Here is a 57179-nt window from a genome sequence, read left to right on the forward strand (position 1 = left end):
CCCCCCACACCCCCAAACCCAAAATCCCCGGGGGGGGGGGGGCCTCTTTTTTTAAAAAACCCCCCCCCCCGGGGGGGGGGGGCGGGGGGGGGGGCCCCCCGGCCCCCCCCCCCACGACCGGAGGGCTGCGACGACGGCGTCGGTGTCGGCGAGGTCCGGTAGGACGAAGTGCGCGCCCGCGCCGCGGAGGTCGTCTTCGCTGCTGCGACCGGTGGCGACACCGACCGCGACGGCGCCGAAGTGCAGCGCGCCCGCGACGTCGTGCGGCGTGTCGCCGACGACCACGACGGAGTCCGGGGAGATCGGCCTGCCGTGCCGGTTGGCGGTCTTGGTCACCGAATCGGCGATCAGGTCGTGGCGGTGCATCGAGCCAGCACCGAAGCCGCCGATCTCGAAGTCGACGTGGTGGTGCAGGTCGAAGGATTCGAGCTTGTGGAACGCGACCTCGGCGAGGTTGCCGGTCACCAGCGTCTGGGTGAATCCCGGCTCCACGGCCAGCGTCTGCAGCGCCCGCGCCGCTCCGGGCAGTGCGCTGCCGCGCTGCGCGAGTTCATCGCGCGTCGCGGCGACTGCGCTGGTCAGCGCGGCGAACATGGCCGACACGGTGGCTGCGTCGGTCGGGCTGTCGTGGATCTTGAGCACATCGGTGGTGATGGCCAGTTCGGTGCGACCGGCGGTGTCCGGCATGCGTAGCAACGGCTTTCCGGTGACGTCCACGAGCGCCTGGTGGTACCAGCGGGGGCCGAAGCCCCTGGCGTCGACGAGGGTCAGATCGATGTCCCACAGCACGAGTCGCGTCACCGCATCATCCTGCCAGCCGAACGCGCCCGAGGGGGAGCCCAGCGCTATCCGAGGAGGCCGGGAGGTCCTGTTGGCTGTCCTCGAACTTCGAGCGGTCGATCAGCCGCGCTGGGCGCGGAAATCAGCCCGGTAGGAAGCTCAGCCGGACCCGGCGGACCGGATTGTCCACATTGGTGTCCACCAGGCACACCGACTGCCAGGTGCCCAGCGCGAGTTGGCCGCCCAGCACCGGGATCGACGCGTACGGCGGGAGGAACGCGGGCAGCACGTGGTCCCGACCGTGGCCCGGTGAACCGTGCCGGTGCCGCCAGCGGTCGTCCGCGGGCAGCAGTTCGCGCAGCGCGGCGAGCAGGTCGTCGTCGCTGCCCGCGCCGGTCTCGATGATCGCCAGCCCGGCGGTCGCGTGCGGCACCCAAACGTTGAGCAGGCCGTCACGGGCTCCGGCCGAGCGCAGGAAGCGCGCGCACTCGGCGCCCAGGTCGTGGACGACCTCCGCGGCGCCGGTCCGGACCTCGATTTCCTCGGTGTGCATGTGGCAACCGTAGGCAGTCGTTCCGGAATCGGCTTGCGCGGTGCGAGGATGCGGGCATGCGAGAGGCATTCGGTGCGAAGTTCGACGTTCCGGACGGCTATCTGAACACCGCGAGCATCGGTATCCCGCCCACCGACGCGGTCCGCGCGCTCACCGAATCGGTGGCGCGTTGGGGAAGCGGCCTGGACCGGCCGGAGGACTTCGACCCAGCCGTGGCCAGCGCGCGGGCGGCATTCGCCCGGCTGATCGGCACCGCTGCCGATCGAGTGGCGATCGGGTCGACCGCCTCCCAGCTCATCGGCCTGGTCGCGGCGAGCCTGCCGGACGGCGCCCGAGTGCTGGTCGCGAACCAGGACTTCACCAGCGTGCTCTTCCCGTTCGCCGCGCAGCAGGACCGGGACGTGCGGGTGACCGAGGTGGAGCTGTCCGAGATCGCCGACCACGCCGCTGACTACGACGTGGTCGCGGTGAGCGCGGTGCAGTCCAGTGACGGCCGGATCGCCGACCTCGACGCGCTGCGGCAGATCGCCACTTCGACCTCGACGCGGGTGTTGCTCGACGTGACGCAGGCGGTCGGCTGGCTGCCGCTGCGGCTCGACTGGGCCGACTGGGTCGTCGGTGCCGCTTACAAATGGCTGCTGTCGCCGCGCGGCGCCGCCTGGCTCGCCGTGCACCCGGATGCGCCCGATATCCGGCCGAGCAGTGCGAACTGGTACGCGAGCGACGACCCGTGGAACACCACGTACGGCTTGCCGCTGCGGCTGGCCGACGACGCACGTGCGCTCGACCTCTCGCCGACCTGGTTCGCGCAGGTCGGAGCGGCTGCGGCGATGGACTGGCTGGCCGGGCTGGACATGACTGCGGTGGCCGAGCACTGCGTCGGGCTGGCCGACGAGTTCCGGACTGCGCTGGACCTGCCACCTGCGGGTTCGGCGATCGTCTCGGTGCAGGTGCCCGACGCGGTGGCGAAACTGACCGCGGCGGGAATTTCCTGCGCGATGCGGGCGGGCCGGGCCCGGTTGTCGTTCCACCTGTACAACACCGCGGCGGACGTCGAACGAGCGGTCAACGCCCTGCGGTCGGCATGACCATCACGTCAGGGGTGTCCCCCTCGTGATCCGCAACCGCTAACGTTGGTGCCCGTGCCGGACCGACAAGGCAGGCCCGAAGAGATGACGGGTGCACAAGCCAACACGCAGCGCGAAACCACCCCGCTGCGGCGCGACAACACGCGCATCAGGCCGGATCGCGCGGCAGTGCCCCCCGAACCGGAGCAGGCCACCCGGCCCGCGTTCGCCCCGCCACCCCGGCGCGACCCGCCGCCACCGGTTCGCCAGCCGACGAGCCGACAGGCCCCGGTTCCGGAAGCACGGCGGATCACGCCGATCGGCTGGGTGCTGCGCGGGCTCGTGCTGTTCGCGATCTCGGTGTTGTCCGGGCTGATCTGGCTGCTGCTCAAACCGGGCGGGGACGACGAGGCGGCCCCGCCGCCGGATCCGCCCCGGTACGAATTCACGCTGATCCGCCGGGAAGAAGCGTTCCAGGGCTGTCAGAACGTCTCGACGGACAAGATCAGGAACTTCTTCCAGCAGCACGAGTGCGCGCACCTCACCCGCGCGCTCTACAACACCAAGCTGCCCAACGGCACCCGAGTGCTGACCTCGGTCATCACCGTGCTGATGCCGGATGCGGCCGGTGCGCAGCAGCTCAACGACCTGACCACGCGGGACGGCACCGGCAACATCCGGGACCTGGTCGACGACGAGCGCGACGGCACCAAGGACATGCCCGACCTGGATGATGACGCCTACGCCTCCGGACGCCAGGACCGGCTGGTGGTGATCGGCGACTCGGCCTACTTCGACAAGTCCACCCCGAAGAAGGACCCGGCGCTGCTGGACGTCACCAACGAAGCCCTGAAGCTCGGCTGGCCCCAGGATCAATCACCGCGCTGACCAAGCCCGTTGGCGCCGATTTCGCGCGAAATCGCTCAGGGCTGGCCGGGGAAGGGGTTGGTGGCTGGCTGCTGGCCGATGGTGAGCCGCCACCTGGTGGCCCGAGTGGCCGACGTGGTGAGCCCATCCAGCGCGGTGCCTCGCAACGCGGCGTCCTCGGTGTTCTCCAACACCGACCGCCAGCCGATCTCGCAGTCGTTCTCCGCCTTGACCAGCAGCCCGATGGCCGACTTCTGGTCGCCTACCGGCTCCCCGACGTCGTAGGCGGGCTGCGCCACCGCCGACGGTTGCGCCGCGTCGCGCAGCGCGCGCTCCGCGGTGTCGCGCAGCCGCTGGTGCTGCGCCACCGCGTCGTCGATCGCATCGCGCACGCGAGCTTCGCCCGCGAACGCGCTCGCCAGCCCGTACACCCACAGCGCCGCGTGCTCCGCGCTCAACGCGCTGCGCAACGCGTTGCCCGCGTCCGCCGAAAGCTCCGTCACCCCAGCACCTCCCGCAGGCTCGCGCAGCTCGCCGAGATCGATCCCACCAGTCCGGCTCGATAGGTCGGCAGGCCGGGCACCAGTCGTGCGGCCTTCTGCTGCGCCAAGGACAGCGCGTCTCGCAGCACCTTCGCCGCCGCGTCCGAGGCACCCGGGGAAGGTGGCGGCGCCACGTCGGGCACCGACGGCGGGTCCTCCGGGTCAGGCGGGTTGACCCGGTCGATTTCCCGCTGCATCGCCTCGGCGTGCGCGGAGCGCGCGGCGGCCACCTCGTTGGCAGCATCGGCCAGCCCCGAATGGGCCTGCGCGATCGCCCTCGCCAGCTGCGCGTCGGACTTCGCCGCGGTCGCCAGCGCCACCAGCGGATCGGGTTCGTCGGACGCGGAGCTGCACGCAGTGGTCAACGCGGCGGCCACCGGAACGGCCGCGAACAACCGCAGCACGCTCCGCCGCCGCAGCACCGGCCAGGCTCGCGAGGGGGATTCCACGCCGCCTTATCCTGCCAGGCGATCAACCCGGCGAATGCCCCGGCACCGCACGCGGCGAGCCACCGGTTCGCGCACCCCGCGGGCGCCGCGGTTCACCTCGGACGGCCAGCGGTGCGAACCGGTCCTTGCACCCGCTTGGAGTTCGCGCGGATAAGGCCTTGGGCGGGTTCGAACTGCACGTTTCGTCAGGCAAGCGGCGCCAGCCGCTTTCGGCCACCTACGCGACTTGTTGCACCGCCGCTGGTTCTCAGGCGTCGCCTGGCGAGAACAGCCCCAGCGCCGTGTATTGGTCATACATAGGTCGGGGATCCCGGAGCCCAGGCGGCGTCTGAGGTTCCGCTGCCCGCACCGCTGCGCAAGCCGGTTCGTGCACCCTCTCAGTCCCGGGCGCAATCCGCCGATCGTTGGGGTCCCACACCGCGCTTGGGTGCGGGTGGACGCGATACTCTGGGCGACCGCGGCTTGCACGGGCAGCACTGGCTCGTGCAAGTCCCGCGAGATGTCCAGCGTCGCGAAATTGCCGGTCTGAACCAGACCCCGATCGAAACCTAGGGAGTGCCAACGTGTCCAGCCCGCCGCGCGGTGCGATCACCGCGCAGCTGGAGCCCGTCGTAGCCGAGGCCGTGTCTCGAACGGGCTTCGACCTGGAGGAGTTCGACGTGCAGCAGGCAGGCCGCCGTCGACTGATCAAGGTCGTCATCGACTCCGACGACGGGGTCGGGCTCGACGAGATCTCCGACGTCAGTCGCGCGGTGTCGGAGGTGTTGGACGCGCACGAGCACGTCCTGGCCGGTTCCTACACGCTGGAGGTCACCTCACCCGGCGTGGACCGGCCGCTGACCCGCGTTCGGCACTGGCGACGCGCCCGCTACCGGCTGGTCAAGATCAGGTTCCGCGACGGCGAGCAGTTGGTGGCACGCGCCGGAGAAGCCGATGATGGAGGTGTCACGGTGCTGGTCGGCGGCGAACTGCGCCGAGTGGCCTACCGTGATGTCGAGCGCGCGGTGGTCGAGGTGGAGTTCCAGCAGCCACCGGCGGAGGATTTGGTCAGGCTGGAGCGGGCTGCGGGCGGCGTTTCCCAGCAGGGGGACGACCGGGAAGACACGGAGGAGTCGAGGTGAACGTCGACATCGCGGCGCTGCGGGCGATCGAACGCGACAAGGACATCCCGTTCGAGACGGTTCTGGAAGCGATCGAATCGGCCCTGCTCACCGCATACCGCCACACCGAGGGACACCAGCCGCACGCACGGGTGGAGGTGGACCGCAAGACCGGCGTCGTGCGGGTGATCGCCCACACCTTGGCCGCCGACGGCACCGTGCAGGAGGAGTGGGACGACACCCCGGAGGGCTTCGGGCGGATCGCGGCGACCACGGCGCGGCAGGTCATCCTGCAGCGGCTGCGCGACGCCGAGCACGAGCGGACCTTCGGCGAGTTCTCCGCGAAGGAAGGCGAGATCCTCGGCGGGGTCATCCAGCGCGATGCGCGCGCCAATTCGCGCGGCATGGTCGTCGTGCAGTTCGGGGACAGCGAAGGTGTGATCCCGGCCGCCGAGCAGGTGCCGGGGGAGAACTACGAGCACGGCACCCGGATCAAGTGCTACGTCTACGGCGTTTCGCGGAGTGCGCGCGGTCCGCAGATCACCCTGTCGCGCACCCACCCGAACCTGGTCCGGCGGCTGTTCGCGCTGGAGGTTCCGGAGATCGCCGACGGCACCGTGGAGATTCCTGCGGTGGCGCGGGAGGCCGGGCACCGCTCCAAGATCGCGGTGCGCTCGACGGTCTCCGGGGTCAACGCCAAGGGCGCCTGCATCGGGCCGATGGGCTCGCGGGTGCGCAACGTGATGAGCGAGCTCGGCGGCGAGAAGATCGACATCATCGACTACTCGGACGACCCGGCGACCTTCGTCGGCAACGCGCTGTCACCGGCGAAGGTAGTGTCGGTGGAGGTCGTCGACGAGCGCACCAAGACCGCTCGGGTGGTCGTGCCGGACTTCCAGCTCTCGCTGGCGATCGGCAAGGAAGGCCAGAACGCCCGGCTGGCGGCGCGGCTGACCGGCTGGCGGATCGACATCCGCAGCGATGCCGACCCCGGTGCGCCCGCCACCTCGGCGGGCCAGCCCCCGGCGCAAGCGTCCGGTCTCGACCCCGCGGTGGACGGTCTGCCGACCGTGGGTTCGGCCGAGTGACGTCGTCGGGTTAGAATCGCAGGAGGTTCGACGCGAGGGGAGCGACAATCGGCACACGGGAAACCGGTGAGCACGGCGCGAGCTGTGGACCGGTGCGTACGTGTGTGGGATGTCGAATCCGGACGTCATCCTCCGAGCTACTGCGTGTGGTGGCTGAGGTCGGTCGGGTGGGTCCCGTCGCTGTTCCCGATCCACGACGTCGGCAACCGGGCCGGGGAGCATGGTTGCATCCCGCTCCGGCATGCCTTCGTCTGGCCGAGCGGCGTCGGGCGTTTCCGCGTGCACTGCGTGTGCCGGGACCGGTCGACACCTCAGCCGTGTGGGACCACTTGAGTGCCAGCCGACCGCAGCCGGTGGCTCACGACATGACCGACGTGGGATCCGTCCCGCGCCAGGCAACTGAAGGAAAGCAGGTCGACCCGTCATGAATCAGCCGTGAAGCTGAAGCCATGAACGCGCATCGGCGATAGGACGAGGTCGAGCGGGACTGCCGCCCGGCCTCACCCAGATGAGGAGAGCAGTGGCAGGCAAGGCCCGCGTACATGAGCTCGCCAAAGAGCTCGGTGTTACCAGCAAGGAAGTACTGAACAAGCTCGCCGAGCAGGGCGAGTACGTGAAGTCTGCGTCCTCCACCGTGGAAGCCCCGGTGGCCCGCAGGCTGCGCGATGCGCTCGCCAAGCCCTCGGCGTCGAAGAAGAGCGACGCCAACGGCGGCGGGAAGCCCGCTCCGGTCGATTCCAGGCCCTCGCGCGCCGAAGCGGCGGCGCCGAAGCCTGGTCCCAAGCCCGGTCCGCGCCCCGAGGGGCCGGCCGGTGAGCGTCCCAAGCCCGGCCCCAAGCCGGGTCCGAAACCGACTCCCAAGCCGGAGCCGGAGGTCAAGCCCGTCGAGCAGGCACCGGCCGCGAAGGCCGAGCCCCGGCAGGGCCCTGGCCCGAAGCCCGGTCCGAAGCAGCAGGCCCCGAAGCAGTCGGGGCCGAAGCAGGGCGGCGACGGCGATGCCGGTGTCGTCCCGCCGCGTCCGAAGGCGCCCAAGCCGGGACCGCGGCCGCCGCGCGTCGGCAACAACCCGTTCGGCGTCGGTAGCGGAGCGCCGCAGCAGCGGCCGCCGCGACCCGGCCCCGGTGGTCGCCAGGGCGGTCAGGGTCCCGGTCGCCAGCACGGCGGCCAGCGGCAGGGCGGCGGTCAGGGTGCTGGCACCGCACCGGCCGCGGGCAACGCACCGCGCGGTGACGGTGGCTCGCGGCCGAATCCGGGCATGATGCCCCCGCGCCCGAACCCCGGCATGATGCCGCCCCGTCCACCGCGCGGCGGTGGCGGACCCGGCGGTGGCCGCGGCGGCGGTGGTGGTGGCCGTGGCGGCGGACCCGGCGGTGGCGGCGGCGGTCGTCCCGGCGGTGGCGGCGGCGGTGGTGGTCGTCCCGGTGGGGGTGGCGGTGGCTTCCGCGGTGGCGGTGGCGGCGGCGCGCCCAGCGGCGCTCCGGCCGGTGGTGGCGGCGGTGGCGGTGGCTTCCGCGGTCGTCCCGGTGGCGGCGGCGGCCGTCCGGGTGGGCCCGGTGGTCGTGGCGGTGCGGCCGGTGCGTTCGGCCGTCCCGGCGGTCCGGCCAAGCGCGGTCGCAAGTCGAAGCGCCAGAAGCGCCAGGAGTACATGGAGAACATGCAGGCGCCGTCGGTCGGCGGCGTCCGCCTCCCGCGCGGCAGCGGCGAGGTCGTGCGCCTGCGCCGCGGTGCTTCGCTGACCGACTTCGCCGAGAAGATCAACGCCAACCCGGCCTCGCTGGTGCAGGCGATGTTCCACCTCGGTGAGATGGTCACCGCGACCCAGTCCGTCTCCGACGAGGTGCTGGAGCTCCTCGGCCAGGAGATGAACTACCAGATCGAGATGGTCAGTCCGGAGGACGAGGACCGGGAGCTGCTGGAGTCGTTCGACATCAGCTACGGCGACCCGGGCAGCTCCGAGGACGAGCTGGCGGCGCGTCCGCCGGTGGTGACCGTGATGGGTCACGTCGACCACGGCAAGACCCGGCTGCTGGACACCATCCGCAAGACGAACGTGCAGGCTGGCGAGGCCGGTGGCATCACCCAGCACATCGGCGCCTACCAGGTCGTCACCAGCCTGGAAGGCAACGAGCGGCCGATCACCTTCATCGACACCCCGGGTCACGAAGCGTTCACCGCGATGCGTGCCCGTGGTGCGAAGTCGACCGACATCGCCGTGCTGGTGGTGGCCGCCGACGACGGCGTCATGCCGCAGACGGTGGAGGCGATCAACCACGCCCAGGCCGCCGGGGTGCCGATCGTGGTCGCGGTCAACAAGATCGATGTCGAGGGCGCCAACCCGGCCAAGATCCGCCAGCAGCTGACCGAGTACAACCTGGTCGCCGAGGAGTACGGCGGCGAAACCATGTTCGTCGACATCTCGGCGAAGCAGGGCACCAACATCGACAGCCTGCTGGAGGCGATCCTGCTCACCGCGGACGCCACGCTGGACCTGCGGGCGAACCGGAACATGCCCGCCCAGGGCGTGGCGATCGAGGCGCACCTGGACCGCGGTCGCGGTCCGGTGGCCACGGTGCTGGTGCAGCGCGGCACGCTGCGGGTCGGTGACTCGGTGGTGGCCGGGGACGCCTACGGTCGCGTCCGCCGGATGATCAACGAGAACGACGAGGACGTCCCGGAGGCGCTGCCGTCGCGGCCGGTGCAGGTCATCGGTTTCACGTCGGTGCCGGGCGCGGGCGACACCTTCCTGGTGGTCGACGAGGACCGGGTGGCGCGGCAGATCGCCGACCGCCGCGGGGCTCGCATCCGGGAGGCGCAGAACGCGGCCAAGCGCAAGCGGGTCAGCCTCGAAGACCTGGACAAGGTGCTCAAGGACACCAACCAGCTCAACCTGATCATCAAGGGTGATAACTCGGGTACCGTCGAGGCGCTCGAAGAGTCGCTGATGAAGATCGACGTCGGCGAAGACGTCGAGCTGCGGGTGATCCACCGCGGCGTCGGTGGCATCAACGAGTCGGACATCAACCTCGCCACCGCGGAGAACACCATCGTCCTGGGCTTCAACGTCCGGGCCGAGGGCAAGGCGGCCGAGGTCGCCAACCGCGAGGGCGTGGAGATCCGGTACTACTCGGTGATCTACCGCGCCATCGAGGACATCGAGCAGGCCCTCAAGGGCATGCTCAAGCCCGAGTACGAGGAAGTCGAGCTGGGCCGGGCCGAGGTCCGCGAGGTCTTCAAGTCCTCCCGGGTCGGCACCATCGCGGGTTGCCTGGTCATCGAAGGCATCATCAGGCGCAACGCCAAGGCGCGTCTGCTGCGCGACAACGTGGTGGTCGCCGAGAACCTCAGCATCAACTCGCTGAAGCGGTTCAAGGACGACGTGACCGAGGTTCGCGAGGGCTTCGAATGCGGTCTGACCCTGGGGTCGTACAACGACATCAAGGTCGGCGACGTCATCGAGCCCTACGAGATGCGCGAGAAGCCGCGCGAGTGAGCTGGTTCGCCACAGGGGGTCGTCGATTCGGCGGCCCCCTGTGCGACGGCTCGATGTCCGCGGTGAGGAACACCCATGTATGTCGGTGTGCTCGAACTGGACGTGCTGCTCGGTGACGTCCGCTCGCTGAAGCAGAAGCGCGCCGTGGTGCGGCCGGTGGTTGCCGAGCTGCGGCGGCGCTTCGAGGTCGCGGTCGCCGAGGCGGGGAACCAGGACCTGCACCGCCGCGCGCTGTTCGGCATCGCGGCGGTTTCCGGCGACGCCGCGCACGTGCGCGAAGTGCTGGATGCGTGCGAGCGGTTGGTCGCCGCACGTCCCGAACTCGAATTGCTTTCGGCCCGGCAACGCATGCTGGGTCCGGAAGACTGAACTACTCCCGAAGGAGGTGCGCCGTGGCTGATACGGCGCGCGCCCGCAGGCTCGCCAAGCGCATCGCCCAGATCGTGGCGTCCGGGTTGGAGCACGAGGTGAAGGACCCGCGGCTGGCGATGGTGACGATCACCGACGCGCGAGTCACCCCAGACCTGCGGGACGCCACTGTGTACTACACGGTGTTCGGCGACGATTCCGACTACGCCTCGACCGCCGCCGCGCTGGCCAGCGCGACCGGGGTGCTGCGGTCCCGCGTCGGCCAGCAGACCGGTGTGCGGTTCACCCCGACCCTGACGTTCGTCGCCGACACCGTGCCGGACAACGCGCGGCGGATGGAAGAGCTGCTCGCCAAGGCCAAGGAAGCCGATGACGAAGTCGCCCGGTTGGCTTCCGGCGCGATGCACGCCGGTGACACCGATCCGTACCGCACCACCACCGACGATGACGAATTTGGCACCGAGGGTGCAGACATCGAGCCGTTTTCCGACGCCGATGTGCGTCGTGGGCCACAAGGTGGTTGAGTCGCGGCGCAGCATCGGGTGCGTTGGTCATCGGTGGCCGCATCGGCCACCGATGTCGTGGAGGTGAATCCTGTGCGCGGGCAACCCGATAGCGGCCGCTTCGCTGGCCGTCCCCCGACCGGTGCCGATCCGGTCGCTGCTGCCGTGGCTGAGGCCGCTCGCAAGCTCTCCGAAGCCTCGGACGTGACGCTGTTCGCGCACATCAACCCGGACGCTGATGCGCTGGGCAGCGCACTCGCGCTGGGCAGCGCGTTGCGGCGCCGCGGCTGCACGGTCCGGGTGTCGTTCGGCGAACCGGACCGGCCGCCGTTCTCGCTGCGCGATCTCGACGGCGACGGACTCGTGGTGGCGGCCGACGAGGTACCCGCGGCGCCGCCGACCCTGGTCGTTTGCGACACCGGCAGCCTGCAGCGGCTCGGTCGGCTCGCGGACCGGGTCGCCGCCACCATCGCCGCCGGTGGTGACGTCATCGTGATCGACCACCACGTTTCCAACACCCGGTACGGCACGCTGCACGTGATCGATGAGCGCGCCGAGGCGACCGTGTTGATCGTGCTCCGGCTGCTCGACGAACTCGGCGTGGAACTCGACCTGCCGATGGCGCGGTGCCTCTACGCGGGCCTGGTCACCGACACCCGCTCGTTCCGGCACGCCAGCGCGTGGACGCACCGGATGGCGGCGCGGCTGCTGGAGGCGGGGGTGGACCCGGAGGCGACGACCCGGCCGCTGCTGGACACGCATCCGTTCGGCTGGATGAACATGCTGTCCGAGGTGCTGGGCGCGGCACAGCTGGAACCTTCGGCGGCTCGCGGGCTGGGACTGGTGCACGCGACGGTCCGGCTGGCGCATTCCGACGGGCTGCGCAGCGAGGACGTGGACAGCGTCATCGACGTGGTGCGCACGACCAGCGAGGCGGAGGTGGCGGCGGTGCTCAAGGAGACCGCGCCGCAGCACTGGTCGGTGTCGCTGCGCGCCGACAGCCGGGTGGACGTCGGCCACGCGGCGGCGGCCTGCGGCGGTGGCGGGCACCGGCTCGCCTCCGGCTTCACGGCCCAGGGGCCAGCGGAGGACGTCATCGCGGCACTGCGGAAGGCCGTCGACGAAGCCCCCCTCTTGGACTAGAGACTGTTTCAGCAGTGGTTTGCGTGGCGGTGCGGGTGGCGGAACCTCAGCAGCCGCCTCGACTCCGGGATCCCCGACATCATGTACTTCCAATTCGCAGTTTCACTGCGCTGTCGGGGCTGTCCTCGCGAGGCGACTGCTGAGAACCCGCGGCGGTCCGAGCTGAGTCCCACACCGCAAGCGGCTACGCCGCTCATAAAACAGACCCGAGGGCTCCCGCACCCGGCTAGGTCAGGTGCGGCGGCGGGCTCGGAAGGCTGCCACGTGCATTCGGTTGGCGCAGCGGGCTGAGCAGAAGCGCTTGGCCTGGTTCGTCGAAGTGTCCAGGAAGTAGGTGTCGCAGGTTTCGGCGTCGCAGCGCCCCCAGCGCTTGGTGCCGTAGTGGACGACGCCCTGCGCCAGGCCCCATGCGGCGGCCGCGGCGACTTCGTCGACCGCCGGGGCGTCCGGGCCCGCCACGTGGACGTGCCAGTTCGGGCTCCGGTCGTGCCCGCCGTGTCCGGAGAGCCTTGGCCTGGGTGGGTGCGTCGACAGCAGCGCGTTGATCGCCGCGAGCACGGTCTCGCCGTCGTCGTCGACCATCGCGTCCAGCGCTCGGCGGAGCCCGTTGGCCACGCCGCGCAGCACTGGGAGGTCGGGCTCGCGCAGCCGGTCGGCCCACCAGGGCTCGTCGTGCAGTGCGGCGCGGACGGCGTCCAGGGTGCTCAGGTCCGCGTTGGCGAGCCGGAGCGCCACGGCTGCGTAATCAGCGTTATCCATTTGCGCTCCTTACCGGTACTCTGTCAGGGGCGCACCCATCGAACACAGCTTACCGGGAGGCGGAGTGTCCGATCAGGGCGAACGCGTGGCGCCGCGGCAGCTCTTGGCGCTCGCGGTGCCAGCGTTAGGCGTGTTGGCGGCTGAGCCGCTGTACGTGCTCATCGACACCGCCGTGATCGGACATCTCGGCGCGGTGCCGTTGGCCGGGCTGGCGCTCGGCGGCACGCTGTTCACCCTGGTGTCCTCCCAGCTGACCTTCCTGACCTACGGGACCACGGCGCGCACCGCGCGACTGCACGGCGCTGGTCGCCGCAAGGACGCCGTCGCCGAGGGAGCGCAGGCGACCTGGCTGGGAGCCAGCGTCGGCGTGGTGCTCCTCCTGCTCGCGCAGTTGTTGGCGGTGCCGGTAGCGGAGTTGCTCGCTGGCCCCGGACCGATCGCCGACGCAGCCGCGACATGGCTGCGCATCGCGCTGCTCGGGGCGCCGATGGTGCTGATCACCATGGCGGGCAACGGGTGGATGCGCGGTGTGCAGGACACCGCTCGCCCGCTGCGCTACGTGCTGATCGGCAATGGTGTGTCCGCCGTGCTGTGCCCGCTGTTCGTCTACCCGTTCGGCTGGGGCTTGGAGGGGTCGGCGATCGCGAACCTGATCGGTCAGACGATCGCCGCCGCCCTGTTCGTGCGGGCCCTGATCGTCGAGCGGGCGCCGCTGAAGCCGGAGTTGTCGAAGATGCGCGCTCAGCTCGGTCTGGGGCGTGACCTGGTGCTGCGCACTCTGGCGTTCCAGGCGTGCTTCCTGTCGGCGACGTCGGTCGCGGCTCGGACCGGGGCCGAGGCTGCTGCCGCGCACCAGGTGGTGTGGCAGTTGTGGACCTTCCTGGCGTTGGTGCTGGATTCGTTGGCGATCGCGGCGCAGTCGCTGGTCGGTGCCGCGCTGGGGGGCGGTTCGGCGCAGCGGGCCAAGGGGATCGCCAGGCAGGTCACCTGGTACGGCTTGGTGTTCGGCGTCGTGCTCGGGTTGGTGTTCGCGGCGCTTGCGGGCCCGTTGCCAGCGCTGTTCACCACCGACGGGGCGGTGCTGGCGGAAATCCCGCACGCCTGGTGGTTCTTCGTCTTCCAGCAGCCGGTGGCGGGCGTGGTGTTCGCCCTGGACGGGGTGTTCCTCGGCGCTGGCGACGCCGCTTACCTGCGCAACGCGTCGCTGCTGAGCGCCGCCGTCGGCTACCTGCCGCTGATCTGGCTGGCGCTGGCGTTCGGCTGGGGTTTGGCCGGGATATGGACCGGGCTGAGCGTGTTCATGATCCTGCGCCTGGCCACCCTGTTGCTGCGCGCCCGCTCGGGTCGCTGGGCCGTCGTCGGCGCCACCCGGACGCCAGCCACCGCCTAGCCACGGCCCATCCGGTCAACTCGGAGCGCCGCGACCCTGGCGATGTCGGTGCGGCCCGATCGGGGATGATGGTGCGTCGTGTCCGAGCGCTCCGCCAAAACGCGTCCCACTGTTCCACCCGGCCTGCTGGTGATCGACAAACCAGCGGGGATGACCTCGCACGACGTCGTCTCGCGGGTCCGGCGAATCATGGGCACCCGCCGGGTCGGGCACGCCGGAACGCTGGATCCGATGGCCACCGGGGTGCTGGTGCTGGGGCTGGAGCGCGCCACCAAGCTGCTCGGCCACCTCGCCCTGGACACCAAGGCGTACCTGGCCACGATCCGGTTGGGCGCGACCACCACCACCGACGACGCCGAGGGCGACGTGGTGTCCGAAGTGGATTCGTCCACAGTGGACGAGTCCGCGATCCGGGCTGGAATCGCGGCGTTGACTGGCGACATCCAGCAGGTGCCCAGCGCGGTCAGCGCGGTGAAGGTCAACGGTCGGCGCGCCTACGAGCTGGCGCGCTCCGGCGAGAACGTCGAGCTGGCGGCGCGACCGGTCACGGTGTCGCGCTTCGACGTGCTCGGGCTGCGCCGCCTCGACCGCGCGACGGAGCTGGACGTGCTGGTCGAGTGCTCCTCGGGGACCTACGTCCGCGCGCTGGCGCGGGACCTGGGGACCGGGCTCGGTGTCGGCGGCCACCTCGCGGAGCTGCGCCGGACGCGAGTCGGACCGTTCGGGCTGGCCACCGCGCGCACCCTTGAACAACTGGCAGCCGAGCCGGGCCTGTCGATGAGCCTGGACGAAGCGGTCGAGGCGGCTTTCCCCCGCCGCAACGTCGAATCCGACGTCGCCCGTGCGCTCTCGCACGGCCAGGTGGTGTCGGCGGCCGGGGTCGAAGGCACCTACGGGATGTTCGACCCCGACGGCCGAGCGGTCGCCCTGGTCCGGGACCGGGGCCGGACCGCGAAACCGGTGCTGGTGATCATTCCGGCGAACTGACCCGATCCTGTTGCCGGGCTTCCCGTGACGAACGTCATCGTGACCTGCGGCACGGTCGGTGGCTCTCCGGCTGTCCGGTGGCAGACCAGTAGGCTTGCTGGTCGTGCAGCGATGGCGTGGTTTGGAGCAGATCCCCGGTGGTTGGGGACGGTGCGTGGTCACCATCGGCGTCTTCGACGGGGTGCACCGGGGGCACCAGCAGCTGATCACGCACGCCGTGCAACAGGCCCGCCGCCGCGAGGTGCCCTGCGTGCTGATGACCTTCGACCCGCACCCGTCGGAAGTGGTGCGGCCGGGCAGCCACCCGGCGCAGCTGACCACGCTGCGGCGCCGAGCCGAGCTGGCCGAGCAACTCGGCGTGGACGTGTTCTGCGTGCTGCCCTTCACCCGTGAGGTCGCGCGCCTGCCCGCCGAGGAGTTCGTGCACCAGATGCTGGTGGAGCAGCTGCACGCGGCGGAGATCGTGGTCGGGGAGAACTTCACCTTCGGCCACAAGGCGGCTGGCAACATCGAGCTGCTGGCCAAGCTCGGCGAGCGGTTCGGCTTCGAGGTCGAATCGGACGCGCTCGTGTCCGGGCCGGTGCGCCGGGCCGACGACTCGTCGGGCACCTCGGTGACCTTCTCGTCGACCTACATCCGCTCCTGCATCGACGCTGGTGACGTCGTCGCGGCGGCTTCCGCGCTGGGCCGCTACCACCGGCTGGAGGGCATCGTGGTGCGCGGCGCCGGGCGCGGCGGCAAAGAACTTGGCTTCCCCACCGCGAACCTGTCCACCCCGCCGCACGCGGCGATCCCGGCCGACGGTGTTTACGCGGGCTGGTTCACCCACCGCCGACGCGGCTCGGTGCAGCCGGGGCGCAAGCTGCCCGCGGCGGTGTCGGTGGGCAGCAACCCGACCTTCTCCGGTACCGAGCGCACCGTGGAGGCGTACGTGCTGGACGTCGACGCCGACTTCTACGGGGAGCACGTCGACCTGGACTTCGTGCGGCGGCTGCGGGCGATGGAGCGCTTCGACACGGTCGACGCGCTTATCCAGCAGATGCACCGGGACGTCGCCGAGACCCGGCGCGTTCTGGGTGCGGACGGGTGAAAACCGGCATGTCCACGCCCCGAACGGAGCAGCCAAGTCCGCTGGGCGGCGCACCGCGGTCCGCGCGGATTTCGGATTCTCGTTCGCGTCCGGGCGATGACCTGGCAGTATTCAGAGCCGGATCAACAGCCGAGCGCGGCCGGGTCGGCGCCGACACGGGGGGAGCGAAGGTGGCGGAGAGCAAGAACGTCCAGCGGAACCTGGCACTGCAGCGGCAGTGGTACGGCGAACCGCTGGGAGACCGGGTACGCCGCCTGGTCGTTGCCTTCCGCATCTCGCAGGCCCAGCTCGCCGAGGTGCTCGGGATCAGCGCGCCGATGCTCAGCCAGGTGATGAGCGGGCGGCGCGCCAAGATCGGCAATCCGTCCGTGCTGGCCCGGCTGGTGATGCTGGAGCGAAAGGTGCTCATCCCCGGCGTCGCGGCGGGCGAGTCGGATGCGATCAAGCAGGCGCTGGAGGACGTGCGGCACTCGCGCCCCTCGGTGGGCCGCGACAACCTGCCGGTCAAGCAGGCCAACGGCGAGGAGGCCGCCTGGCCGGTGTTGCGCGAGGTGGCCCGGCCCAGTGAGCTGGAGGCTGCGGCATCGTTGCTCGAAGGTCGCTACCCGGCGTTGGCGCAGTTGCTGCGCCGCGCCGCCAACGGCGACTCCGAGTAGTCGTGAGTGCGTAACCGGGCTCCAGCCCGGTTGTGCACTCACGAGCGTGATCGGCAGGGGGTGGAGCGTGCGCCTGTTCACGGCGTTGTGGCCGTCCGAGGAGGCAGTGCGGCACCTGGCGTCGACGGTCGACCGCCTCGATCCGGAGCTGGTCACCGAGGCCACGGCCGGGCTGCGAAAGTTCCGGTTCACCACGCCGCAGCACTGGCACCTGACGCTGTGCTTCCACGGCGACGACGCCGATCAGCAGCACGTGACCGACCGGCTGGAACGCCGCGTCGCCCGGCTGCTGGCGACCGACCCGGCGCCGCCGCGCCTCCGGTTGGCGGGCGCCGGGACGTTCCGCGGTGTGCTGTGGATCGGTGTCGAAGCGGCCACCGACACCGACGACACCACGCTGCGCGCACTGGTGCGTGCGGCCGGTGGTGATCCACGCGACTACCGAGCGCATCTGACCATCGCCAGGTGGGCGGCCGGACGCGCGGACCGGGAGCTGCTGCCCGGACTGTTCGCGGGCTACGCCGGGCCGTGGTGGCAGTCGCGCGAACTCACCGTGGTGTGCAGTGACCTGCGGGAAGGTGCTCGGGTGTACCGGACGGTGCACCGCGTGGCGGTAACCCACGAGTCGTCGGGCTGACCCAGTACGAGTGGGTTGCCCTGTTATCCTGGCCGGTGGAGCGGCTGCAGTCCGTGGTGGCCGAAATCCGGTCGATGATCTTCGACCTGCCCACCTGGCCTTCCGGTCGGGTGCAGCTGGCACGGGACGTTTTGAAGGAGAGTCAACTCGTGGCGTTGTCCACTGAAGAGAAGAAGCAGATCCTGGCCGAGTACGGCCTGAAGGACGGCGACACCGGTTCGCCGGAGGCCCAGGTGGCCCTGCTGACCAAGCGGATCATCGGGCTGACCGAGCACCTCAAGCAGCACAAGCACGACCACCACTCGCGTCGTGGTCTGCTGCTGATGGTCGGCCGTCGCCGCCGACTGCTCAACTACCTGACCAAGGTGGACATCGAACGCTACCGTTCGCTGATCCAGCGACTCGGTCTGCGTCGTTGACGGACACCGGGGGGAGTGGCCAACGGGGCCGCTCCCCCCGGTGCATTGAAGGACGGACGGCGTTGGACGCCGTCGCAACTGAAGAGTGCTCACGGTGGCAGGCACCGGACAGGCGTCCGCCGGTCCTCGGTAGTGGCCGCCGGGTGAGGCGTCGCAAGCAGACGTTCCCCGGGGGCTTCGATCGATGGCCGGCCTCGTCGGACCACGACCCGGATGCTCCTGCCGTGGGCCTCGTGACCATGAGGAGTCAACCTTGACTGAACCCCAGTCGATCGACGAGGGCGTGTACGAAGCCACCGCCGTGCTGGACAACGGCGCGTTCGGGACTCGCACCGTCCGCTTCGAGAGCGGCCGACTGGCCAAGCAGGCCGCCGGTAGCGTCGTCGCCTACCTCGACGACGAAACCATGCTGCTGTCCGCCACCACGGCGTCCAAGCAGCCGAAGGAGCACTTCGACTTCTTCCCGCTGACCGTCGACGTCGAGGAGCGGATGTACGCCGCGGGCCGCATCCCCGGCTCGTTCTTCCGCCGGGAGGGCCGCCCCTCCACCGACGCCATCCTGACCTGTCGGCTGATCGACCGGCCGCTGCGCCCGTCCTTCGTGGACGGCCTGCGCAACGAGGTCCAGGTCGTCGTCACCGTCATGAGCCTGGCGCCGGGTGACCTCTACGACGTGCTGGCGATCAACGCCGCGTCGGCGTCCACCCAGCTGTCCGGGCTGCCGTTCTCCGGCCCGATCGGTGGCACGCGGATGGCGCTGATCGACGGCCAGTGGGTGGCCTTCCCCACCCACGAGCAGCTGGAGCGGGCCGTGTTCGACATGGTCGTCGCGGGTCGCATCGTCGGCGACGACGTGGCGATCATGATGGTGGAGGCCGAGGCCACTGATAAGACTGTCGCGCTGGTCGCCGGTGGTGCCCAGGCACCGACCGAGGAGGTCGTCGCCGCCGGTCTGGAGGCCGCCAAGCCGTTCATCCGGACCCTGTGCCACGCGCAGCAGCAGCTCGCGGGCGCCGCTGCCAAGGCCGTCCAGGAGTTCCCGGTGTTCCCGGCCTACGCCGAGGACGCCTTCACCGCCGTCGAGCAGGCCGTCTCCGCCGAGCTGGCCGAGGCGCTGAAGATCGCCGGTAAGCAGGAGCGGGAGAACCGCCTCGACGAGATCAAGGCCGCGGTGCTGGACAAGGTCGGCACCGACGAGGGCCAGCCGTTCGAGGGCCGCGAGAAGGAGATCGGCGCGGCGTTCCGGTCGCTGACCAAGAAGCTGGTGCGGCAGCGGATCATCCGCGACCAGGTCCGCATCGACGGCCGCGGCCTGACCGACATCCGCAGCCTGTCCGCCGAGATCGGGGTGATCCCGCGGGCCCACGGCTCGGCGCTGTTCGAGCGCGGCGAGACCCAGATCCTGGGCGTGTCGACGCTGAACATGCTGCGGCTGGAGCAGACCATCGACTCGTTGTCCCCGGAGACGACGAAGCGGTACATGCACCACTACAACTTCCCGCCCTACTCGACCGGTGAGACCGGCCGGGTCGGCAGCCCCAAGCGGCGCGAGATCGGCCACGGCGCGCTGGCCGAGCGGGCGCTGATGCCGGTGCTGCCGTCGCGCGAGGAGTTCCCGTACGCGATCCGGCAGGTCTCCGAGGCGCTGGGCTCCAACGGCTCCACCTCGATGGGCTCGGTGTGCGCCTCGACGCTGTCGCTGCTGAACGCGGGTGTGCCGCTGAAGGCTCCGGTGGCCGGTATCGCGATGGGCCTGGTGTCCGATGAAGTGGATGGCAAGACCCACTACGTGGCCTTGACCGACATCCTGGGCGCCGAGGACGCCTTCGGCGACATGGACTTCAAGGTCGCCGGTACCAAGGACTTCGTGACCGCGCTGCAGCTGGACACCAAGCTCGACGGCATCCCGTCCGAGGTGCTGGCCCAGGCGCTCGGCCAGGCCCGTGACGCCCGGTTCACCATCCTGGAAGTGATGGCCGAGGCGATCGGCAAGCCCGACGAGATGAGCCCGCACGCCCCGCGGGTGACCTCCATCAGCATCCCGGTGGACAAGATCGGCGAGGTCATCGGCCCGAAGGGCAAGATGATCAACTCGATCACCGAGGAGACCGGCGCGGAGATCACCATCGAGGACGACGGCACGATCTACGTCGGCGCCGCCGACGGCCCGTCCGCCGAGGCCGCCATCGACAAGATCAACGCGATCGCCAACCCGCAGCTACCGAAGGTCGGCGAGCGCTTCCTGGGCACCGTGGTCAAGACCGCGGCCTTCGGCGCGTTCGTCTCGCTGCTGCCGGGCAAGGACGGCCTGGTGCACATCTCCAAGCTGGGCAACGGCAAGCGCATCGGCAAGGTCGAGGACGTGGTCAACGTCGGCGACAAGCTGCGCGTGGAGATCGCCGACATCGACAGCCGCGGCAAGATCAGCCTGGTGCTGATCAGCGACGAGGCCGAGAAGGCCGAGGGCGAAGCCCAGCCGGAGGCCGAGACGTCGGCGCAGTGACCCGAGCGTGACGCACTGTCCGATGCGGCCCGTCCCGGTTCTCCGGGGCGGGCCGTATTGTCGTGAGTGGCAATGGTCGTTGGGACGACCATGAACACTCACGACCTCGCGATGAGACCAAAAGGGACATGAAGCAGCAGAACGAGATGCGTGCCGGGCACCTGCAACGTCCGGGAACCACCCGAGTCCTCGGTCGCAGCGGCGACGCGGCGGTGCGGCGCACGGTGTTGCCGGGCGGGCTACGGGTGGTCACCGAACCCGTGCCCGGAGTCCGATCGGCCTCCGTCGGGATCTGGGTCGCGGTGGGCTCGCGCGACGAGGCGCGGCCGCAGGCCGGGGCCGCGCACTACTTGGAGCACCTCCTGTTCAAGGGCACCGCGAAGCGCACCGCCGTGGACATCGCGCAGCAGATCGACACGGTCGGTGGCGAGCTGAACGCCTTCACGTCCAAGGAGCACACCTGCTACTACGCGCACGTGCTGGACCGGGATCTGCCGCTGGCCATCGACATGCTCTGCGACGTCGTCTTCGACGCGGTGAACGCGAGGTCCGATGTGGACGTCGAGCGCAGCGTGGTCCTGGAGGAGATCGCGATGCGCGACGACGATCCCGAGGACCTGCTGCACGAACTGTTCACCTCGGCCCTGCTCGGCGACCACCCGCTGGGCCGCTCGGTGTTGGGCACCGAGGACTCCATCGGCAACATGACTCGGGCGCGGGTGCACGGTTTCTACCGCCGCAGCTACGAGATGCCGAAGATGGTCATCGCCGCGGCCGGGAACGTGGAGCACGGCCGGGTGCTGCGGCTGCTGCGGAAGGCGCTGGGCGACCGGCTGGACGGCGACGTGCGGCCTGCGCCGCCGCGCATGGGACGGGCCCGGCTACCGCAGCAGAAGCCGCTGGTGCTGCACAGCGACGACACTGAACAGGCGCACCTGCTGCTGGGCTGCCGCGGCTTCGACCGCCACGACGAGCGCCGGTTCGCGCTCGGGGTGCTCAACGCGGCGCTCGGCGGCGGCATGAGTTCGCGGCTGTTCCAGGAGGTCCGAGAACGGCGCGGGCTGGCCTACTCGGTTTACTCGGCCACCACGGCGTACTCCGACGCCGGAACGTTCTCGGTGTACGCCGGTTGCGCCCCGGATCGCCTCGGCGAGGTCGCGACGGTGATTCGCGGCGTGCTCGCCGGGGTGGCGGCCGACGGGTTGACCGAGGACGAGGTGGATCGCGGTCGTGGGCAGTTGCGCGGCGGCCTGGTGCTCGGCTTGGAGGACAGCGCCTCGCGGATGAGCCGGATCGGCAAGACCGAGCTGAACTACGGCAGGCACTACACCGTCGAGCAGACCCTGGAACGCATCGACGCGGTCACCACCGAGGACGTGGCGGAGCTCGCGGCCGAACTCCTGCGCCGCCCGCTCACCACCGCGGTGGTCGGCCCGTACGCCTCCCCGGCGGACCTCCCCGACGGTGCCTGACCACCCGATCGAGGCTGAGTGAAGGGCACCTTTGACCGGCTTAGTCGGTCGAAGGTGCCCTTCACCTCGTGAAAAACGCTGGTGCATAGACTCGGGGCAGCTCGACGGTTCGGTTTGGGGAGGTTGAAGGTACGTGAACAGCCCGATCAAGGTCGGCGTGCTGGGTGCCCGAGGGCGGATGGGGTCCGAGGCGGTTCGCGCCGTCGGCGAGGCACTCGACACCGAACTGGTCGCCGCGATCGACCTCGAAGACGGCCTGACCGGGCTGGTCGACGCTGGCGCGCGAGTCGCCGTCGACTTCACCCATCCCGACGCGGTGCTGGACAACATCCGCTTCTGCGTCGAAAACGGCATCCACGTGGTGGTCGGCACCAGCGGGCTCGGCACGACGGAACTGGACACCGTCCGGTCGTGGCTGGCCGACCGCCCGGAGGTCGGGGTGCTGGTCGCGCCGAACTTCGCGATCGGCGCGGTGCTGTCGATCCGGTTCGCCGAACTGGCCGCGAAGTTCTTCGAGTCCGTGGAGATCGTCGAACTGCACCACCCGAAGAAGGCCGACGCCCCGTCCGGGACCGCCGCGCGCACCGCGCAGGTGATCGCACAGGCGCGCGCCGCGGCCGATCTGGGCGCTGTGCCGGACGCGACGACCAAGGAACTCGACGGCGCCCGCGGCGCCGCTGTCGAGGGCGTGCGGGTGCACTCGGTGCGGATGACCGGTCTGGTCGCGCACCAGGAGGTGCTCTTCGGCACCGAGGGCGAAACCCTGACGATCCGGCACGACTCCTACGACCGCAGCTCGTTCATGCCGGGCGTGCTGCTCGGGATCCGCGAGGTGGGCACCCGGCCCGGCCTGACCGTCGGCCTCGACGTCCTGCTGGGGATCTGAGTGGCTGAGCAGCGCAGGCTGATGAACGCGCGGACGTCCGCGTTCGTGGTCGCCATCGTGCTGCTCGTCTACCTGGTGCTCATGGGGGACCGCGCGGTCACCATGATCGTCAGCGGGCAGCCGGTGTTCATCGCGCTGGGTCTGGCGATCATGGTGCTGCCGGTGCTCGGTGCCGTGCTGGTCGTCGACCAGCTCCGGTTCGGGGCGAACACCGAACGGCTCGCGCGGCGGCTCTACGACGAGGACGCGCTGCCGGATGTTTCGCACCTGCCGCGGCGGCCCTCGGGCCGCGTCGAGCGGGCGGCTGCCGATGAGTGGTTCGACGAGAAGCAGGCCGAACTCGAAGCCGCACCGCAGGACTGGCGGCGGTGGTTCGCGCTGGCGCAGGCATACGACTTGGCTGGCGATCGGAATCGCGGCCGCAAGGCGATGCGCCGCGCGATCGAGCTGGAGCGCGAAGACCCGGCGCGGTGACGCGTTTTCGCGTGACGAGAACGACTCGAATTTGCTCGGCGCGGTTTGCCGCGAATTCGCATGCGGTCGCGGCAAGGTAGTCGTGCTGTGTTAACTCCTCTACCGCTTTCCGGGTGAACGCCCCTCGCGTGCTGCGCTTTTCGGGTAACGATTACTCCGCGATCTCACCAAGTGGTTGGTCCATTGACAGCGCGCCCGGCGATCCCGATCATTTCTGCCATGTCTAGGTTCGCCACGCTAGTGGCTCGCCTGCATGTTGATTTGGTGCAGCAGGCCAGCGCTCTCTGTTGCGTTCGTTAGAGCTCGCCTTTCGCGGAACCGGGCTTCGGCGCACCAACGCTGGTTCTCCCGGTCCGATGTGTTCCTCACGGCACGGCCGTTTTCTCCGTTGATGCCGCGTGCTCCAGTGCGCGGTTCGGTGGCGTTCCGGCGTGCCGCCAGTCGGGTATTTCCACGGAATCTCGGAGCACGAATGAAGATTAGATTTCGAAGAGTGCCGACCGGCCTGGCCGCCCTGCTGCTGGCGGTCGGCGCGGTCACGCTACCGGTGCAGGACGCCTACGCGGACGTCGAAGTTTCCACCCAATCCATCAAAGGCGCCGACGGCAAGGATTACTCGGTCACCAACCATGTGGTGAAAAGTGCGCTGGAGAAGTCGCAATCGGACGGCAAGCGCAAGGAATGGCTGTTGGTCTGGGCCGGTGACGAGAACATCGCGGACACCGTGGTGCCCGATGTGCGGAACCTGCCGGGCTCGCTCGGCGGCGGACTCGGCAAAGTCGCCAATGCCGCGCCCGGCCCGGACTTCCTCGCGGTCATCGACGCGACCCCCGGATCACCCGGTTACGGCCAGGTGGTCAACACCATCACCGTCGGGCCGCTGGTGGAAAACGAGCCGCACCACATGCAATACGTGTGGCACAAGGGCGACACCATTTACGCGGGCGCATTGTTCGGCGCGGCCACCTACGCCTTCGACGTGGCGGAGTTGCCGAACGTGAAGCTGAAAGGCATCAGCCTGCCGTCGCAAACGCTCGGCGGCTCGGTTCCGGACGCGTACTGGGTGCTCAAGGACGGCACGGCGTACGCGACCTACATGGGCGGTCCGGTCGCGCCGGGTCCGTACCGGTACGACGACGGCTCGGTGCATATCGGCAACGGTTTCGCCGGAAGCCCCGGTGAAGTCGTGCGGTTCGACGAGAACGCCAAGGTGCTGTCGCAGTCCCCAGCGGCGACTCCGGGCGGCGACAACGCGAAGCTGTGCGCGAACCTGCCGACGATCGGCCAGCCGACCTGCGCCAACCCGCACGGCATCCAGGCCCGCGAGGACCTGAACACGCTGGTGACCGCCGACTACGTCGAACCCCGCAACATCATCCTGGACCCGGTGAAAGCACCCTCGCCGTACCTGCGGCGGCCCACGGTGCGCACCTGGGACATCTCTGACCGCAACCACCCGAAGCTGAAGGCGGTGTCCTACCTGCCCGACGGGCCGCGCGGCGACCCGGCCGACCCGCTGCACCAGGAAAGCCGCGCGGTGATGGAGACGACCGTCACCAACCTCCCCGGTCACAAGGGCGCCTTCGCCCAGACCATGCAGGGCGGTGCGGTCTTCTACACGCCTGACATCACCGCGCCCGAGCCGCACTGGCGGCAGGTGTTCGACGACGGCACGGCCAACCCCGGCTTCGACGCGGCCAACGACCGCAACGGAGGCAGCTCCAACGGCGGCTGGATCCAGACCAGCCCTGACGACCGGTTCCTGTACCGGGCGATCGTGGGACGCCAGCCGGGCACGTTCGGCCCGGACGACCCCGGCACCACCGGTGGTGTCTACGTGCTGGACATCTCCAAGCTGGTTGGGGCGGGCGACGGCTACCAGTGCTCGATCGACACCAAGCAGGAAGCCGAGTACGGCGGCGCCGAGGCCGACTGCCCGACGCTGGCCGGCGCCGCCCCGATCAACCCGGGGCAGCCGGGTGCCGGACCGCACTGGGGCGCGTACGACAACTTCGTGCTCGGCCCGGACGGCCTCTACCAGGAGACATCGCAGCCGCGGCGGTTGGCGGTGTCCAACTACTTCGTGGCTCGGTCCGGTTTGGACGGTGACCACAAGGTCAACGTCCTGCACCTCGGTCCGGACGGTTCGGTGTCGGTCGACGACGCGTTCCGCGATGAGGTGACCGGCGAGGTCGGAGTCGACTTCAACCGGCGGTCCTGGCCGCACGGGGAGTTCGGCAACGCCAAGCCGCACTCGGAGCTGTTCGTAGTCGCCGACTCCGACGTCAAGTAGACCGCACCGGAAATTGCAGTCTCCGGACTCGCTTTGCGTGGCGGTGCGGGTAGCGGAATCTCAGACGCCGTCTCGCTGTGGGATCCCCGACATCATGTATGTCCTCGGGGCTTTCCTCGCGAGACGACGTCTGAGAACCCGCGGCGGCGCCGGTTGGGGAGGTGGGCTAAGCGGCTTCGCCGCTTCAAAAGACAAGCGATCAAAGACAAACGATCAGAGATAAGCGACGAGAACGCGGGTGGCGATGGAGAACATGCACGCCCACACCGGGGTGTCCAGTGTGGATCTGTTGGCCTTGGTGCTGCGGGTGCTCCTGCTGACGAGCACCGCCCTTGTCGCCGGTATCGGCCTGCTGCGAGCGGTCGTAGCGGTGCCGACCTGGCTGGCCTGGGTTGCTGGTGGTGTCGCTGCCGCCGTCAGCGCGTGGTCCGCCTTCGCGCTCGACATCAACGTTGGTTTCGCCGTGGCGCACGCGGTGCTCGCGCTGGCGGTGCCGATCTTCTTGCGCTGGCGGGCCGGGGTCACCTATCTCGGGTTCGGGCTGGCACTGCTGTTGATCGCCGAGGCCGGGCTCGGGCATTCGTCGCTCGCGTTCTTCTCGGACACCGTGTTCGCGGCCGTCGCGGTGGTTTGGTTCGGTTTCGCCGTCGGGTCCTGGCGGGACGACAGCGGACTGCGACCGGGGCCGGTGGCCCTGACCGCCGCGTTGGCGCTGGCCGGGGCCGGTATCGGGCAGTTCCTGCTGTCCGGTCTGCTCGACCGGCGCTTGGTGGACAGCACCTACGGCCTGGTGCTGGTCGGGCTCGTCGTGGCGTCGTTGGCCGTGCTGGTGCTGACCGCAGTGGTCCGCGACCTGCGGCGGGTTTATCGGTTTGGTGCGGTGGGTGTGCTGATCGCGGTCATCGCGTGGACCGCGCTGCCCGGCATTCCGCGGCCGCACGACCTACCGGTGCCCGGCGTGCCCCGGCTCGCGTCGGCGGCCGGGACACCGGTGCTGGTCAGCCCCCATCGACCGGGCCGCAACCTGGTCCACTTCCCGGAGAGCGCCGGTCTGGACGTCGCCGTGGAAGCCAGCGGTCGAATCGCCCGCGCGGTGCCCAAGCCGGGCAGTTCGGGCACCTGGGCCGAGGTCGAACTGCCAGCTGGGCGCAGCGATTTCGTGGTGCGTCGCGGCGCTGAGCAAGGCTCGGTGGACGTCGACACCGGCGAACTGCCAACCCTGCCAGCTGCTGTCGGAGCCGACGGGCCGGAGTGCGCGAGCGCCGCGTTGGGCGGGATCGTGGCCGGATCCGCGGCGCAGCTCGACCGCTGCCCGGCGACGGAATTGTCCACTGAGGACGACGATGCGCTGCGGAAACTGGTCGGATACCTGGCCTCCGCGGCGGTGCCGTCGATCAACGTCGTCGGGGACGATTCGCCGCGCGCACGAGCTGCGGCTGAAGTCGTGATTTCCCAGGCACAGCAACGAGGACTGGCGGTGCGCGACGATCCGGGCGGCGCGCTGGTCGTGGTGTCCGGGTGGTCACGTGCCGCGGAGGTGCTCAGTTCCGCGAGCTACCTCTACGGCGTTCACCTCGCCCCGTGGTTGCTGCACGGCCCGGTGGTGAACTCGGTGGCGGGATCGTCGATCCCGCTGCGCTTCGACCCCCGCGACCAGCGCTCGCTCACCTACGGCATGGCGGTGGCCAGCGGATTCGGCGGCGAACCGCCCTCGCTGGCCGGATTCCGCCGCTGGTTGGCAGCGCGCCAGGAGAACCTCACCGGCGAGGTCGCGATCTACGCATCGGCCCAAGTGGACGTGATGCGGATGGCCAACCACCAGCACGGGAGTTCCGCCGTCGGCCAATGGATCCCGCAAGGCACCATCGTCGCGATCACCGGCCCCCTTTCACCCGGCTGATGCGCGATTTCGCGCACAGCCCCCAGAAGTAGGAGTGCGTATGGCTGTCGTGGACGTGTCGCGTCCGGTCGTTCCGCCGGTGCAGGCGCCGCCCGCCCAGCGCGGCGTCGTCGCGGTCGGGATCGCGGTCGCCGTTGTGGTGGGCTTGGCCGTCAACAACGCCGCTGGGTGGAAGCTCACCGTGTTGTACGGGCTCGGACTCGCGTTGGGGCTCGTGCTGTTCCACTCGCGGTTCGGGTTCACCTCGGCTTGGCGGCAGCTGGTGACCGTCGGCCAGGGCCGAGCGATTCGCGCGCACATGCTGATGCTGGGAGCCGCGTGCCTGCTTTTCGCCGTGTTGCTCGGCAGCGGCGTGAGCCTTTCCGGGACGCCGGAAGGAACCGTGGCGCCCGCCGGGCTCGGCGTGGTGCTGGGCGCCTTCCTGTTCGGCGTGGGCATGCAGGTCGGTGGCTCGTGCGCGTCCGGGACGCTGTTCGCAGTGGGTAGTGGGCAGTCCGCGATCCTGTTCACCCTCGGCGGCTTTATTGCCGGTTCGGTCGCGAGCGCCTTCATCGCCGACTGGATCGCGCTTCTGCAACGCACCGGGCCCACCGTGTCGCTCGCCGACACCCCGCTCGGCTACGTCGGTGGTGTGCTCATCTCGCTGGTGATCATCGGTGGCATCTTCGGCGGATCGCTGCTGATCGAGCGTCGCCGAAACCCACCGCCGACCGAAGAACCACCGACCGAGCGGGGTGTGCTTCGAGCGCTGCGCGGCTCCTGGCCGTTGTGGGTCGGAGCGTTGCTGCTCGCCGGGCTCAACGCGCTGACCTTGTTCGTCTCCGGGCACGCCTGGGGTATCACGTCGGCATTCGGTTTGTGGGGCGCCAAGATCCTGGCGTGGGTCGGCATCGACATCTCGGGTTCCCAGTTCTGGAGCGTGCCGGAGAATGCCGCGAAGCTCTCGGCTTCCGTGCTCACCGACCGGATTTCGGTGATGGACTTCGGCATCATGATCGGCGCGCTCATCGCGGCCGCACTCGCCGGAGCGTTCACCCTGCACCGCCAGATCCCGTGGAAGCTCGCGGTCGGCGCAGTGCTCGGCGGCGTGCTCATGGGACTCGGCGCCAGGCTCGCCGGTGGCTGCAACATCGGCGCCTACTTCTCGGGCGTGGCCTCGTTCAGCCTGCACGGCTGGTTGTGGGGCGCGATGGCCATCATCGGCACCTACGCCGGAGTCGCGCTGCGTCCGTTGTTCGGACTCACCAATCCCAAACCGTCCGACTCGGTCTGCTGATCTTCACCTCGAAACCAGGTGGAGCACAAGAAGAAGGAGGAACCTTGTCGAAATCGAGCTACCGATTCGCCGCAACGGCCGCAGTCGCGCTCACGGCCTGCTTGCTGACCGGCGGAGTCGCCGCCGCTGAGCCGATCTGGGTCCTGCCCGGCGTCGACCTGGGAGCGGTGCTGGGCCCGACGGTCCAGTTGCCCACCCAACTGCTGCAGCCGATCGTCGGCCTGCTGGGCGGCTAGCCCGCGCGGACCGCAGCTCGTGCGGCTTCCCGAGCGGGTGGGACTTCCCGAATCGGAATCTTCGAGACAACCGAAAGGATGCTTTTCATGAACCGGATCGCATGCCGCGCCCTCACCGCATCGTTGCTGGCCGGGGCAGCTTTGTTGAGCACCGGCCCGGCGGCCCTCGCCGAGGCCCCGCAGCAGGACGGGGTCGCGGTCGTCGACGAACCAGACACCAGAGACCTGAACAACAAGTGGACCTTCGCGCCGCTGGGCGTCCCGGTCCTCGGCCTGATCGATTCGATCAGCGGCGTACCGGGCCGACTGGGACTGACCTGACGCTCCAGGCGACCGGCGGTTTCGCCGAAGCCCTCGCGCTCGTCCTGCGTCGCAGTGCGGGCGGCGGGATCTCAGACGTCGTCCCGCTGCGGGATCCCGGACGTGCCCCACCACGTCAGGCCGATCCCCGCGAGACGACGTCTGAGAGCGCCCACCATCCCGGCGCGCCGCAGACCTCGCAGCAGCGGCATGCGGTTTCGGCGGTGCAAGCTGAGTGGGCCGAGCGGTTGCGCGGTTTCCACGACAACAGGAACCAGAGCTGGTCCGGGCGAACCGCTGTTGGTTTTGGCGGAACTGGCTCCCGTGACAACGGTATTCCGCATCGGGGAAGACATCTGACCCGATTTTTCGGCGATACAGGAGATTTCCTGCCGGATTCGAGATTTCAAACTTTTGGTGAAATTCGCCGCTGGCAGCTCGGTCAGAGCCAGCCGATGACTACTCCTGGTGCGATCGCGAGTGCACCGAAACGGATGAAGCGACCGACGAAGCCGGTGATCAGAAACGTGGTCACCGGAACCTTGGCCCAGCCCGCGATCACCGCGACCGCGGCGAACGGCGGCAGACTCGCGAGTGCGCTGATCAGCAACACCGCTCCGGTCCACACCGGGCGTCGGTGGCAGTTCTCCCGGAACTTCTCCAGCCACGCGCGCCACCGGCCCTTGCCCTCGCTCTTGCGCCGGAGCATCCGGGGTAGCCGGATCACGCCGCGTGCCGCGTAGTAGTGCAGCAGCTTCCCACCGATCTGGCCGGTAGCGATGACCACGGCCAACAACCACCACGGGATGTCCGGTCCTTTGAGCACCAGACCGATCGCGAACAGTTCGATGCTGATCAACGGGAGCAGCGCGGACGCCACCGACACCCCGAAGGTGGTGGACAGCAACCCGATCACGGTCAGCACGATCGCTCCCAGCGTTCGGACCAGTTGGCGAAGAGGCTACAACCCACGCGCGCCTTGATCGGGCGGGCGTAGCCGATGTTCATCAATTCTCGAACTGCAATTCCAGCGGGCCCGACAGCCGCAACTCCCGCAGCGGCCGACCCCCGGCGTCCAATGTGCGTACCGTACCGTCCGGAGCCCAGCCCGCACTGCGGAAAAAGGCCATTGACGCCGTGTCGGCTTCCGGCACCCACGTGATGCCCCGCGTGGCGCCGTCGGCTACCAGCCGCCGCGCCATGGCCCCCAGCAACCGCCCACCGTGGCCGCGCCGTCCCCAGCGCGGCTCCACCAGCAGAGCGCTGACCAGCGCGACTTCGGGTGCATCCGGCGGCACTGCGCCGTCAGCCGCCGCCATTTCGGCCTCCGGTGCCGGACCAGCCGCGCAGAATCCCACGATCCAGGGACCTTCCGTCGCGACCAACACCGCAGCCGGGCCGCTCGTCAGGGTCTGGTGCCACTGCTGCTCGGTCTCCGCGCTGTCCAAACCTTCCAGCACCGCAGGCGGCAACAGTTCGGTGTACGCGGTACGCCAAGTCGTCAGCTGGATTCGAGCGATCTCGGCAGCATCGGATGGCACCGCGACTCGCACGTCGGCTTCAGCCATGGCGACAACCTAACGTGCCCGACCGGTCACCGAACCGGCCGCCCGCAGCCACGCGGGATGCCGGTGCCGTTGCTGCGATCGGACGCCGCATCGGGTTTGTCGGGGGTGGCTGGCACGATCGGGCGGGTGCAGACCATGAGCCGTGACACCGCGCGCCGACTGGCCCTGGGCGCCCAGGGCTTCGCCGATCCACCACCGCGCGGTGAGGTGACCCGCCGACACCTGCAGCGAGCCCTGTCCCGCACCAAGCTCCTGCAGTTGGATTCGGTCAACGTGGCCGTCCGTGCCCACTACATGCCGTTGTTCAGCCGACTCGGTGCCTACTCGGCGGATCTCGTCGACGCGGCGGCCTGGTCGCACCGGGCGCGGCAACCGCGGCTGCTGGTGGAGTACTGGGCGCACGAGGCGTCGCTCATCCCGGTCGAGGACTGGCCGCTGCTGCGGTGGCGCATGCGGGAGTACGGCGGCGCTTGGCGGCGCCGAAGCCGCGAACTGCTGGAACGCTCGCCCCAGCTCATCGACGACGTGCTGACCGCGGTCAAGGAACTCGGGCCGATCGGCGCGGGCAGCCTGGAACGCGAACTCGGTGGCGACCAACGTCGTGGGCGCGGCACGTGGTGGAACCGCAGCGACACGAAACGCGCCTGCGAACTGCTGTTCGCGATGGGCGAGTTGACCACCGGCACCCGGCGCGGTTTCGAACGCCTCTACGAATTGCCCGAACGAGTGCTGCCCGCGCACGTGCTCGCGGACGAACCGGACGACGACGAGGCGATCCGCGGGTTGGTGGAACGTTCCGCGCATGCCCTCGGCGTCGCCACCGAACCGGACCTGCGCGATTACTACCGGCTTTCGCCTGCGCAGTCCCAGCAGGCCGTGGCCGAACTCGTCGAGGACGGCGTGCTGGAGCCGGTCACCGTGCACGGCTGGCGGCAGTCCGCATACCGCCACACGGCGGCCCGCATCCCGAGGAAGATCACCGGTCGTGCCCTGCTCTGTCCGTTCGACCCGTTGATCTGGGAACGTTCCCGCGCCGAACGGCTTTTCGACTTCCGCTACCGCATCGAGATCTACGTCCCCGAAGCCAAGCGGCAGTACGGCTACTACGTCTTTCCTTTCCTCCTGGGCGGTGAACTAGTGGCCCGCGTCGATCTGAAAGCCGATCGCGCTGCTGGGGTACTGCGGGTGCCCGGCGCTTTCCTCGAACCCGGCCGCGATGCGGGAGAGGTGACGCTCGAACTCTCCGCCGCCCTTCGCGACATGGCCTCCTGGCTGGGCCTGGACGACGTCGTGGTCGGCGACAGGGGAGACCTAGCCGTGCCGCTCACCAGCGCTGTGCGCCGATGATGGTGCCCGGCAACACCAAAGCTGCCGTGCCGTCCCGCTGCGGATAGTGGCTCTCAGCTGGCGCGGGCGTCTTCTGCTTCTTCCTGGGCCGCCATGACGGCGTCGCCGTGCTGGAATCCCCACTCGCCGAGGGCGCCGATCGGACCGAGCAGGCTTTCACCTAGCCCGGTCAGCCGGTACTCGACCCGAGGCGGCGCCTCCCGGTAGCTGCACCGGGCGATCAGCCCGTTGTACTGGAGTCGGCGCAGCGTCTCCGCAAGCACCTTCGTGCGGATTCCGCCGATGCGCCGCCGCAGATCAACAGGTCGCAACGGCCCGCCGCGCAGCGCCCAGAGCACCACCGGGTTCCACGTGTTGGCGACCAGGTCGAACGCCAGCCGCGCCCGGCAGTCGGCGAGGAAGTCGCCGTTCGCGGGGAATTCCTGGTTCATCGGCATCTCCTCACCTGCGCACGCCCCATCTTGCCCTGTAGTCAAGCACCGTTCGGTACCTATCGGCGCGCCTAACGTCCGGTGACACCTATTGGTCACCCAAGCGATAGCGAGGGAAATTCGATGCGAATCGGAATTCTCGGTGCGGGCAACATGGCCGACGCGCTCGGTACACAGTGGACCCGTTCCGGTCACGACGTGATGGTGAGCGGCCGCACCCCGGCGAAGGCCCGAGCGCTCGCCGAACGGATCGGGCCAACCGCGCGAACCGGAACATGGGCCGACGTCGCTGAGTTCGGCGAGGTGGTCCTGGTCGCTGTGCACGCCCCAGCGGTTGCCGAGGTGCTGTCGAGCGCTGGCGCCGAGTCCGGGGCGTTCCGGGACAAGGTGCTGATCGACTGCACCAACGTGGTCGCGTTCGACCGGTTCACTCTCGACACCCCGGACGGCAGCTCGTCGATGGCGGAACGGATCACCGAACTGGCACCCGGAGCGCACGTGGTGAAGGCGTTCAACGCCTGTCACGAATCGGTTTGGCGGCTGACGCCACCGGTTTTCGACGGTCGACCACTGGTAGTGCCGCTGTGCGGCGACAATCCGGACGCCGTCGCAACCGTTCGGTCGTTGGTGACCGATATCGGCTGCGAACCAGCTGACGGGGGCTCGCTGGAGCGCGCGGCGCTGTTAGAAGCCACCACGGCCTTCATGATCGGGTTGTGGTCCAAGGGCGTCGACGCGCAGGCGATGGTGCCGCCACACGAGTTCGGTGACGAAACCTGACCGATCACCGCGACGTGCGTGGGATGCGTCGATGGATCGGCTACTTCTCGGTGGATCCATCGACGCCATCCGGCTCTCGTCGGCGCTCAGGTAGTAGTCGTCAATATGGCATCACCAGTTCCTGTCCGGCCGAAGATTCGCAGCTTCGGCTCTTCATCCGGGGCTTCGTCGGACACCACCAGGTCGCTGCTCGCGGTGCCGGTGGACGAGGTGAGATCGACCTCCGCGGTCGTCCCGCGGTGGATCGACACCTGCAACTCGCCGGAACCGGTGATCAGCTCCACCTGCCCGGCCGACGCGTCCGCGACCGTCAAGTCACCGCTGCCGGATCGCACCAGCACATCACCGGAGACAGTGCCGAGCCAGACGTTTCCGCTGCCGGTGGCCACCGACGACGCCGCGCCGATCGCCCCGACCTCGATGTCGCCGGTGCCGCTGCGCGCATGCACGCCACCGGCCATCGTGCCGAGCCGGAGCTGACCGGAGCCGGACCGAACCGTGGCCCGATCTTCGGCCCGATCGATGGAGATCGCGCCGGAACCGGCCTGGACGTTGATCCGCCCGGCCGTCCCGGTGACGTTCACCTCGCCGGAACTGGTGTGCACGCCCACCTCCGAATCCAGCGGAGCGCGCACCTTGACCGAGAGCGGGATGTTGCGCAGCGGGGCGTTCGCCGGGGTCCGGATGGCGAGCCGGTTGCCGGTCAGGTCGATCCGCGTCCGCCGCACCGCTTCGGCGATCGGCTCCCGCGGCAAGCGGCCGCGGTCGGCTTCGCCACCGGTGCGGATCCCGGCCTCGCCGAACTGCTCGGTGACCCAGCTCAGCAGTCCGGTCAACCCGCTGCGCCAGTCCGGACCGCTGGCAGCCGGATCGTGCCGGACCTCGACGTGGGTGATCGCGGTCTCGGCCAACTCGACCACCACCGGCCCCAGGCTGTTGCCGATGTCGACGCGGATCGGCCCGGCCGTGTCGAAGTCCTGGCTGCGCACCAGTTCGGCCAGCTGCTCCTCCGCGCCCCGCCAATCCTCGGGCTCGGTGGGGCCGGGGCCCGTGGTCTCGTCGTTCGTCATCGCGTTCCCCTCAAACTCGTTCCCTGTACCTGGTTCACGTCGCGGCGGCGGAACCTCGGACGTCGTTGCGAGGTGGCACTCCCGGTACGTGCTCGTCGGTGCTGTCCTCGCGGGACGACGCCCGAGAACCGCGGCGCGAGCGAGTCTCGAACCGCAGCGGCTGACGCCACTTCAACGGCAGGTCCTCAGCCCTGGACCCAGCCGCGCACGCGCGAGCCGGGTTCGCCGCGCCACCGGCCGCGCGCGCTGCCGGGCGGTCCCCATGGTCGGCCGCCGTGCCGCTGCCGCGGGTGATCCCACGGACCACGCGACCGTCCGGTGTGCAGCGCACCCTGCACTGCCTGGGCGACCCAGGTGTTCAACGAGACGCCCTGGGTGGCGGCGGCCTGTTCGGCCTGCGTCTTGATTTCTTCGAGCAGGCGCAGCGTGATGCGGCTGATGTCGCCGCTCTCGCCGCTCGGTGGCGGTGGTGGTGGCTCAGCTTCGTCCTCCACCGTGGACGGCGTGGAGCCACCGCTGACCACCACCCGGACGTCGCGGCCGTCGAGCCGGATGTCGACGACCTGGCCGTCGAGCTGGGTCGTCACCTCCGCGGCCAGATCGGAGAGTGCGTTCATGATCGCCAGTCGCGCGGCTGGCTCGATCGCGGCGGACAGCACCGCTGCGGTCTGCCGGGTCTGGTCGTCCCCGGCGGAGGCGGCGGAGGTCAGGTCCTCGCGAAGTTGGTCGATGTACGGGTTCAGATCCATGACGCCACTATGACGCTATCCATGACGTCATGCAATGACTCGATAGTGTCATCTGGCGTCATGGGATCTTGTCGGGCCCGCCGGTTACGCTCGATGCACATACCGGGGAGTCGCTCGCGGCAGTCGTCGACCGCCGTGCGGAGCAGGAAAGGGGTTCGCCGTCGTGACCGAGATCGTGCGGCCGAAAGTGCAGCTCATCGGCAAGACCGAGTTCTTCCCGCCGGAGGACGTGGACTGGTCGACTGACGCCGACGGCGGGCAGGCGCTGGCCGAGTTCGCCGGTCGCGCGTGCTACCAGTCCTGGCGCAAGCCCAACCCGGCGACCGCCACCAACGCCGGATACCTGCGGCACATCCTGGAGGTCGGGCACCTGTCCGTGCTGGAGCACGGCACGGTGACGTTCTACCTGTCCGGGATGTCCCGCTCGCTGACCCACGAGCTGATCCGGCACCGGCACTTCTCCTTCTCGCAGCTCTCGCAGCGGTACGTGCCGGAGCGCCACGCCGCGATGGTCGAGCCGGACGTCATCGCCGAGGACCCGGAACTGCACGAGAAGTTCGTCAAGGCCGCCGAGGCCAGCGTGGCCGCCTACACCGAGCTGCTGACCGCGCTGGAGGAGAAGTTCGCCGACGAGCCGAAGGCGACGCTGCGCCGCAAGCAGGCGCGGCAGGCGGCTCGTTCGGTGCTGCCCAACGCGACCGAGACCCGGATCGTGGTCTCCGGGAACTACCGGGCGTGGCGGCACTTCATCGCGATGCGCGCCTCCGAGCACGCCGACGTCGAGATCCGCGCCCTCGCCATCGAGTGCCTCCGGCAGTTGCAGAAGGCCGCGCCGAACGTCTTCAGCGACTTCGAGATCACCGCGCTCAAGGACGGCACCGAGGTCGCGTCCAGCCCGTTCGTCACCGAGGGCTGATCCAGCGGCGGTTGCCCCGGCTCGTCCCGAACACAGCTTTCGCGGGGCCGTCGGAGTGAGTGGTCCCGGCCCGCACTTCGCGATCGCCCGACCGGAACCGATCGGTCTGCCACGCAGTCCAAGTGCCGATCCGATTCATCTGATTGGATGATCGGCTGAGGTGAAGGCGTGTGCGTTGCGTGTTCGCGCGCGAGATGACGGGTGGAGGACGGCGCGGTGGTGGAGCAACTCGGGCCCGGTTCGCGGACGAGGATCATCGGCGGCCGGTACCAGGTGGTGCAGGAGCTCGGCCGCGGCGGCATGGGGATCGTCTGGCGGGCTTGGGACCAGGTCATCGGCCGTGAGGTCGCGATCAAGGAACTGCACCTGCCGGATGGCGTGCCCCAGGCCGAACGGCAGGTCTACGAGGAGCGGGTGCTCCGCGAGGCGCGCACCGCGGGACGGCTCAACGACCCGGCCGTGGTCACGGTGCACGACGTGCTGGCGGAATCCGGCATTACTTACATCGTGATGGAGCTGGTGCAGGCGGTCACGCTCAGTGAGTACGTTGCGCAGTGGGGGCCGCTGCGCCCGGACCAGGCCGTCGACTTGGCCCGCCAAGTGCTGTCCGCGCTGGAATCCGCGCACGCGGCGGGCATCGTGCACCGCGACGTCAAGCCGAGCAACATCATGGTGGCAGACGGGCGGGTCAAGCTGGCCGACTTCGGGATCGCCCAGACCCTGGACGATCCGCGGCTGACCACCAGCGGTGCGATCGTCGGCTCGCCGTCGTTCATGGCGCCGGAGCGCATCCAGGGCGCCGATGCGTCCCCGGCCAGCGACCTGTGGTCATTGGGCGCGACGTTGTTCTTCGCGATCGAAGGTTGGGTGCCCTTCGAGCGGCAAACGACTGCCGCCACGCTGAACGCGGTGCTCAACGAAACGCCCCGGCTGTCCAGTCCGCAGGGCGTGATCGGCTCGGTGATCACCGGTCTGCTGATCAGCGACCCGCGAGCGCGGTTCACCGGCCCGCAGGTCCGCGCCCTGCTGGACAGCTTGCCCGCGGGCGGCGCGCCCGAGCAGACCCTGCCGGTGGGCGCGCCCACTCGGGTCGCCCGAGACGCACCGCAACCCAAGCGATCCCTGCGTCCGTGGCTGATCGCCACGGCGATCGCGGCCGTCGTGTTGTTCGTCGCCGGAGTCGTGATCGGACGATTCGTGCTGGTCGGCGGGGGCGTGCCGACTGCGATGGCACCGACCTTGGACTACGGCAACGGCGACATCGAGACCTTCGACCTGGGTACTGACGATTGCGGCAACGGCAAGATCGCGGCCGGTGCACGGGTCCAGGGCGCGTCCTGCTCCGATCCGCACGACTTCGAGATCTACACGTCCGGATCGGCTTTCAGCTCCGACTACGACCTGGCCTATCCCGGTGCGGAGGCGTTGGCGCGCTACGGCGAGGGGTACTGCTCGGTCTTCTTCGACTCGGACAAGGTGGTCGCGCCGGGCAAGCAGACCAGCTTGCGCTTCGTCGCGCTCATCCCCTCGGAGCAGTCCTGGAACGAGAAGCGGCGCACCTACACTGACGACAACAGCGACACCGACGCCGGTTCGCAGGACGTCTACTGCGTCCTGTACAGCGCAGATGGCGGCAAGTTGCAGACACCCGCAACGAAGTGATCGCCTGCCGCACGTCGCGGATCCGCCGTGACTAGAGTGGGCGCATGGGTGTGGCCAGCGATGAACGCCAGCAGTTGTGCGATTTGTTGGAGCAGCTCGGTCCGGACGCGCCGACGCTGTGCGACGGGTGGACGACCAAAGACCTCGCGGTGCACCTCGTGGTGCGCGAACGGCGCCCGGATGCGGTGGCTGGCAAGTTCTTGAAGGCGTTGGCCGGTCGCAGCGAGCGCATCCAGAACGAGTTGCGCGCGCTGTCCTGGCCGGAGCTGATCGACCAGATCCGGCAGGGACCGCCGAAGTGGAACCCGCTCGGGTTCTCCGGTGTGGACGAGGCGGTGAACACCGCCGAGTTCTACGTGCACCACGAGGACGTCCGGCGCGCCCAGCCGGACTGGCAGCCGCGCCCGTCGGACCCGGAGCGCGAAGAGGCGCTTTGGAAATCGCTGACCCGGGTGGCGAAGATGTTCTACGGACGCAGCCCGGTGGGTGTCGTGCTGCGCCGCCCGGACGGCACCGAGATCGCGGCCAAGCGCGGCCCGCGCACCGTGCGCATCATCGGCGAGCCCAGCGAACTGATCCTGCACGCGTTCAGCCGTCGCGCCGCGAAGGTCGACTTCGACGGCAACGAGGCGGACTTCCTCGCGGTCGAGGACCTACGCCGGTCCTTCTGAACCCTTCACGTGCACCGCGGAAACTCGCTCGTGAATGGCTTGGCGGACCGGAAGAAACACGGTGTTCCCAGGGGTGCGAACGCGGGGTTTCCGGAATGCCGCACGACGTTGGTCCGGTCGCGTTGAGCAGCGAACTCACCAGGTAGCGTCAGGCCCATGACCGTCTGCCCCACTGCCACTCCGGACCGCCCGTTCGGCCGCGTCCTGACCGCCATGGTCACGCCGTTCGACGAAGACGGAAAGCTCGACCTGAAGCTGGCGCAGGACCTCGCCACCTATCTGGTCGACAACGTCGGCAACGACGGGTTGGTCGTCAACGGCACCACCGGTGAGAGCCCCACGACCAGTGACCACGAGAAGGACCAGTTGCTGCGCGCCGTCGTCGAAGCGGTGGGCGACCGCGCGACCGTGGTCGCCGGAGCGGGTACCAACAACACCGAGCATTCGGTGGAGCTGGCCCGCGCCTCCGAGAAGGCCGGTGCGCACGGCCTGCTGGTCGTCACGCCGTACTACTCGCGCCCGCCGCAAGAGGGGCTGTTCCAGCACTTCTGGACGGTCGCCGACGCCACCGAGCTGCCGGTGATGCTCTACGACATCCCGCCGCGTTCCGTGGTCCCGATCCAGGTCGACACGCTGAAGCGGCTCGCCGAGCACCCGCGGATCAAGGCGGTCAAGGACTCCAAGCACGACCTGCTGGCCGGTAGCGAGGTCATGGCCACCACCGATCTCGCCTACTACTCGGGGGAGGACCCGCTGAACCTGCCCTGGCTGTCGGTCGGCGCGGTCGGTTTCGTCAGCGTGATCGGTCACGTGGTGGGGGACCGGCTGCGCAAGATGCTGGACGCCTACGAAGCCGGGGCGGTGGCAGATGCCCGGGAGATCCACAATGGACTGCTGCCGGTGTACCGGTCGATGAACTTCGTCGGCGGGGTGATCTTCTCGAAGACGGCGCTGCGGTTGTGCGGCTACGAGACCGGCCAGCCCCGGCTGCCGTTGCCGGGGGCTACCGAGGAGCAGGTGCGATTGATCACCAGCGACCTGTGGGATGCTGGCCTGGTACTGGTCAATCCGGACGCCGCACAGAGGTGAACCTGCGTTGAGCGCAAAGGCGACAGCCACCGAGTACCACCCGGTGACGCCGATTTCGTCGGCCCCACCACCCCCGCTGGCCGATGGTGGACTGCGCGTGGTCGCGCTCGGCGGAATCGGCGAGGTCGGCCGGAACATGACCGTGTTCGACTACGACGGCCGGTTGCTGATCGTCGACTGCGGTGTGCTGTTCCCGGAGGACGACGCGCCTGGCGTGGACCTGATCCTGCCGGACTTCGCCGCGATCGAGAACCGGCTGGACGACATCGACGCGCTGGTGCTCACGCACGGGCACGAGGACCACATCGGAGCGGTGCCGTTCCTGCTGCGGCTGCGGCCGGACCTGCCGGTGGTGGGTTCGAAGTTCACCCTCGCCCTGCTGGCCGCGAAGTGCCGCGAGCACCGGCTGGACCCGGTGCTGGTCGAGGTGACCGAGGGCCAGCGCTGCACGCACGGCGGCTTCGACCTGGAGTTCTTCGCGGTCAACCACTCCATCCCGGACGCGTTGGCGGTCGCCATCCGGACCCAGGCCGGGATTGTGCTGCACACCGGCGACATCAAGCTCGACCAGTTGCCGCTGGACAGCCGGTTGACCGATCTCGCCGGGTTCTCCCGGCTCGGCGACGAGGGCGTGGACCTGTTCCTGGTCGACTCCACCAACGCCGAGGTGCCGGGTTTCGTCACACCCGAACGCGAGATCGGCCCGGTGCTGGACCGGGTGATCGGCAAGGCCACCCAGCGGGTGATCGTCGCGTGCTTCGCCAGCCACGTGCACCGCGTGCAGCAGGTGCTCGAAGTCGCCGAGACGCACGGCCGCAAGGTGTGCTTCGTGGGCCGTTCGATGGTGCGCAACATGGGCATCGCGACCGAGTTGGGCATGCTGCGGGTGCCCGACGGATTGCTGGTCGACCTCGACGAGGCGCTGGCGATGCCCGAGCACATGGTCGCGTTCGTCTCCACCGGTTCGCAGGGAGAGCCGCTGTCGGCGCTGTCCCGGATGGCGCGCGGCGAGCACAAGCAGATCCGGATCCGCGCCGGGGACACCGTGGTGCTGGCGAGTTCGCTGATCCCCGGCAACGAGACCGCGGTGTTCGGCGTGGTCAACGGCCTGGTTCGGCTGGGTGCCGACGTGGTGCACCAGGGGCACGCGAAGGTGCACGTGTCCGGGCACGCCTCGGCCGGTGAACTGCTCTACCTCTACAACGCGGTGCGGCCGAGCAACGTGATGCCGGTGCACGGCGAGTGGCGGCACTTGCGGGCCAATGCCGAGCTGGCCCGGCTGACCGGGGTTCCAGCGGATCGGGTGGTGATCGCCGAGGACGGTGTCGTGGTGGACCTGTTGGACGGGATCGCCAGCATCGCGGGCCGGGTCGAGGTCGGTCACGTCTACGTGGACGGCCTTTCGGTGGGTGACGTCGGCGAGTCCACCTTGTCCGATCGGTTGGTGCTGGGCGAAGGCGGGTTCATCGCGATCACGGTGGCGGTGGAGGCGGCGACCGGACGCGCGGTGTCGTCGCCGACGATCTCCGGGCGCGGGTTCTCGGACGATCCGAAGGCGCTGGACGACGTGGTGCCGTTGGTGGAGATGGAGCTGGCGCGCACCGAGGCGGAGGGCATCACCGACACCCACCGGATCGCCCAGGCGGTGCGCCGGGTGGTGGGCCGTTGGGTGGCCGAGACCTACCGGCGACGGCCGATGATCGTGCCGAACGTGCTGCCGGTCGGATCCTGATCGGTAGCTCGCCCGAGTGGCAGAATGGCCTGTTTTGTCCGAATTGACTGATCACTCCTGGTTGGCATGATCCCCACGGTGTGGTCTGCGAATCTCGTTGGAGGGACTCGACAGGCCCGGCCGGAGATCCACGGTCATGGTGAAAACGCCGGTTCGGCGAGCCCCGCTCCGACTATGGGACTCGCGGATCGGACGAACCACCTACTCAGGAGATTGGGGTCTGACGGTGCGTACTTCTGCTCGACTCTTCGGCGCTGCCGCCGCAGCGGCAGCATTGATGGCGATCGGTTCCCCGGCGTTCGCGGACAGCTGGGACAACGACGGGATCAACTTCCTGAACGACAACAACGTCAGCTTCGTGCCGGTTCAGTTGTGCGGCAACAACATCGGCGTGTTCGCGATCGTGGCGCCGATCGGATCGCCGCAGCTGAGCCACTGCGTCAACGCGCCGATCTTCGACGACTGACGCAAAAGAAAGCCCTCGTCGACTGCGAAAGTGCCGGTCTCCTCCGGGAGACCGGCACTTTGCTGTCCGCAGAAGGTCGTGAGTGGCAAAGCGGGCTCCAGCCCGCTTTCGCACTCACGACAAGGTCGGGCTGGGGTATCCACCAGCGCCGCGGGCTGCGAAGCTGGATGGTGGACTGTTCAGAAGATCGCGCGGATTGGAATTCTGCTGTGCTTGATCGCGTTCCACTTGAGGCGGTCGGGCACGGACCGTGATCAGCTGCGAGGTTCCGGACACCACGCCGCGATGCGGTGTATTGGTGGACAGGAGCAGAACGCGCTCGGGGCCGCGTGCAGTGATCACCCGGCCCGCGTGATCTTCGAAGCAGCTTCTTGAAGTAAGGACGGCTCTTTCCAGGGCCGAGCTAGGTCGAACCAGGAGGACCCTCCAGTGCAGATGCAGCACCAGTTCAACGTTCCGGTGCCGGTTGACGTGGCGTGGCAGGCGCTGCTCGACCCGGAGCAGGTCGCACCGTGCATGCCCGGCGCCACGCTCACCAAGGCCGAGGGCAACGACTTCGCCGGCTCGGTCAAGGTCAAGCTCGGTCCGGTCAGCCTGCTCTACAAGGGCACCGGCACGTTCCAGGAGGTCGACGAGACCGCCCGCCGGGTGGTCATCGACGCCAGCGGCAAGGACTCGCGGGGCAGCGGCACCGCGGCCGCGACGGTCACCGCGGTGCTCAAGCCGGAAGGCGACAGCACGGCGGTCACGGTGGACACCGACCTGAAGGTCACCGGCAAGCCAGCGCAGCTCGGCCGCGGCCTGATCTCCGAGGTCGGCGGCAAGATCCTGAACCAGTTCGCCGCAAACCTCGCCAAGCAGCTCACCGCTGGGGAGCCCGCTGCGGCGTCGACCGAGAGCAAGGCGGAGGCGAAAGCCGCGGCTGGCGAGAAGGCCGCGGCGCAGCCGACGGCGGCTGGGGTGGCGACGGAGAAGCCGAGCTGGCGGGTCACCCCGGCGGGCCAGGACGAGACGTGGTCGAGCGCCACGAAGGAAGAGCCGTCGCGCAAGGCGGACGCGGTCGTGACCGGCAACGCGGCGGCCTCGGACGAGGCCATCGACCTGCTCGGCACGGCGGGTGCCCCGCTGCTCAAGCGCGCGGCCCCGCTGGCGATCGGCCTGCTCGTCCTGTTCATCGTGATCCGGCGCATCCGCCGCCGTCGCCGCGCCCGCGCCTGACGTGCTCCGTTCGAGTGATGAGTGAGGGGCACCCGTGACCAAGTAACTGGGTCACGGGTGCCCCTCACCTCGCTCTGGCGTCAGGTGCGGAGCAGGGTGTTGACCCGGCCGAGGCGGTCCAGCCAGGTGCGCTGCACGTCGGCGGGCGGCGTAGCCGCCGCGACCAGCGCCGGATCCGGCTGCGGCGGCCGACGGAGCACCGGGAGGTGGCCCTGCACCGGGAGCAGCGAGTCGGCGACGACGTCGCCGTCGAGCAGCGCCGCGGTGCCCAGGCCGCAGGCGAAGGGGAGCTCGGGCAGCGAGCCCGCCAGGGCGAGCTGCGCGGCGAGGCCGACGCTGGTCTCCACTGCGGAGGACACGACGCAGGGCAGGCCGCACGCCTCGGCGACGCGCAGCGCGCGGCGGACGCCGCCCAGCGGCGTGGCCTTGATGATCGCGACGTCCGCTGCTCCGGCGACCGCTACGCGCATCGGGTCGTCGGCGCGGCGGATGCTTTCGTCGGCTGCGATCCGCACGTCGACGCGGCGCCGGACAGCGGCGAGTTCGTCGATCGTCCGGCACGGTTGCTCCGCGTACTCCAGCCCTCCGGCCGCCTTGTCCAGCTCACAGATGCGGGCCGTCGCCGTTTCGACGTCCCAGGCGGCGTTGGCGTCGATGCGGATCGCGCCATCCGGTCCCAGCGCGTCGCGGACCGCGGAGACCCGCTCGACGTCCTCGCCGGGGGACTGGCCGGGCTCGGCGACCTTGACCTTCGCGGTGCCGCACCCGGACGCCGCGACGATCGCCGCAGCCTTGTCCGCGGGCACCGCGGGCACCGTGCAGTTGACCGGGATGCTGTCGCGCACCGGTTCCGGCCAGGGCTCGGCGCACGCCTCGAACGCCGCGCGCAGCCACGGGACCGACTGGCTGTCGTCGTAGTCCTCGAACGGGCAGAACTCGCCCCACCCGGCAGGGCCGCTCAGCAGCACTCCGCGCCGGACCATGATGCCGCGGAACTTGTCGCGCATCGGCAGCGCGTAGACCCGGACCGCGTCCAGGTCCGCCAAATCGATCGTCAGCCCGGTCGAGTCCATGGTCTGATCCTTTCACCCCGCCGTCACAGCAGCGTGTCGAACCGCAGCGCGTCAAGGGGACGCAGCAGTCGAGTGGTCGTGACGAGTCGCGGGAGGCGGCGCTGTCTCCGGAAGCTCACACCACGCTCGGTCGGCCGAGGTCGAACACGTCGACCTCGAACCGCGCCCACTGCTGGCGCAGCGCGGTGACACCGTTGTCCAGGACGTAGTTCAGCTCGCCGAGGGTGACCGGCAGCAGCGTGAACACCTGGAGCTGCTCCACACCTTCGGAATCGGTGAACCTGGTGAACTCCGGCGCGAACAGCGGGTGGCCGCTGGCGAGCACGCCGTGGAACTCGGTGCCGGGCAGCAGGGGTTTCTCGTTCGGCACGATCTGGTCCGGGACCAGGTGGGTGCGCTGCTGCACCAGCAGTTCGGCGGTGAGGTCGACCAGGTGCCGGGCGGCTTCGGCCTGCTCCTTGTAGACCGTGCAGGCCAGTTCCTGGGCGGGCTCCGCGCCCAGCGGCTGGAAGCGCAGCCCGGTGCTGATCACCGTGGTCAGGTGGTACTGCTCCTGGTGGAAGAACACCAACCCGTAACCGCGGTTGTTGCCGTGCACGTTCGGGGGTTCGGCCCCGGTCGGGGTCCCGGCGTGGCGTTCGAGGCTTTCCGCGAGTCCGACGAACCGGTGCGCGCCGCCCATCGCCGCGCGTTCCTGCTCGGTGGCCATCCGATCTCCAGTGTCTTGCGGGACACCCGCACCCGGTCGGCTCGCACGGGCGACGAGGGGAGAACTGTCGCTCATCACGCCTCCACGGTCTTGCGGGACCTGTGTTCGTTCCAACGTCCGCGCCGGGTCGTACGCTGCCCCGCACCCGGATCCCGCGGACGCCGCACCCGAGTCGGCCTGCCTGAGCTGCACTCCTGCACGTCTCGGGTGCTACGTGCGTTCATCGCAACGGTAGCGGCTGCGGGGCCGCGCACGGACTCTTTTGGATGACAGCTGACCGGGTGTGTCCCCCAAATGTCGTCACCCTACGTCCGGAATTGCCGGTCCGAGCAGATCGTCGGCGTCGACGATCCGGTATGCGTAGCCCTGTTCGGCGAGGAAGCGCTGGCGGTGCGCCGCGTAGTCGGTGTCCAGGGTGTCCCGCGCGACCACGGAGTAGAAGTGCGCCTGTCGGCGTTCCGCCTTCGGCCGCAGCAGCCGACCGAGCCGCTGCGCCTCCTCCTGCCGCGAGCCGAAGGTGCCGGAGACCTGCACCGCGACCGAAGCCTCCGGCAGGTCGATGGAGAAGTTCGCCACCTTCGACACCACGAGCCGCTTGACCTCGCCGCGCCGGAAGGCGTCGAACAGCGCCTCGCGCTCCTTGTTCTTCGTGGAACCCTCCACGATCGGCGCGTCCAGCGCCTCGCCCAACTCGTGCAGTTGGTCCAGGTAGGCGCCGATGACCAGGGCGGGCTCGCCCGGATGCCGGTCCAGGATCGCCTTCACCACCGGGGCCTTGGTGCGCGCCGTCGAGCACATCTTGTAGCGCTCGTCGGCGTCCGCCGTGGCGTACTCCAGCCGCTCGTTGTCCGTCAGCGTCACGCGGACTTCGACGCACTCGGCCGGGGCGATCCAGCCCTGCGCCTCGATGTCCTTCCACGGCGCGTCGTAGCGCTTGGGCCCGATCAGCGAGAACACGTCCCCCTCCCGGCCGTCCTCGCGGACCAGGGTGGCGGTCAGCCCGAGGCGTCGCCGCGACTGCAGGTCGGCGGTCATCCGGAACACCGGTGCGGGCAGCAGGTGCACCTCGTCGTAGACCACCAGTCCCCAGTCGCGGGAGTCGAACAGCTCCAGGTGCTTGTACTCGCCCTTGGACCGGCGGGTGATCACCTGGTAGGTCGCGATGGTGACCGGCCGGATCTCCTTCTTCTCCCCGGAGTACTCGCCGATCTCGTCCTCGGTCAGCGAGGTCCGCTCGATCAGCTCGCGCTTCCACTGCCGCCCAGCGACCGTGTTGGTGACCAGGATCAACGTGGTGGCCTGCGCCTCGGCCATCGCCGCCGCGCCGACCAGCGTCTTGCCCGCGCCGCAGGGCAGCACCACGACACCCGAACCACCGGCCCAGAACGACTGCACCGCCTGCTGCTGGTATTCGCGCAGCTTCCAGCCGTTCTCCCGCAGGCTGATCGGATGGGCTTCGCCGTCGACGTAACCGGCCAGGTCCTCGGCGGGCCAACCGACCTTGAGCAGCATCTGCTTGAGCCGACCGCGCTCGCTGGGGTGCACCACGACGGTGTCGTCGTCGACGCGGGCGCCCAGCATCGGGTTGATCTTCTTGTTCCGCAGGATCTCTTCCAGCACCGCGCGGTCCAGCGAGTTCAGCACCAGACCGTGCGCCGGGTCGTTGACCAGCTGCAGACGGCCGAAGCGACCCATCGTCTCCACGATGTCCACCAGCAGCGGCTGCGGCACGGGGTAGCGCGAGTAGCGCACCAGCGCGTCCACCACCTGCTCGGCGTCGTGCCCGGCGGCGCGCGCGTTCCACAGCGCGAGCGGGGTGATCCGGTAGGTGTGCACGTGCTCCGGGGCGCGCTCCAGCTCGGCGAACGGGGCGATGGCGGTGCGCGCCTCGTCGGCGAGGTCGTGCTCGACCTCAAGCAGCAGGGTTTTGTCGGACTGGACGATCAGGGGTCCGTCGGTCACGGGTGCGCAGCTCCCTCGGGTCGGACGGCTTTCTTCGCAGGTGATCAGCGGTGCCGGGGCATCGGCCAGACTCCGGGCCCAGTATTCCACCGCCGCCGTTATCACCCGTCCGGGCACTGGGTACCGAGTGGGTGACGTGCTTCACCGCGCCGGGTCCGCAGCGCTCGGGCGCGGGGTTCAGCGAGCGGGCAGGACCAACCGCAGGGCGGTGCCGCCGACGTCCGGGCTCCGGGCCGACACGGACCCGCCGTGCCGTGCCGCGATCTCGCTGACCAGCGCCAACCCGAGGCCGTAGCGTCGGGTTCGGCCATCGGTGGTTCCGGACCCCGAGGCGAACCGGTCGAACAGCGTCGGCAGGATCGTGGGATCGATGCCGGGGCCGTCATCGACGACCTCGACGAACGTCGAGCGCGCGTCGGTGCCGAGCACCACCCGCACCTCGCTGCGGGCGTGTCGGATCGCGTTGTCCAGCAATGCGTTCAGCGCGCGCAGCAGACCCGCGTCGAAGCCGATGACCTCGATTGGTCCGGCTGCCTCGAGCCGCACGGACACCCCCTGCCGCTCCGCCTCCGGAGCGGCGGCGGCCACCGCGTGCGCGGCGAGTTCGGTGAGGGCCACCGGTCGGCGGGGCATCTCGCCGCGCGGGTCCGCCGCCAGCAGCAGGTCTTCGAGGATCGTCGCGAGCCGGTCGGCATCCGCGACCAGACCATCCACATCGCTGCGGACGCGGTCCGGGGCGGATCGGTCGAGTCTCCGGCGGATCAACTGGGCGCGGGTGCTCAACAGGGTCAGCGGGGTGCGCAGTTCATGGCTCGCATCGGCCACGAAACGGCGTTGCAGCGCCAGGGATTCCGCCAGGGGAGCCACGGCGCGCCGACCCAGCCACGCGCCTGCGAGGCCCGCGAGCACCAGGCCCACGCCCCCTGCGACGGCCAGCGCCTGGAGGATGCGGAAGCGTTCGGCGTGCGCTTCGCGCAGGTCCAGCACCGCTTGCACGACATTGGGCCCCTGCTGCTGGGTGCGGACGTAGTACTCGCGCCCCGCCACCACGACGTCGGCCGACCGCGCCATGTGGTCCTGAGCGGTCTGCCGAAGCGCTTCCTCGTCGGGGAACCCGCGCGGCAGCCCCGGGGACGCCTGCTCCCGATCCGCCGAGCGCACCACCAGCCACACACCAGCGGGCGGGTCGGTGACGTCGTCGATGCGAGCGGTGGCGGTACTCAGCAGCTCATCCCGCGCCCGGTGCTGGTTGTGCACCACGACCAGGAGCGTGACAGCGGCTAGCAGCAACACCGCGACGGCCACCGCGGCCGCGGTCTGCAGGCCGAGACGCAGCTGCGCCCGGCGCAGCATCGCGGCGTCGGTGGACCGGGCCGTCACCTGGATCGCCCCAGCTGGTATCCGAGGCCGCGCACCGTGTCCACGATGCGTTTGCCGAGCTTGCGCCGCAGGTAGTGCACGTAGGTGTCCACGACGACCGGGCTCCCGGCACCGTCGAAGACCAGCCGCAGCAGGTCGTCGCGGCTGAAAACCTGCCGCGGCCGGGTGGCGAGCAAGGCGAGCAGCGCGCATTCCCGCTCCGACAACCGCACCGGCTCGCGCGCCGGGCCGGTGGCCATCCGGCTGTCCAGGTCGAGGCGGCCGTCCGGCAGCGGTACGGACCGCGCGGTGTCGAGGTGCCTGCGCCGCAGGGCTCGCAGGCGGGCCAGGAGTTCGTCGATGTCGAAGGGCTTGGGCAGGTAGTCCTCCGCCCCGGCGTCCAGCCCGGCCACCCGGTCCGCCGGGTTGCCCAGCGCGGACAGCACGAGCGCGGGCGTCGTCACGCCCCTCGCGCGCAGGCGGGTGAGCAGGTCGAGGCCGTCGAGAGCGGGCAGCCCGCGATCGAGCACGATCACGTCGTAGCCCCGGGTGAGCCCGAGGTGCAGTCCACGCTGACCGTCGGCTGCCGCGTCGAGGGCGTAGCCTTCCTCGCCCAGCAGCGAGGTCAGCATCTCGGCGAGCTCCGGGTCGTCCTCGACCAGCAGCAGCCGCGGTGGTGCGTCAGCTGCCGGATCCATGACGCCATTCTGTCGCCAGGAGTTCCGGGGTAACTACCGGCTCGTCGAGCAGCGACGATCGGTGCACCTGGCGCTCGGCGTCGACGGCGAACACCAGGCAGCCGGGCCGTGACGCGGCCCATGCGATGCCGTCGACGCCCATCGCGAACGCGGCGGTCGAGACCGCGTCCGCAGTGGTCAGGTCGGGGGCCAGCACGGTGAGGCTCAGCAGCTCGCGTGCTGGGTGGCCGGTGCGGCCGTCGATGATGTGGGCGCCGCGCTCGTAGCTGCCGGAGGTGGCGACCGCGCAGTCGCGCACGTCGAAGACCGCGCACACCTGGTGCGCGATCTCGGGGTGCCGGATGCCCACCCGCCAAGCGCGGCCGGGCTCGGCCTCGCCGACGGCGAGCACGTCCCCTCCGGCGTTGAGGCAGAACTGGTCGGCCCCCGCCCTGCGCAGCAGCTCCCCGGCCCGCTGCACGGCCCATCCCTTCACCACCCCGCAGGGGTCGAAGCGACGCCCCGGCAGCCAGGCGCGGAACGCCCCGCCGCTGTCCTGTTCGTAGCGCATGCAGAGGTCGACGATCTCGATGAGTTCGGCACTGGCGCGCGCGGGCGTCGCCGGGTCACCGCCGCACAGCCGGACCTCGCTGCCGTCCCGGAAGGGGCTGAACCTGCGATCCACCTCGCGCAGCCAGTCGAAGGCTCGCGACGCGGCGGCGAGCACCGCTGGCGCGGTCGACCGCACGTCCATCGAGATCGGCAGACCCATGATGTGCTCCACGCGTCGGAGTCGGGAGCCCGATCCGCTTGCCACGCCTACCCACCCCGGGCGTCGATAGCGGCCTGCAGGGACGTGGCGTATGCCTCGCTGGTGGTGGTGGCGCCGGACACCGCGTCGAGGTTCGCGCTCTGCGCCCGCAGCGCTTCCTGCCGCAACGTCGGAGCGGCTCTGCTGGCGATCCGCTTGCTGTGCCGGTCGGCGGGCTCGGTGATCAGCTGGACGTCGGTGATCTTGGCGCCGACGAACATCACCCGCACCTGGTAGGGCCCGTACTCGGTCCGCACCAGCGAGCCGTCCACGGACTTGCCGACGTCCCCGGCCGAACTCGGGGGAGCCGCGCTCGCGTCGGATTGCGGGGCTGGGGACGCGCGCATCGCCGCGTCGCTGCTCGGCTGGTAGCGCACCAGTGGGAACAACCCCGCGACCGCGAGGGCCAGGATCGCGCCGAAACGCCGCATTTCATCACTCCTCAGACTGCGAAGGCGAATCGCTCGGTGTGGCATTGGGCACGCGGCACGCCCAGGGCGCGCAGCGCGCCGAGTACCGCGTCGGTCATGCCGGGCGGGCCGCAGAGGAAGACGTCGCGGTGCCGGAGGCCGGGCACCAGGGCGGCGAGGTGTTGCGGCCCCATGATGGGCCCGTGGGGGCCGATCGCGGTGGCGGGACCGATCACGACGTGCAGCCGCGCCCCGGCCCGGTGCGCCAGCCACTGCAACTCCGACACCAGCACCGCATCCCGTTGGTCGCGGACGCGGTAGAGCACGACGACGTCCTGGCAGGTCTGGGAGATCTCCTCTAGCAGCGCGCGGATCGGCGTCACCCCGACACCGCCACCGATCAGCAGGACTCCCGAACGGGTTCGCTGCTCGGCGGTGAACGCGCCGTAGGGACCAGTTGCGAGAACCCGAGTTCCCACGCGCAGGTTCCGCACCGCGGCGCTGCCGTCGCCGAGTGCTTTCACCGTGATGCGCAACGTCCTCCCGTCCGGCATCGCCGAAAGCGAATACGGATGCGCCTGCGCCCAAAGGCCCTTCGCGAGGAACCGCCACCGGAAGAACTGCCCGGCCCTCGCGGGCAGCCGGTCCAGTCGCCGACCGCCGATGTGGACCGACACCACGTCAGGGCTCTCCGGGACCACCGCCAGCACCCGGGTGTCGTGCCGCGCCGTCCGCCACAGCGGCAGGAGGAACCGGAACACGAGCACCGCGCCGAGGGCCGCGCCGTAGAGGGTCCACCAGTAGGCCCGGCCGATCGGGCTGCCCACGAAATCGTTGCCGATCGTCACCTGGTGCAGGAAGCCGAGCAGGACCACCAGGTAGGCGCCGAGGTGCAGGAAATGCCAAGTCTCGTAGCGCATCCGCCGACGGATGGCGCGCGCGGAGGTTGCGCCGACCACGACGAGCAGGCCCGTGCCCGCGGCGGCCAGCAGCAGGTCCTGGGTTTCGAACAGCAGTGATCCGAACTCCGACAGCACCGGGCTGCGGTCCTGCTCGGCGTACCCGACCACGATCAGCACGACATGCGCCAGCACCAGCCAGAGGACCCAGGTGCCCGTCCACCGGTGCCAGCTCGTGAGCCGGTCCATGCCGAGCCGCCGCTCCAGCCAGGGCACCCGCGCGATGAGCACCAGTTGGAGCACCAGGGCCAACGCGCCGCCGAGACCGGTCAACCGGCCCAGCGCCAGCACCAAGCCGTGCGGGCCGGTCAGCGCACCCGCCTCGCCGCCGAGCAGGAAGAGGTCCACGACCCACATCCCGTTGAGCGCCAGCAAGGCCCGAAGCCACCACTGCGCGTTGCCTGTCCTGGTCTTGCACCGCTGCGATCGCACGTCGCCGAGTTTCGGCCGCATTTCTGGGAAGAACTTTGGAACCGCGCCGGACAACCGGCTCGGCCGCGTGGGCGTGCTGCGGTGACCACGCTTCCAGGGCGTGCTTCGCAGTTGTCGTTATCACCCGTTCGGGCAATGGGTCCTGGGTTGGCTCGGCTAAGTTGCTCGTTGCGCAGAGAAAAACGGAGGAGCAGTGAGCTATCCACCGCAGGATCCGCACGGGGCGCAATCCGGTCCCTACGGATCGCAGTCGGGTCAGTACGGATCGGGGCCGTATCCCTCCGGGGCGTATCCGTCGGGCCCGTATCCGCCGCCAGCCAGCGGCTCGGACGACTTCTGGCGGCACGTCGCGGGCAACCAGCCCCCGATGCCCCCGAAGAAGAGCCGCACCGGACTCATCATCACCCTGGTCAGCGTCGGCGCGGTGGTGCTGATCGCGGGCCTGGTGACGGTCGTCCTGGTGCTCGTCAACAGCGGGGCCGGTCGCATCGAGGCCGGGGACTGCATGTCGCTGGTCAGTGAGCGCGGCGGCGAGATGAGCGCCGCGGACTGCGGTTCCGCGGAATCGGACTACCAGGTCATGGAGGTCCACCAGGGGCAGAACCACGACGTCTGCCAGGACAACTACAGCAACGTCGTTAACGACCAGACGTATTGCATCGTGCTGGACGTCAAGGTCGGCGACTGCATGACGTCCTTCCAGGAGTCGGAGGACGTCCTGCCATTGAAGATCGACTGCGGCCGGGCCGAGGACCAGGTGACCAAGGTCGTCGAGAGCAGCGACCCGGAGAGCGTCTGCCAGGAGAACGAGGGCTACTACGTCTTCGCCAACCGCACCGTCTGCTTCGGCGACGTGCGGGGCGCTTGAGCCGACCAGGTTCGAGGTCACTTCGCGGCCGGACTCCCGTCGCCGCTGACGATGGGCGGCACCGGGGTGTCCGCGGTGGGCACCCACCGCGGACCGCGCGGGCCGAAGACATCGCGGGGTTCGGGGAAGACCACGAGCAGCGCGAGGTACAGGCTCGCCGAGAGCGCGACGGAAAGCGGCAGGCTGATGTCGGTGCCACCGGCGAGGTCGCCGAGCGGGCCGACGAACTGCCCTGGGATGTTGACGAAGGCCAGGGCGACGGCGGCGGACAACAGCCAGGCCGACAGCCCTCGCCAGTTCCAGCCCCGGCGGAACCAGTAGCGCCCGCCGCGCTGCCGCCGGTTGAAGACCTGCAGGGCGTCGGGGTCGTACCAGCCGCGCCGGGTCACGTAGCCCAGCATCATCACGACCATCCACGGGGCGGTGCAGGTGACCACCAGCACCGCGAAGGTGGAGATGCTCTGCACCACGTCGAACCCGAATCGGCCGACGAAGATCAGCGCGATGGTGAGCGTGCCGACGAATAGCGTGGCCTGCACCCGCGAGAAGCGCGGGAACACGCTGGCGAAGTCCAACCCGGTGCCGTACAGGGCGGTCGTCCCGGTCGAAAGGCCGCCGATCAGCGCGATCAGGCACAGCGGGCCGAAGTACCAGGCGGGTGCGGTCGCGAGCAGCCCGCCCACGTAGTTGGGCGCGGAGCCGTGCAGGTACTGCGGCGCCGACACGGCGATCACCGTCGCGGTGGCGAGCCCGAAGACGAACGGCACGATGGTGGCCAGTTGGGCGAACAACGCCGCCGCGACGACCCGCGGGCGAGGCGTGTCGGCGGGGATGTAGCGCGACCAATCACCCAGGAATGCCCCGAAGGAGATCGGGTTGGCGAGCACGATCAGCGCCGACCCGACGAACGCGGGCCAGAACCCCGGGCTGTCCGAGCCACCGAACGAACCGGGGTAGGACGGGTCGAAGGCGGTGGCGAAGGCCAGCAGCCCCAGCACGAACATCGCGGTGGCCGCCAGCACGGCGATCTTGTTGACCAGCAACATGAATCGGAACCCGTACAGGCAGATCACCAGCACGAGGACCGCGAACAGCCCGTAGGCCACGGCGAACGACGGGACGGACTCGGGCAGGCCGAGCAGGCGGTTCGCGGTGCCCACCAGCGCATCTCCCGAGCTCCACACGGAGATCGCGAAGAACGTCACGGCGGTGAGCAGGGACAGGAACGATCCGACGACGCGGCCGTGCACACCGAGGTGCGCCGAGGACGAGACCGCGTTGTTGGTGCCGTTGACCGGCCCGAACACCGCCATCGGGCAGAGCACCAGCGATCCGATGAGCAGTCCCGACACCGTCGCGGCCAATCCCTGCCAGAAGGAGAGCCCGAACAGGATCGGGAAGGCGCCGAGCACCGCGGTCGAGAAGGTGTTCGCCCCGCCGAAGCACAATCGGAACAGGTCGAGAGGCGCCGCGGTCCGTTCGTCGTCCGGGATCCGTTCCACGCCGCGTTGTTCGACTTCGGTCACCCGAGGCGCCGTTTTCCCCACCGCGGCCGCATTTCCGTTGGCCATGCCCTGTCCTCCACCGGTCCTGCCAAGTGATCAGGAGAGCGTGGACCACGCGGGGGCGAATAACCAGCATTCGAACCTCCAACAGCGAATCGCCGCGTTGGACGAAAGCACAACGCCCGCCACCGGCGGGAGTCCGCCCGAGTTGCCGATTTCGCGCGAAATCGGCGCACTACCCGCACTGCCGCGCAAACCAACCCCCGCACCCCCTAAGTTTTGCGCGTAGATCATTTTCCGGAGGGATCCATGAGCCATCCACCGAGCAGCCGGGCGGGCAAGGTGATCGGCAGAATCCTCTACGTCGGCGCGCTGGGCATCGGTATCGGCATCGCCTTGATCGCCTACACCGCGTTCAACACCGACGAACCCGACGCCGGGCAGTGCGTGAACATCATCGGCGCCGACACGGCGGAGCCCGGTTGGCAGCGCGTCGACTGCGGCGACGCGGAGTCCGACTTCGTGATCGCCGAGGTCACCGCTGGTTCCGACACCTGCCTGCCGGAGTATGCGACGGTCAGCCAGGACACCCGGCGCACCAGTGGCACCCGGTTGTGCCTGGTGCCGGACGTGGTGGTCGGCGACTGCCTGCGCGTTCCGGTGGCCAGCATCGAGACCAAGGTGCCCTGCGGCGAGCCGGGCGCGAACGCGCAAGTCGTCGCGGTGGCGTCCAACACCAGCGGCGATGCGGCCTGCCCACCGGGGACCGGCCGGGTCGCGGTCTACCCGAACCCGGCACGCACGGTGTGCACCAGGACTTCCGGGCAGTGACCAACACGATCTGGTTCCGCGGCCTTCGATGTGATGTCGTACCAGGGCAACCCCGCAGGTGCGGGGTCCGTCGGCACGATGAGGGAGGGCTTCGATGGGCAGCGAGGGCCGCACGGTCCGTGACGTCACCCGGCAGCTGATGCGCGAGTTGGGGTTGACCACGGTGTTCGGCAATCCGGGTACGACGGAGGTGCCGTTCCTGACCGGGTGGCCGGACGACTTCCGCTACGTGCTCGGGTTGCAGGAGTCCGTGGTGGTCTCGATGGCCGACGGTTACGCGCAGGCCCGCCGGGAACCGGTGCTGGTCAACCTGCATTCCGCGGGTGGTGTGGGGCACGGGCTCGGCGCGGTCTTCACCGCGTACCGGAACCGGACGCCGATGATCGTGACGGCCGGTCAGCAAACCCGCACCCTGATGTTCGACGAGCCGTTCCTCGGGGCCACCGATGCCGCGAACTTCCCCAAGCCGTACGTGAAGTGGAGCTACGAGCCCGCCCGCGCCGCGGACGTGCCAGCGGCCCTGGCACGCGCCTACCAGCTGGCGACGACACCCCCGTGCGGCCCGGTCTTCGTGTCGATCCCGGCCGACGACTGGGACCAGCCGGGCGAACCGGTGACAGCGCGACCGCGCACCCCCGGCTTCGCTCCGGATCCGACTGCGATCACCGAACTCGTCGCGGCGTTGCGGCGCTGCGAACGCCCCGCGTTCGTCGTCGGCCCGGCGGTGGACGCCGACGGCGTGGTGGACGACATGGTCGAGTTGGCGGAGAAGACGCAGGCCGCGGTTTGGGTGGCGCCGATGTCGCCGCGCTGCTCGTTCCCCGAGGACCATCCGCAGTTCGCCGGGTTCCTGCAGCCCGAGCAGCGGTTGCTGAAAGCCGAGCTGTCCCAGTACGACCTGGTCGTGGTGTGGGGCGCACCGGCGTTCACCTACCACGTGTACCGCGGGGCCAGCGATGCCGAGCTGCCCGAACTGTTCGTGGTGCACGACGATCCGGAAGTGCTGGCCCGCGCCCGGCACGGCAATGGTGTGCTGGGCACCTTGGCGCACTCGGTGCGTCAGGTCAACGGCCAGGTCGAAGCGCTGCCGCGAAGCGCGCCGACGCCCTATGCTCGGCCGCCGAAACCAGCGGCGTCGACACCGCTGACGGCCGCCTACGTCTACGACGTGATCGCCGAGGTGCTACCGAGGGACGCGGCCGTGGTGGAGGAAGCCCCGAGCCACCGCAACGACCTGCACGAATTCCTCCCGATCCGGTCCACCGACGGCGGGTTCTTCGCCGGGTTCTCCGGCGCGCTCGGTTATGCCGTCGGCGCGGCCGTGGGAGTGGGCATGGCCGACCCGGCGCGGCGCACCCTCGCACTGCTCGGCGACGGCTCCAGCATGTACGGCATCCAGTCGGTGTGGACGGCGGTCCGGGAGCAGGCGCCGGTCACCTTCGTGATCATGGACAACTCGCGCTACGCGGCGGTGGCGGTGCTGGGCGAGGCGGCCGGGGGCAGCAAGCTGCCCGGTGTCGAGCTCGGCGGCATCGACTTCGTCGGCATGGCCACCAGCATGGGTTGCCCGGCCAAGCTGATCCAACACCCGGAGGAGCTCGCAACAGCCCTGGCCGAGGAGTTCACCGGAAAACCCGGCCCGACCCTGCTGCACATCAAGATCGACCCAGGTCACCGGCACCTGTACTGAGCAGTCGTGAGTGCGCAGCTGGGCTCCTACCCGGTTGCGCACTCACGACTCAGGCGCGGCGCGCGGCCTCCGCCTCGGCGCGCTCCGCCGCCGCCCACTGCTTCGCCGCGGACTGCGACGGGGCCTGCGCCCGGCCGGATGCCGACTGCGCGCTTCGGACGTCGAGCAGGCGGGCCACCTCGCTGCGCAGGTGGACGAAGGTCTCCGACTCGCGGGTGGTGATCTGGTCGCGTTCCGCGCCGAGCGGGATCTCCAGGTCCGAGACGATGGACGCCGGGGACTTCGACAGCACGAAAACCCGGTCCGCCAGGTAGATGCTCTCGTCGATGTCGTGGGTGACCAGCAGGACCGTGCTGTCGAACTGCTTGCGGACCCGCAGCAGCAGGTCCTCCAGCTCGAAGCGGGTCTGCGCGTCGACCGAGGCGAACGGCTCGTCCATCAGCAGCAGCGAGGGTCGGCAGGCCAGGGCGCGGGCGATCGACACCCGCTGCTGCATGCCGCCGGAGAGCTGCCACGGGTACTTCCGCGCGGCGGCGCCCAGGCCCACCCACTCCAGCACCTCGTCCGCCCGGCTGCGCCGCTCGGCCTTGCGCAAACCCCTGGAGCGCAACGGGAACTCGACGTTGGCCCGCACCGACAGCCAAGGGAACAGCGAGCGGCTGTAGTCCTGGAACACCACCGCCAGGTCGGTCGGCACGCCCCGCACCGGGTCGCCGTGCAACCGCACGTCACCGCTGGTCGGCTGGATCAACCCGGAGATGGCCCGCAGCAGCGTGGACTTGCCGCAGCCGGACGGGCCGACGATGCAGGCCAGTTCACCGGTGCGCACCTGGAACGACAGCTCGGCGATGGCCTCGTGACCGTTCGCGCCGCCGTAGCGGTGTCCGAGCCCGGAGACTTCGAGCATGGTGGTGGATCCGGTCATCTTGAATCAGCCTCCGACTACTTGGTGCGCCTGCGAGGGT

The 57179-nt window shown here is 69.7% G+C and carries 57 protein-coding genes (1 of these 57 running past the window's edge); 36 read left to right on the plus strand and 21 right to left on the minus strand.

Features of this window, described 5'->3' with window-relative positions:
- Positions 1–51: 51 nt before the first annotated feature.
- Both MOQ72_RS23010 and MOQ72_RS23015 read right to left on the minus strand, forming a co-directional pair.
- On the minus strand, positions 52–801 hold the full coding sequence (locus MOQ72_RS23010) for an HAD family hydrolase (protein WP_242187407.1): 750 nt from the start codon (positions 799–801) through the stop codon (positions 52–54).
- Positions 802–922: 121 nt separating this feature from the next.
- Positions 923–1333, minus strand: a complete 411-nt coding sequence (locus tag MOQ72_RS23015; RefSeq protein WP_242187415.1) for a YjbQ family protein — start codon at positions 1331–1333, stop codon at positions 923–925.
- A gap of 56 nt (positions 1334–1389) precedes the next feature.
- On the opposite strand from MOQ72_RS23015, the gene MOQ72_RS23020 reads away from it, so the two are divergent.
- Both MOQ72_RS23020 and MOQ72_RS23025 read left to right on the plus strand, forming a co-directional pair.
- Positions 1390–2421: an aminotransferase class V-fold PLP-dependent enzyme gene (locus MOQ72_RS23020; protein WP_242187416.1), complete on the plus strand. Its 1032-nt coding sequence runs from the start codon at positions 1390–1392 to the stop codon at positions 2419–2421.
- A gap of 84 nt (positions 2422–2505) precedes the next feature.
- Positions 2506–3288, plus strand: a complete 783-nt coding sequence (locus MOQ72_RS23025) for a DUF1634 domain-containing protein (RefSeq protein ID WP_242187418.1) — start codon at positions 2506–2508, stop codon at positions 3286–3288.
- Positions 3289–3323: 35 nt separating this feature from the next.
- On the opposite strand, the gene MOQ72_RS23030 is transcribed toward MOQ72_RS23025, so the two are convergent.
- Positions 3324–3770 (minus strand): ferritin-like domain-containing protein, encoded by a 447-nt coding sequence (locus tag MOQ72_RS23030; RefSeq protein WP_242187420.1) that lies wholly within the window; start codon positions 3768–3770, stop codon positions 3324–3326.
- Positions 3767–4258 (minus strand): hypothetical protein, encoded by a 492-nt coding sequence (locus tag MOQ72_RS23035; RefSeq protein ID WP_242187425.1) that lies wholly within the window; start codon positions 4256–4258, stop codon positions 3767–3769. The genes MOQ72_RS23030 and MOQ72_RS23035 overlap by 4 nt, the downstream gene beginning before the upstream one ends.
- A 563-nt stretch (positions 4259–4821) precedes the next feature.
- On the opposite strand from MOQ72_RS23035, the gene rimP reads away from it, so the two are divergent.
- From rimP to MOQ72_RS23070, 7 genes are all read left to right on the plus strand, one after another.
- The gene (gene rimP, locus MOQ72_RS23040; protein WP_242187427.1) at positions 4822–5379 is read left to right on the plus strand and encodes a ribosome maturation factor RimP; all 558 of its coding nucleotides are present in this window, start codon (positions 4822–4824) and stop codon (positions 5377–5379) included.
- The gene (nusA, locus tag MOQ72_RS23045; protein WP_242187428.1) at positions 5376–6446 is read left to right on the plus strand and encodes a transcription termination factor NusA; all 1071 of its coding nucleotides are present in this window, start codon (positions 5376–5378) and stop codon (positions 6444–6446) included. The genes rimP and nusA overlap by 4 nt, the downstream gene beginning before the upstream one ends.
- 149 nt (positions 6447–6595) lie before the next feature.
- Positions 6596–6874 (plus strand): YlxR family protein, encoded by a 279-nt coding sequence (locus tag MOQ72_RS23050; protein WP_242187432.1) that lies wholly within the window; start codon positions 6596–6598, stop codon positions 6872–6874.
- A 92-nt stretch (positions 6875–6966) separates the two neighbouring features.
- On the plus strand, positions 6967–9936 hold the full coding sequence (gene infB, locus MOQ72_RS23055) for a translation initiation factor IF-2 (protein WP_242187435.1): 2970 nt from the start codon (positions 6967–6969) through the stop codon (positions 9934–9936).
- Positions 9937–10011: 75 nt separating this feature from the next.
- Positions 10012–10305 carry a DUF503 domain-containing protein gene (locus MOQ72_RS23060; RefSeq protein ID WP_242187437.1) on the plus strand — a complete coding sequence of 98 codons (294 nt, stop codon included), beginning with the start codon at positions 10012–10014 and terminating at the stop codon, positions 10303–10305.
- A 23-nt stretch (positions 10306–10328) separates the two neighbouring features.
- The gene (gene rbfA, locus MOQ72_RS23065) at positions 10329–10829 is read left to right on the plus strand and encodes a 30S ribosome-binding factor RbfA (RefSeq protein ID WP_242187441.1); all 501 of its coding nucleotides are present in this window, start codon (positions 10329–10331) and stop codon (positions 10827–10829) included.
- A 144-nt stretch (positions 10830–10973) separates the two neighbouring features.
- Positions 10974–11951: a DHH family phosphoesterase gene (locus tag MOQ72_RS23070; RefSeq protein WP_242187442.1), complete on the plus strand. Its 978-nt coding sequence runs from the start codon at positions 10974–10976 to the stop codon at positions 11949–11951.
- Positions 11952–12182: 231 nt separating this feature from the next.
- Here MOQ72_RS23070 and MOQ72_RS23075 read toward each other — a convergent pair whose 3' ends face one another.
- On the minus strand, positions 12183–12710 hold the full coding sequence (locus tag MOQ72_RS23075) for a CGNR zinc finger domain-containing protein (RefSeq protein WP_242187443.1): 528 nt from the start codon (positions 12708–12710) through the stop codon (positions 12183–12185).
- Positions 12711–12774: 64 nt separating this feature from the next.
- On the opposite strand from MOQ72_RS23075, the gene MOQ72_RS23080 reads away from it, so the two are divergent.
- The 15 genes from MOQ72_RS23080 to MOQ72_RS23150 all read left to right on the plus strand — a co-directional run bounded on the left by MOQ72_RS23080 (position 12775) and on the right by MOQ72_RS23150 (position 29250).
- On the plus strand, positions 12775–14100 hold the full coding sequence (locus tag MOQ72_RS23080) for an MATE family efflux transporter (RefSeq protein WP_242187444.1): 1326 nt from the start codon (positions 12775–12777) through the stop codon (positions 14098–14100).
- Between the two features lie 78 nt (positions 14101–14178).
- Entirely contained in the window at positions 14179–15087 is a 909-nt protein-coding gene (gene truB, locus MOQ72_RS23085; RefSeq protein ID WP_308197942.1) for a tRNA pseudouridine(55) synthase TruB, read from the plus strand.
- Between the two features lie 103 nt (positions 15088–15190).
- Complete coding sequence (locus tag MOQ72_RS23090) at positions 15191–16177, plus strand: bifunctional riboflavin kinase/FAD synthetase (RefSeq protein ID WP_242187445.1); 987 nt, start codon at positions 15191–15193, stop codon at positions 16175–16177.
- 170 nt (positions 16178–16347) lie between these two features.
- Positions 16348–16833, plus strand: coding sequence for a helix-turn-helix domain-containing protein (locus MOQ72_RS23095; RefSeq protein WP_242187446.1), 486 nt, complete (start codon positions 16348–16350; stop codon positions 16831–16833).
- A 67-nt stretch (positions 16834–16900) separates the two neighbouring features.
- Complete coding sequence (thpR, locus tag MOQ72_RS23100; RefSeq protein WP_242187447.1) at positions 16901–17470, plus strand: RNA 2',3'-cyclic phosphodiesterase; 570 nt, start codon at positions 16901–16903, stop codon at positions 17468–17470.
- Positions 17471–17619: 149 nt separating this feature from the next.
- On the plus strand, positions 17620–17889 hold the full coding sequence (gene rpsO / locus MOQ72_RS23105) for a 30S ribosomal protein S15 (protein ID WP_242187573.1): 270 nt from the start codon (positions 17620–17622) through the stop codon (positions 17887–17889).
- Between the two features lie 253 nt (positions 17890–18142).
- Entirely contained in the window at positions 18143–20392 is a 2250-nt protein-coding gene (locus tag MOQ72_RS23110) for a polyribonucleotide nucleotidyltransferase (RefSeq protein WP_242187448.1), read from the plus strand.
- Positions 20393–20520: 128 nt separating this feature from the next.
- Entirely contained in the window at positions 20521–21864 is a 1344-nt protein-coding gene (locus MOQ72_RS23115) for a M16 family metallopeptidase (protein ID WP_242187450.1), read from the plus strand.
- Between the two features lie 133 nt (positions 21865–21997).
- Entirely contained in the window at positions 21998–22750 is a 753-nt protein-coding gene (gene dapB, locus MOQ72_RS23120; protein WP_242187455.1) for a 4-hydroxy-tetrahydrodipicolinate reductase, read from the plus strand.
- 21 nt (positions 22751–22771) lie between these two features.
- Positions 22772–23224 (plus strand): hypothetical protein, encoded by a 453-nt coding sequence (locus MOQ72_RS23125; RefSeq protein WP_242187574.1) that lies wholly within the window; start codon positions 22772–22774, stop codon positions 23222–23224.
- Positions 23225–23696: 472 nt separating this feature from the next.
- Positions 23697–25517 (plus strand): selenium-binding family protein, encoded by a 1821-nt coding sequence (locus MOQ72_RS23130; protein ID WP_242187457.1) that lies wholly within the window; start codon positions 23697–23699, stop codon positions 25515–25517.
- Positions 25518–25761: 244 nt separating this feature from the next.
- Complete coding sequence (locus tag MOQ72_RS23135; RefSeq protein WP_242187576.1) at positions 25762–27417, plus strand: hypothetical protein; 1656 nt, start codon at positions 25762–25764, stop codon at positions 27415–27417.
- 40 nt (positions 27418–27457) lie between these two features.
- Positions 27458–28693: a YeeE/YedE family protein gene (locus MOQ72_RS23140; protein ID WP_242187461.1), complete on the plus strand. Its 1236-nt coding sequence runs from the start codon at positions 27458–27460 to the stop codon at positions 28691–28693.
- Between the two features lie 44 nt (positions 28694–28737).
- Positions 28738–28929 (plus strand): hypothetical protein, encoded by a 192-nt coding sequence (locus MOQ72_RS23145; protein WP_242187462.1) that lies wholly within the window; start codon positions 28738–28740, stop codon positions 28927–28929.
- An 87-nt stretch (positions 28930–29016) separates the two neighbouring features.
- On the plus strand, positions 29017–29250 hold the full coding sequence (locus tag MOQ72_RS23150; protein ID WP_242187464.1) for a hypothetical protein: 234 nt from the start codon (positions 29017–29019) through the stop codon (positions 29248–29250).
- Positions 29251–29671: 421 nt separating this feature from the next.
- Here MOQ72_RS23150 and MOQ72_RS23155 read toward each other — a convergent pair whose 3' ends face one another.
- Together MOQ72_RS23155 and MOQ72_RS23160 are read right to left on the minus strand one after the other, a co-directional pair.
- Positions 29672–30154, minus strand: coding sequence for a VTT domain-containing protein (locus tag MOQ72_RS23155; RefSeq protein ID WP_242187468.1), 483 nt, complete (start codon positions 30152–30154; stop codon positions 29672–29674).
- Between the two features lie 82 nt (positions 30155–30236).
- Positions 30237–30797, minus strand: coding sequence for a GNAT family N-acetyltransferase (locus MOQ72_RS23160; RefSeq protein WP_242187469.1), 561 nt, complete (start codon positions 30795–30797; stop codon positions 30237–30239).
- A 126-nt stretch (positions 30798–30923) separates the two neighbouring features.
- On the opposite strand from MOQ72_RS23160, the gene MOQ72_RS23165 reads away from it, so the two are divergent.
- Positions 30924–32144, plus strand: coding sequence for a winged helix-turn-helix domain-containing protein (locus MOQ72_RS23165; protein WP_242187578.1), 1221 nt, complete (start codon positions 30924–30926; stop codon positions 32142–32144).
- A 53-nt stretch (positions 32145–32197) separates the two neighbouring features.
- On the opposite strand, the gene MOQ72_RS23170 is transcribed toward MOQ72_RS23165, so the two are convergent.
- Positions 32198–32575: a winged helix-turn-helix transcriptional regulator gene (locus MOQ72_RS23170; protein WP_242187471.1), complete on the minus strand. Its 378-nt coding sequence runs from the start codon at positions 32573–32575 to the stop codon at positions 32198–32200.
- Between the two features lie 123 nt (positions 32576–32698).
- On the opposite strand from MOQ72_RS23170, the gene MOQ72_RS23175 reads away from it, so the two are divergent.
- Positions 32699–33355: an NADPH-dependent F420 reductase gene (locus MOQ72_RS23175; protein WP_242187472.1), complete on the plus strand. Its 657-nt coding sequence runs from the start codon at positions 32699–32701 to the stop codon at positions 33353–33355.
- An 86-nt stretch (positions 33356–33441) separates the two neighbouring features.
- On the opposite strand, the gene MOQ72_RS23180 is transcribed toward MOQ72_RS23175, so the two are convergent.
- Both MOQ72_RS23180 and MOQ72_RS23185 read right to left on the minus strand, forming a co-directional pair.
- A complete protein-coding gene (locus tag MOQ72_RS23180) occupies positions 33442–34425 on the minus strand; it encodes a DUF4097 family beta strand repeat-containing protein (protein WP_242187473.1) in 984 nt (327 codons plus the stop codon).
- Between the two features lie 185 nt (positions 34426–34610).
- The gene (locus MOQ72_RS23185) at positions 34611–35174 is read right to left on the minus strand and encodes a toxin-antitoxin system HicB family antitoxin (RefSeq protein ID WP_242187474.1); all 564 of its coding nucleotides are present in this window, start codon (positions 35172–35174) and stop codon (positions 34611–34613) included.
- A 163-nt stretch (positions 35175–35337) separates the two neighbouring features.
- On the opposite strand from MOQ72_RS23185, the gene thyX reads away from it, so the two are divergent.
- The 7 genes from thyX to MOQ72_RS23220 all read left to right on the plus strand — a co-directional run bounded on the left by thyX (position 35338) and on the right by MOQ72_RS23220 (position 42928).
- Positions 35338–36090 carry an FAD-dependent thymidylate synthase gene (gene thyX / locus MOQ72_RS23190; RefSeq protein WP_242187475.1) on the plus strand — a complete coding sequence of 251 codons (753 nt, stop codon included), beginning with the start codon at positions 35338–35340 and terminating at the stop codon, positions 36088–36090.
- 216 nt (positions 36091–36306) lie between these two features.
- Positions 36307–37752: a serine/threonine-protein kinase gene (locus MOQ72_RS23195; protein WP_242187476.1), complete on the plus strand. Its 1446-nt coding sequence runs from the start codon at positions 36307–36309 to the stop codon at positions 37750–37752.
- A gap of 44 nt (positions 37753–37796) precedes the next feature.
- A complete protein-coding gene (locus tag MOQ72_RS23200) occupies positions 37797–38423 on the plus strand; it encodes a TIGR03085 family metal-binding protein (protein ID WP_242187477.1) in 627 nt (208 codons plus the stop codon).
- A 156-nt stretch (positions 38424–38579) separates the two neighbouring features.
- On the plus strand, positions 38580–39512 hold the full coding sequence (dapA, locus tag MOQ72_RS23205) for a 4-hydroxy-tetrahydrodipicolinate synthase (RefSeq protein ID WP_242187478.1): 933 nt from the start codon (positions 38580–38582) through the stop codon (positions 39510–39512).
- A 7-nt stretch (positions 39513–39519) separates the two neighbouring features.
- Complete coding sequence (locus MOQ72_RS23210; protein WP_242187480.1) at positions 39520–41244, plus strand: ribonuclease J; 1725 nt, start codon at positions 39520–39522, stop codon at positions 41242–41244.
- Positions 41245–41470: 226 nt separating this feature from the next.
- A complete protein-coding gene (locus MOQ72_RS23215; protein ID WP_242187481.1) occupies positions 41471–41710 on the plus strand; it encodes a hypothetical protein in 240 nt (79 codons plus the stop codon).
- Between the two features lie 429 nt (positions 41711–42139).
- Complete coding sequence (locus tag MOQ72_RS23220; RefSeq protein WP_242187482.1) at positions 42140–42928, plus strand: SRPBCC family protein; 789 nt, start codon at positions 42140–42142, stop codon at positions 42926–42928.
- 80 nt (positions 42929–43008) lie between these two features.
- Here the strand turns inward: MOQ72_RS23220 and MOQ72_RS23225 are convergent, their stop codons facing one another.
- The 8 genes from MOQ72_RS23225 to MOQ72_RS23260 all read right to left on the minus strand — a co-directional run bounded on the left by MOQ72_RS23225 (position 43009) and on the right by MOQ72_RS23260 (position 51320).
- Positions 43009–44001, minus strand: a complete 993-nt coding sequence (locus tag MOQ72_RS23225; RefSeq protein WP_242187484.1) for an o-succinylbenzoate synthase — start codon at positions 43999–44001, stop codon at positions 43009–43011.
- 115 nt (positions 44002–44116) lie between these two features.
- Positions 44117–44710 carry a suppressor of fused domain protein gene (locus tag MOQ72_RS23230; protein ID WP_242187486.1) on the minus strand — a complete coding sequence of 198 codons (594 nt, stop codon included), beginning with the start codon at positions 44708–44710 and terminating at the stop codon, positions 44117–44119.
- A gap of 300 nt (positions 44711–45010) precedes the next feature.
- A complete protein-coding gene (locus MOQ72_RS23235) occupies positions 45011–46672 on the minus strand; it encodes a DNA repair helicase XPB (protein WP_242187489.1) in 1662 nt (553 codons plus the stop codon).
- Positions 46673–46849: 177 nt separating this feature from the next.
- A complete protein-coding gene (locus tag MOQ72_RS23240) occupies positions 46850–48052 on the minus strand; it encodes a sensor histidine kinase (RefSeq protein WP_242187490.1) in 1203 nt (400 codons plus the stop codon).
- Positions 48049–48729: a response regulator transcription factor gene (locus tag MOQ72_RS23245; RefSeq protein ID WP_242187492.1), complete on the minus strand. Its 681-nt coding sequence runs from the start codon at positions 48727–48729 to the stop codon at positions 48049–48051. Before MOQ72_RS23245 ends, MOQ72_RS23240 begins: the two co-directional genes overlap by 4 nt.
- Positions 48713–49480, minus strand: coding sequence for an FAD:protein FMN transferase (locus MOQ72_RS23250; protein WP_242187494.1), 768 nt, complete (start codon positions 49478–49480; stop codon positions 48713–48715). Before MOQ72_RS23250 ends, MOQ72_RS23245 begins: the two co-directional genes overlap by 17 nt.
- A 47-nt stretch (positions 49481–49527) precedes the next feature.
- On the minus strand, positions 49528–49950 hold the full coding sequence (locus MOQ72_RS23255; protein ID WP_242187496.1) for an FMN-binding protein: 423 nt from the start codon (positions 49948–49950) through the stop codon (positions 49528–49530).
- Between the two features lie 11 nt (positions 49951–49961).
- Entirely contained in the window at positions 49962–51320 is a 1359-nt protein-coding gene (locus tag MOQ72_RS23260) for a ferredoxin reductase family protein (protein ID WP_242187498.1), read from the minus strand.
- 193 nt (positions 51321–51513) lie between these two features.
- Here MOQ72_RS23260 and MOQ72_RS23265 point away from each other — a divergent pair, with 193 nt between their 5' ends.
- The gene (locus MOQ72_RS23265; protein WP_242187500.1) at positions 51514–52188 is read left to right on the plus strand and encodes a hypothetical protein; all 675 of its coding nucleotides are present in this window, start codon (positions 51514–51516) and stop codon (positions 52186–52188) included.
- 17 nt (positions 52189–52205) lie between these two features.
- On the opposite strand, the gene MOQ72_RS23270 is transcribed toward MOQ72_RS23265, so the two are convergent.
- Positions 52206–53759, minus strand: a complete 1554-nt coding sequence (locus MOQ72_RS23270; protein WP_242187502.1) for a purine-cytosine permease family protein — start codon at positions 53757–53759, stop codon at positions 52206–52208.
- A gap of 243 nt (positions 53760–54002) precedes the next feature.
- On the opposite strand from MOQ72_RS23270, the gene MOQ72_RS23275 reads away from it, so the two are divergent.
- On the plus strand, positions 54003–54524 hold the full coding sequence (locus tag MOQ72_RS23275) for an LppU/SCO3897 family protein (protein WP_242187504.1): 522 nt from the start codon (positions 54003–54005) through the stop codon (positions 54522–54524).
- Positions 54525–54618: 94 nt separating this feature from the next.
- On the plus strand, positions 54619–56214 hold the full coding sequence (gene mdlC, locus MOQ72_RS23280; RefSeq protein WP_242187506.1) for a benzoylformate decarboxylase: 1596 nt from the start codon (positions 54619–54621) through the stop codon (positions 56212–56214).
- A 49-nt stretch (positions 56215–56263) separates the two neighbouring features.
- Here mdlC and MOQ72_RS23285 read toward each other — a convergent pair whose 3' ends face one another.
- A complete protein-coding gene (locus tag MOQ72_RS23285; RefSeq protein WP_242187507.1) occupies positions 56264–57139 on the minus strand; it encodes an ABC transporter ATP-binding protein in 876 nt (291 codons plus the stop codon).
- 6 nt (positions 57140–57145) lie between these two features.
- Positions 57146–57179, minus strand: the 3' end of a protein-coding gene (locus MOQ72_RS23290; protein WP_242187508.1) for an ABC transporter permease. 767 nt of this gene lie beyond the right edge of the window; only the last 34 of its 801 coding nucleotides appear in the window; its start codon lies off the right edge, out of view; its stop codon occupies positions 57146–57148.

The organism is Saccharopolyspora soli (assembly GCF_022678645.1).
Lineage (GTDB): Bacteria > Actinomycetota > Actinomycetes > Mycobacteriales > Pseudonocardiaceae > Saccharopolyspora > Saccharopolyspora soli.

Bases quoted from the DNA above. Each gene is read 5' to 3' on its own strand.
- MOQ72_RS23015 (WP_242187415.1), bottom strand. From the start codon at position 1,333: ATGCACACCGAGGAAATCGAGGTCCGGACCGGCGCCGCGGAGGTCGTC.
- MOQ72_RS23020 (WP_242187416.1), top strand. From the start codon at position 1,390: ATGCGAGAGGCATTCGGTGCGAAGTTCGACGTTCCGGACGGCTATCTG.
- MOQ72_RS23025 (WP_242187418.1), top strand. From the start codon at position 2,506: ATGACGGGTGCACAAGCCAACACGCAGCGCGAAACCACCCCGCTGCGG.
- MOQ72_RS23060 (WP_242187437.1), top strand. From the start codon at position 10,012: ATGTATGTCGGTGTGCTCGAACTGGACGTGCTGCTCGGTGACGTCCGC.
- MOQ72_RS23075 (WP_242187443.1), bottom strand. From the start codon at position 12,710: ATGGATAACGCTGATTACGCAGCCGTGGCGCTCCGGCTCGCCAACGCG.
- MOQ72_RS23115 (WP_242187450.1), top strand. From the start codon at position 20,521: ATGAAGCAGCAGAACGAGATGCGTGCCGGGCACCTGCAACGTCCGGGA.
- MOQ72_RS23125 (WP_242187574.1), top strand. From the start codon at position 22,772: ATGAACGCGCGGACGTCCGCGTTCGTGGTCGCCATCGTGCTGCTCGTC.
- MOQ72_RS23130 (WP_242187457.1), top strand. From the start codon at position 23,697: ATGAAGATTAGATTTCGAAGAGTGCCGACCGGCCTGGCCGCCCTGCTG.
- MOQ72_RS23135 (WP_242187576.1), top strand. From the start codon at position 25,762: ATGGAGAACATGCACGCCCACACCGGGGTGTCCAGTGTGGATCTGTTG.
- MOQ72_RS23140 (WP_242187461.1), top strand. From the start codon at position 27,458: ATGGCTGTCGTGGACGTGTCGCGTCCGGTCGTTCCGCCGGTGCAGGCG.
- MOQ72_RS23150 (WP_242187464.1), top strand. From the start codon at position 29,017: ATGAACCGGATCGCATGCCGCGCCCTCACCGCATCGTTGCTGGCCGGG.
- MOQ72_RS23160 (WP_242187469.1), bottom strand. From the start codon at position 30,797: ATGGCTGAAGCCGACGTGCGAGTCGCGGTGCCATCCGATGCTGCCGAG.
- MOQ72_RS23170 (WP_242187471.1), bottom strand. From the start codon at position 32,575: ATGAACCAGGAATTCCCCGCGAACGGCGACTTCCTCGCCGACTGCCGG.
- MOQ72_RS23175 (WP_242187472.1), top strand. From the start codon at position 32,699: ATGCGAATCGGAATTCTCGGTGCGGGCAACATGGCCGACGCGCTCGGT.
- MOQ72_RS23180 (WP_242187473.1), bottom strand. From the start codon at position 34,425: ATGACGAACGACGAGACCACGGGCCCCGGCCCCACCGAGCCCGAGGAT.
- MOQ72_RS23185 (WP_242187474.1), bottom strand. From the start codon at position 35,174: ATGGATCTGAACCCGTACATCGACCAACTTCGCGAGGACCTGACCTCC.
- MOQ72_RS23200 (WP_242187477.1), top strand. From the start codon at position 37,797: ATGGGTGTGGCCAGCGATGAACGCCAGCAGTTGTGCGATTTGTTGGAG.
- dapA (WP_242187478.1), top strand. From the start codon at position 38,580: ATGACCGTCTGCCCCACTGCCACTCCGGACCGCCCGTTCGGCCGCGTC.
- MOQ72_RS23225 (WP_242187484.1), bottom strand. From the start codon at position 44,001: ATGGACTCGACCGGGCTGACGATCGATTTGGCGGACCTGGACGCGGTC.
- MOQ72_RS23230 (WP_242187486.1), bottom strand. From the start codon at position 44,710: ATGGCCACCGAGCAGGAACGCGCGGCGATGGGCGGCGCGCACCGGTTC.
- MOQ72_RS23245 (WP_242187492.1), bottom strand. From the start codon at position 48,729: ATGGATCCGGCAGCTGACGCACCACCGCGGCTGCTGCTGGTCGAGGAC.
- MOQ72_RS23250 (WP_242187494.1), bottom strand. From the start codon at position 49,480: ATGGGTCTGCCGATCTCGATGGACGTGCGGTCGACCGCGCCAGCGGTG.
- MOQ72_RS23255 (WP_242187496.1), bottom strand. From the start codon at position 49,950: ATGCGGCGTTTCGGCGCGATCCTGGCCCTCGCGGTCGCGGGGTTGTTC.
- MOQ72_RS23270 (WP_242187502.1), bottom strand. From the start codon at position 53,759: ATGGCCAACGGAAATGCGGCCGCGGTGGGGAAAACGGCGCCTCGGGTG.
- MOQ72_RS23275 (WP_242187504.1), top strand. From the start codon at position 54,003: ATGAGCCATCCACCGAGCAGCCGGGCGGGCAAGGTGATCGGCAGAATC.
- mdlC (WP_242187506.1), top strand. From the start codon at position 54,619: ATGGGCAGCGAGGGCCGCACGGTCCGTGACGTCACCCGGCAGCTGATG.
- MOQ72_RS23285 (WP_242187507.1), bottom strand. From the start codon at position 57,139: ATGACCGGATCCACCACCATGCTCGAAGTCTCCGGGCTCGGACACCGC.